General features: G+C 70.5%; 44 protein-coding genes and 1 riboswitch (1 of these 45 running past the window's edge). Of the genes, 16 read left to right on the plus strand and 28 right to left on the minus strand.

Annotation, left to right across the window (positions count from 1 at the left end; translation table 11 throughout):
- Positions 1 to 21: 21 nt before the first annotated feature.
- Genes IM697_RS33905 through IM697_RS33915 form a run of 3 tightly spaced genes read right to left on the minus strand, consistent with a single transcriptional unit; the run spans position 22 to position 4,701 of the window.
- Positions 22 to 1,215 (minus strand): alkaline phosphatase family protein, encoded by a 1,194-nt coding sequence (locus tag IM697_RS33905; protein ID WP_194039902.1) that lies wholly within the window; start codon positions 1,213 to 1,215, stop codon positions 22 to 24.
- Positions 1,215 to 1,802, minus strand: a complete 588-nt coding sequence (locus tag IM697_RS33910) for a DUF5998 family protein (protein ID WP_194039903.1) — start codon at positions 1,800 to 1,802, stop codon at positions 1,215 to 1,217. The genes IM697_RS33905 and IM697_RS33910 overlap by 1 nt, the downstream gene beginning before the upstream one ends.
- 52 nt (positions 1,803 to 1,854) lie before the next feature.
- Positions 1,855 to 4,701, minus strand: a complete 2,847-nt coding sequence (locus tag IM697_RS33915) for a bifunctional acetate--CoA ligase family protein/GNAT family N-acetyltransferase (RefSeq protein WP_194039904.1) — start codon at positions 4,699 to 4,701, stop codon at positions 1,855 to 1,857.
- Positions 4,702 to 4,880: 179 nt separating this feature from the next.
- On the opposite strand from IM697_RS33915, the gene IM697_RS33920 reads away from it, so the two are divergent.
- Positions 4,881 to 5,162 (plus strand): HPr family phosphocarrier protein, encoded by a 282-nt coding sequence (locus tag IM697_RS33920; RefSeq protein ID WP_194039905.1) that lies wholly within the window; start codon positions 4,881 to 4,883, stop codon positions 5,160 to 5,162.
- A gap of 180 nt (positions 5,163 to 5,342) precedes the next feature.
- Here the strand turns inward: IM697_RS33920 and IM697_RS33925 are convergent, their stop codons facing one another.
- The 4 genes from IM697_RS33925 to IM697_RS33940 form a co-directional block, all read right to left on the minus strand.
- Positions 5,343 to 6,038: a GntR family transcriptional regulator gene (locus IM697_RS33925; RefSeq protein WP_194039906.1), complete on the minus strand. Its 696-nt coding sequence runs from the start codon at positions 6,036 to 6,038 to the stop codon at positions 5,343 to 5,345.
- 188 nt (positions 6,039 to 6,226) lie between these two features.
- Entirely contained in the window at positions 6,227 to 7,012 is a 786-nt protein-coding gene (locus IM697_RS33930) for a M23 family metallopeptidase (RefSeq protein ID WP_194039907.1), read from the minus strand.
- A 13-nt stretch (positions 7,013 to 7,025) separates the two neighbouring features.
- A riboswitch (cyclic di-AMP (ydaO/yuaA leader) is annotated at positions 7,026 to 7,189 on the minus strand.
- Positions 7,190 to 7,402: 213 nt separating this feature from the next.
- Positions 7,403 to 8,791, minus strand: coding sequence for a M16 family metallopeptidase (locus tag IM697_RS33935; protein WP_194039908.1), 1,389 nt, complete (start codon positions 8,789 to 8,791; stop codon positions 7,403 to 7,405).
- The gene (locus IM697_RS33940) at positions 8,788 to 10,155 is read right to left on the minus strand and encodes a M16 family metallopeptidase (protein WP_194039909.1); all 1,368 of its coding nucleotides are present in this window, start codon (positions 10,153 to 10,155) and stop codon (positions 8,788 to 8,790) included. Before IM697_RS33940 ends, IM697_RS33935 begins: the two co-directional genes overlap by 4 nt.
- Positions 10,156 to 11,038: 883 nt before the next feature.
- Between IM697_RS33940 and IM697_RS33945 the strand changes: the two genes are divergently transcribed.
- On the plus strand, positions 11,039 to 13,495 hold the full coding sequence (locus tag IM697_RS33945; RefSeq protein WP_194039910.1) for a DNA gyrase/topoisomerase IV subunit A: 2,457 nt from the start codon (positions 11,039 to 11,041) through the stop codon (positions 13,493 to 13,495).
- On the opposite strand, the gene IM697_RS33950 is transcribed toward IM697_RS33945, so the two are convergent.
- Entirely contained in the window at positions 13,492 to 14,580 is a 1,089-nt protein-coding gene (locus IM697_RS33950) for a CobW family GTP-binding protein (RefSeq protein ID WP_194039911.1), read from the minus strand. The two genes, IM697_RS33945 and IM697_RS33950, sit on opposite strands and share 4 nt — an antisense overlap.
- 384 nt (positions 14,581 to 14,964) lie before the next feature.
- Between IM697_RS33950 and IM697_RS33955 the strand changes: the two genes are divergently transcribed.
- From IM697_RS33955 to IM697_RS33965, 3 genes are all read left to right on the plus strand, one after another.
- Positions 14,965 to 15,462 (plus strand): DUF6082 family protein, encoded by a 498-nt coding sequence (locus IM697_RS33955; RefSeq protein WP_265582686.1) that lies wholly within the window; start codon positions 14,965 to 14,967, stop codon positions 15,460 to 15,462.
- A gap of 149 nt (positions 15,463 to 15,611) precedes the next feature.
- The gene (locus tag IM697_RS33960; protein WP_194039913.1) at positions 15,612 to 16,256 is read left to right on the plus strand and encodes a dihydrofolate reductase family protein; all 645 of its coding nucleotides are present in this window, start codon (positions 15,612 to 15,614) and stop codon (positions 16,254 to 16,256) included.
- Between the two features lie 300 nt (positions 16,257 to 16,556).
- The gene (locus IM697_RS33965) at positions 16,557 to 16,796 is read left to right on the plus strand and encodes a hypothetical protein (protein ID WP_194039914.1); all 240 of its coding nucleotides are present in this window, start codon (positions 16,557 to 16,559) and stop codon (positions 16,794 to 16,796) included.
- Positions 16,797 to 17,013: 217 nt separating this feature from the next.
- On the opposite strand, the gene IM697_RS33970 is transcribed toward IM697_RS33965, so the two are convergent.
- A complete protein-coding gene (locus tag IM697_RS33970) occupies positions 17,014 to 18,180 on the minus strand; it encodes a citrate synthase/methylcitrate synthase (RefSeq protein ID WP_194039915.1) in 1,167 nt (388 codons plus the stop codon).
- Between the two features lie 109 nt (positions 18,181 to 18,289).
- Between IM697_RS33970 and IM697_RS33975 the strand changes: the two genes are divergently transcribed.
- The 4 genes from IM697_RS33975 (at position 18,290) to IM697_RS33990 (ending at position 23,095) form a co-directional block, all read left to right on the plus strand.
- On the plus strand, positions 18,290 to 19,540 hold the full coding sequence (locus IM697_RS33975) for a citrate synthase (protein WP_194039916.1): 1,251 nt from the start codon (positions 18,290 to 18,292) through the stop codon (positions 19,538 to 19,540).
- Positions 19,541 to 19,639: 99 nt separating this feature from the next.
- Positions 19,640 to 20,587 (plus strand): sucrase ferredoxin, encoded by a 948-nt coding sequence (locus IM697_RS33980; protein WP_194039917.1) that lies wholly within the window; start codon positions 19,640 to 19,642, stop codon positions 20,585 to 20,587.
- Between the two features lie 154 nt (positions 20,588 to 20,741).
- The gene (locus IM697_RS33985; protein WP_194039918.1) at positions 20,742 to 22,418 is read left to right on the plus strand and encodes an ATP-binding protein; all 1,677 of its coding nucleotides are present in this window, start codon (positions 20,742 to 20,744) and stop codon (positions 22,416 to 22,418) included.
- Positions 22,415 to 23,095, plus strand: coding sequence for a response regulator (locus IM697_RS33990; RefSeq protein ID WP_194039919.1), 681 nt, complete (start codon positions 22,415 to 22,417; stop codon positions 23,093 to 23,095). The genes IM697_RS33985 and IM697_RS33990 overlap by 4 nt, the downstream gene beginning before the upstream one ends.
- A gap of 184 nt (positions 23,096 to 23,279) precedes the next feature.
- On the opposite strand, the gene IM697_RS33995 is transcribed toward IM697_RS33990, so the two are convergent.
- The 3 genes from IM697_RS33995 to IM697_RS34005 form a co-directional block, all read right to left on the minus strand.
- Complete coding sequence (locus tag IM697_RS33995) at positions 23,280 to 24,872, minus strand: solute symporter family protein (RefSeq protein ID WP_194039920.1); 1,593 nt, start codon at positions 24,870 to 24,872, stop codon at positions 23,280 to 23,282.
- Positions 24,869 to 25,291 (minus strand): DUF485 domain-containing protein, encoded by a 423-nt coding sequence (locus IM697_RS34000; RefSeq protein WP_194039921.1) that lies wholly within the window; start codon positions 25,289 to 25,291, stop codon positions 24,869 to 24,871. The genes IM697_RS33995 and IM697_RS34000 overlap by 4 nt, the downstream gene beginning before the upstream one ends.
- Positions 25,292 to 25,515: 224 nt before the next feature.
- Positions 25,516 to 27,639: a DNA gyrase/topoisomerase IV subunit B gene (locus tag IM697_RS34005; protein ID WP_194039922.1), complete on the minus strand. Its 2,124-nt coding sequence runs from the start codon at positions 27,637 to 27,639 to the stop codon at positions 25,516 to 25,518.
- A 447-nt stretch (positions 27,640 to 28,086) separates the two neighbouring features.
- Between IM697_RS34005 and IM697_RS34010 the strand changes: the two genes are divergently transcribed.
- Complete coding sequence (locus tag IM697_RS34010; RefSeq protein ID WP_030945102.1) at positions 28,087 to 28,317, plus strand: DUF7455 domain-containing protein; 231 nt, start codon at positions 28,087 to 28,089, stop codon at positions 28,315 to 28,317.
- A 102-nt stretch (positions 28,318 to 28,419) separates the two neighbouring features.
- Here IM697_RS34010 and IM697_RS34015 read toward each other — a convergent pair whose 3' ends face one another.
- Entirely contained in the window at positions 28,420 to 29,265 is an 846-nt protein-coding gene (locus tag IM697_RS34015) for a serine protease (RefSeq protein ID WP_194039923.1), read from the minus strand.
- Between the two features lie 221 nt (positions 29,266 to 29,486).
- Between IM697_RS34015 and IM697_RS34020 the strand changes: the two genes are divergently transcribed.
- Positions 29,487 to 29,678, plus strand: a complete 192-nt coding sequence (locus IM697_RS34020; protein ID WP_194039924.1) for a hypothetical protein — start codon at positions 29,487 to 29,489, stop codon at positions 29,676 to 29,678.
- Positions 29,679 to 29,762: 84 nt separating this feature from the next.
- Here the strand turns inward: IM697_RS34020 and IM697_RS34025 are convergent, their stop codons facing one another.
- The 6 genes from IM697_RS34025 to IM697_RS34050 all read right to left on the minus strand — a co-directional run bounded on the left by IM697_RS34025 (position 29,763) and on the right by IM697_RS34050 (position 40,563).
- On the minus strand, positions 29,763 to 31,298 hold the full coding sequence (locus tag IM697_RS34025) for an RNA polymerase sigma factor (RefSeq protein ID WP_194039925.1): 1,536 nt from the start codon (positions 31,296 to 31,298) through the stop codon (positions 29,763 to 29,765).
- Between the two features lie 423 nt (positions 31,299 to 31,721).
- The gene (locus tag IM697_RS34030) at positions 31,722 to 32,609 is read right to left on the minus strand and encodes a FadR/GntR family transcriptional regulator (RefSeq protein ID WP_194039926.1); all 888 of its coding nucleotides are present in this window, start codon (positions 32,607 to 32,609) and stop codon (positions 31,722 to 31,724) included.
- A 163-nt stretch (positions 32,610 to 32,772) separates the two neighbouring features.
- Positions 32,773 to 34,719, minus strand: a complete 1,947-nt coding sequence (locus IM697_RS34035; protein WP_194039927.1) for an ATP-binding cassette domain-containing protein — start codon at positions 34,717 to 34,719, stop codon at positions 32,773 to 32,775.
- A 166-nt stretch (positions 34,720 to 34,885) separates the two neighbouring features.
- The gene (locus tag IM697_RS34040) at positions 34,886 to 35,644 is read right to left on the minus strand and encodes an NUDIX hydrolase (protein ID WP_031486391.1); all 759 of its coding nucleotides are present in this window, start codon (positions 35,642 to 35,644) and stop codon (positions 34,886 to 34,888) included.
- A gap of 129 nt (positions 35,645 to 35,773) precedes the next feature.
- Positions 35,774 to 37,690 carry a glycogen debranching N-terminal domain-containing protein gene (locus IM697_RS34045; RefSeq protein WP_194050000.1) on the minus strand — a complete coding sequence of 639 codons (1,917 nt, stop codon included), beginning with the start codon at positions 37,688 to 37,690 and terminating at the stop codon, positions 35,774 to 35,776.
- 1,175 nt (positions 37,691 to 38,865) lie between these two features.
- The gene (locus IM697_RS34050) at positions 38,866 to 40,563 is read right to left on the minus strand and encodes a DUF4192 domain-containing protein (RefSeq protein WP_194039928.1); all 1,698 of its coding nucleotides are present in this window, start codon (positions 40,561 to 40,563) and stop codon (positions 38,866 to 38,868) included.
- A gap of 338 nt (positions 40,564 to 40,901) precedes the next feature.
- Here IM697_RS34050 and IM697_RS34055 point away from each other — a divergent pair, with 338 nt between their 5' ends.
- Positions 40,902 to 43,067 (plus strand): RecQ family ATP-dependent DNA helicase, encoded by a 2,166-nt coding sequence (locus tag IM697_RS34055; protein ID WP_194039929.1) that lies wholly within the window; start codon positions 40,902 to 40,904, stop codon positions 43,065 to 43,067.
- Between the two features lie 316 nt (positions 43,068 to 43,383).
- Complete coding sequence (locus IM697_RS34060; protein ID WP_194039930.1) at positions 43,384 to 44,019, plus strand: hypothetical protein; 636 nt, start codon at positions 43,384 to 43,386, stop codon at positions 44,017 to 44,019.
- Positions 44,020 to 44,406: 387 nt separating this feature from the next.
- Here the strand turns inward: IM697_RS34060 and IM697_RS34065 are convergent, their stop codons facing one another.
- The 3 genes from IM697_RS34065 to IM697_RS34075 form a co-directional block, all read right to left on the minus strand.
- Positions 44,407 to 45,048: a hypothetical protein gene (locus tag IM697_RS34065; RefSeq protein WP_194039931.1), complete on the minus strand. Its 642-nt coding sequence runs from the start codon at positions 45,046 to 45,048 to the stop codon at positions 44,407 to 44,409.
- Positions 45,049 to 45,116: 68 nt separating this feature from the next.
- Complete coding sequence (locus IM697_RS34070) at positions 45,117 to 45,818, minus strand: ribonuclease HII (RefSeq protein WP_194039932.1); 702 nt, start codon at positions 45,816 to 45,818, stop codon at positions 45,117 to 45,119.
- An 82-nt stretch (positions 45,819 to 45,900) separates the two neighbouring features.
- Positions 45,901 to 46,524 carry a TetR/AcrR family transcriptional regulator gene (locus IM697_RS34075; RefSeq protein WP_194039933.1) on the minus strand — a complete coding sequence of 208 codons (624 nt, stop codon included), beginning with the start codon at positions 46,522 to 46,524 and terminating at the stop codon, positions 45,901 to 45,903.
- 187 nt (positions 46,525 to 46,711) lie between these two features.
- Between IM697_RS34075 and IM697_RS34080 the strand changes: the two genes are divergently transcribed.
- Positions 46,712 to 48,259 carry an MFS transporter gene (locus IM697_RS34080; protein ID WP_194039934.1) on the plus strand — a complete coding sequence of 516 codons (1,548 nt, stop codon included), beginning with the start codon at positions 46,712 to 46,714 and terminating at the stop codon, positions 48,257 to 48,259.
- 348 nt (positions 48,260 to 48,607) lie between these two features.
- Here the strand turns inward: IM697_RS34080 and IM697_RS34085 are convergent, their stop codons facing one another.
- The 3 genes from IM697_RS34085 to IM697_RS34095 all read right to left on the minus strand — a co-directional run bounded on the left by IM697_RS34085 (position 48,608) and on the right by IM697_RS34095 (position 50,910).
- A complete protein-coding gene (locus IM697_RS34085; protein WP_194039935.1) occupies positions 48,608 to 49,513 on the minus strand; it encodes an ADP-ribosylglycohydrolase family protein in 906 nt (301 codons plus the stop codon).
- Positions 49,514 to 49,525: 12 nt separating this feature from the next.
- Complete coding sequence (locus IM697_RS34090) at positions 49,526 to 50,185, minus strand: histidine phosphatase family protein (RefSeq protein ID WP_194039936.1); 660 nt, start codon at positions 50,183 to 50,185, stop codon at positions 49,526 to 49,528.
- A 119-nt stretch (positions 50,186 to 50,304) separates the two neighbouring features.
- Positions 50,305 to 50,910: a YdbC family protein gene (locus IM697_RS34095; RefSeq protein ID WP_194050001.1), complete on the minus strand. Its 606-nt coding sequence runs from the start codon at positions 50,908 to 50,910 to the stop codon at positions 50,305 to 50,307.
- Positions 50,911 to 51,066: 156 nt separating this feature from the next.
- On the opposite strand from IM697_RS34095, the gene IM697_RS34100 reads away from it, so the two are divergent.
- Positions 51,067 to 51,600, plus strand: coding sequence for a TerD family protein (locus IM697_RS34100; RefSeq protein ID WP_194039937.1), 534 nt, complete (start codon positions 51,067 to 51,069; stop codon positions 51,598 to 51,600).
- Positions 51,601 to 51,748: 148 nt separating this feature from the next.
- On the opposite strand, the gene IM697_RS34105 is transcribed toward IM697_RS34100, so the two are convergent.
- Both IM697_RS34105 and nrdR read right to left on the minus strand, forming a co-directional pair.
- The gene (locus tag IM697_RS34105) at positions 51,749 to 54,643 is read right to left on the minus strand and encodes a vitamin B12-dependent ribonucleotide reductase (protein WP_194039938.1); all 2,895 of its coding nucleotides are present in this window, start codon (positions 54,641 to 54,643) and stop codon (positions 51,749 to 51,751) included.
- A gap of 163 nt (positions 54,644 to 54,806) precedes the next feature.
- Positions 54,807 to 55,373 (minus strand): transcriptional regulator NrdR, encoded by a 567-nt coding sequence (nrdR, locus tag IM697_RS34110; protein ID WP_194039939.1) that lies wholly within the window; start codon positions 55,371 to 55,373, stop codon positions 54,807 to 54,809.
- A 564-nt stretch (positions 55,374 to 55,937) separates the two neighbouring features.
- Between nrdR and lexA the strand changes: the two genes are divergently transcribed.
- A complete protein-coding gene (gene lexA / locus IM697_RS34115; RefSeq protein ID WP_194039940.1) occupies positions 55,938 to 56,717 on the plus strand; it encodes a transcriptional repressor LexA in 780 nt (259 codons plus the stop codon).
- Positions 56,718 to 56,889: 172 nt separating this feature from the next.
- On the opposite strand, the gene IM697_RS34120 is transcribed toward lexA, so the two are convergent.
- Positions 56,890 to 57,671, minus strand: the 3' portion of a protein-coding gene (locus IM697_RS34120) for an ATP-dependent DNA helicase (RefSeq protein ID WP_194039941.1). The gene runs 1,204 nt beyond the window's last position; only the last 782 of its 1,986 coding nucleotides appear in the window; the start codon falls outside the window, past its right edge; it ends in the stop codon at positions 56,890 to 56,892.

Genomic DNA, 57,671 nt, shown 5'->3' on the forward strand with positions numbered 1-57,671 from the left:
GAAGGGGACTGAGGAAGGTCGTCAGGAGCGTACTTCGAGCAGGGGTACGAGCTGCTCGGCGGGGGTCATGGAACCGTGGTTGCCGACCATCGCCGACTCCTTCGGCTCCCGCTCGGAGGCGATGATCAGGACGTCGTCCCGCGCGGCCGCGACCACGTCGCCGATCCGTTCGTACACCCGCTCGTCGATCTGCGGCCCGAACCAGCCCGCGGCGATCGCCTCGTCGCGCGAGGCCACCCAGAACTGCTCGCCGAGCACCTCGCGCCAGCAGGTCAGGACGTCGCCGGCGGCGCCGGGCACCGCGTAGACGTGCCGCGCCCGGCCCTCGCCGCCCAGCAGGGCGACACCGGCGCGCAGTTCCCAGTCCTCGTCGAAGTCGATGCGGTGCTGCTCGTCGAAGGGCACGTCGATCATGCCGTGGTCGGCGGTGACGTAGAGCGCGCTGCGCGGCGGGAGCTGCTCGGCGAGGCGCTGGACGAGCCGGTCGACGTACATGAGCTGGCCGCGCCAGGTGTCGGAGTCGACGCCGTAGCGGTGTCCCGAGCCGTCGAGTTCGGCGTAGTACGTGTAGACCAGGGAGCGGTCGCCCTCGGCCAGTTGCTCGGCCGCGAGGTCCATGCGCTCCTCGCCGGTCAGCCGCCCGAGGAACGTTCCGCCACTGAGCGCGATCTTGGTCAGCGGGGTGTTCTCGAAGGTGGGCGACGACACCTGGGCGGCGTGCACACCCGCCCGCTGCGCCAGCTCGAAGACGGTGGGGTACGGCTGCCAGGCGCGCGGCGGGGTCCATGGGCGCCAGCGCAGCTGGTTCATCAGCTCGCCGGTCTCGGGGTTGCGCGCGGTGTAGCCGGGCAGGCCGTGCGCCCCGGGCGGCAGGCCGGTGCCGACGGAGGCGAGGGAGGTCGCGGTGGTCGCGGGGTAGCCCGCGGTGATCGGGCGGCCGGTGCCGCCGCGCGAGCTGGCCAGCAGCGAGGCCATGAACGGCGCTTCCTCGGGGTGTGCCCTGAGCTGCTCCCAGCCGAGTCCGTCGATCAGGAACACGCAGTTGCGGTCGGCCGCGGTCAGCTCGGTGATGGTGGCGGTCATGCCGGGTACGGCCATGCCCGCGGCCAGCGTGGGCAGCAGATCGGCGAGCGAGCCGCTGCCGTACTCGGGGGGCGGCGCGGAGGTGACGGCGAGGGGTTCCGGGTGGGGGTCCCAGGCGGTGGACTGCGTCATCAGCGGGCGACGTCCGCGGTCGCCTCGGAGAGCGACTGCGCGAAGACGAGCGCCTGGCGCACGGTCTCGGGGCCGTCACCGGCCTCGCTGACCCGCAGGCTGAGGTCGTCCGCCGTGGAGTTGCCCGTGTAGCCGTGGTCGGCCTCGCAGTTGGGGTCGCCGCAGGCGGCGGGCTCCAGATCGATACGGGAGACGGCGCCCCAGCCGATGGTGAGGACGACCTCGCGGGGCAGGGTGCCCGGCGCGTACTGCTCCGGGTTGGCGACCACGCGGCTGACCACGACCGAGGAGATCCGGCCGAGCTTGACCGACTCGGTGGACGTCGTGGCGTACGGCGTCGGGGAGGTGCTGTCGGCGGCCTGCTCGTCGGTGTGGCTGACGATGAAGCGGTTGCCGGTGAGGACCAGGACGGTCACATGCCGCCGCACCTCGTTCTGGTCGAACGTCGTCTCCTGGTGGACCAGGTACGACCGGATGGGCTCGCCGCCCACAGCGGCCTCCACCGCCTCGGCCACGAGGGCCGGGTAGTAGCCGCTGCGCTCGATCGCCGCTCGCAGCCCCTGGGTCGTCGTACTGGTCTTGGCCATGACGCCCATCCTACGGGGGCGCACTGACTGCGAGGGACCGGTCACGGCGGTCTCAGTACGTAGGCAGAGTCCGCGGCCCGAGGTCGTCGCGGGCGGGCGGCGGTGCGAGGCGTACGGAGGCGCCGAGCACGCTCAGGCCGTGCGTGGCGACGACGACCGGCTCCAGGGTGACCGCGACGACCTCGGGATGGTCGTCGACCAGCCGCGACACCCTCAGCAGCAGTTCCTCCAGGGCAGGGGTGTCGACGGGGGTGGAGCCGCGCCAGCCGAACAGGAGCGGTGCCGTCCGGATCGAGCGGACGATCGAGGTCGCGTCGCGGTCGGTGACCGGGATCAGCCGGTGCGCGGTGTCACCGAGCAACTGGGAGGCGGCTCCGGCGAGCCCGAAGGACAGCACGGCGCCGGCCGCGGGGTCGATCACGGCCCGTACGACGGTGTCCACGCCGCGCGGCGCCATGCTCTGCACGACCGGCCTGAGCTCCTCCGGCCTGCCGAACAGCTCGGTCAGTTCGGTGTACGCCCGCCGCAGTTGCTCCTCGTCCGCGAGATCGAGCCGTACGCCGCCGAGGTCGGCGCGGTGCCGCAGGTGCGGGGCGGTGGCCTTGAGGGCGACGGGGTAGCCGAGGGTGCGGGCGGCGTCGGCGGCCGCATCGGGGCTGGGGGCGTGCAGGGCGCGGTGTACCTGGACGCCGTACTTGCCGAGCAGGTCGCAGGTCTCGTCCGTGCCGAGGGTGAGGCCCTGCCCGCGCGCGAGCAGCCCGTCGATCAGGCGGGCGGCGCCCTTCTCGTCGATGTCCTCGTACTCGGGCACCTTGCCGGGCTCGGCCGCCTCACGTCGCCACTGGGCGTACTTGACGGCCTCGGCGAGGGCGCGGACGGCGCGCTCTGCGGCGGGGTAGGCGGGGATGAGACGCGGGGCGTCGTCGGAGGTGTCCGCCGGCTCGGGCGCTGTCTCGGCCGGGAAGTCCAGGGGGCGGAAGGGGTGGGCGCGGGTCGCGCTGGCGGGCGCCTCGGGACGCGCCTTGGGTGCGGTGCTGGCCGCGGCCGACAGGGCCTCCGCCAGCCCGCCGAGCTCCACGTGCACCACCAGCACCGGCTTGCCCGGCATCCGCTCGGCCGCCGAGCGCAGGGCCTGGGCCAGTTCGGCGTCGCCGGTCGACATGTCGCCGATCGCCGGGATCGCGGTGACGACGACCGCGTCGCAGGTCTCGTCGGCGAGCGCGCGCGCGAGCGCGTCGTGGAAGTCCGCCGCCGACGCGGCCGTCGTCAGGTCCAGCGGCGGCAGCGGCCGCAGGCCCTCCGACAGGCAGGCGTCGTAGGTCAGCAGTCCCAGGGACTCGGAGTTCCCGAGGATCGCCACCCGGGGGCCGGCCGGCAGCGGCTGGCGCGCGAGCAGCAGGCCCGCGTCCACCAGCTCGGTGATCGTGTCGACGCGGATCACGCCGGCCTGCCGCAGCAGCTCGGACACGGTGGCGTGCGGCAGCCGGGTGACCCGTACGGTGTGGCCCTGCGGTGCCGCTCCCCCGTGCCGCGCGCCCTGCACCACGACCAGGGGCTTGGCGGCCGCCGTACGCCGGGCGAGGCGGGTGAACTTGCGCGGGTTGCCGATGGACTCCAGGTACATCAGCACGACGTCGGTGTCCGGGTCGTCATACCAGTACTGCAGGACGTCGTTGCCGGAGACGTCGGCCCGGTTGCCGGACGACACGAAGGTCGACACTCCTGTGACACCGGTCACTCCGCCGCCGCGCCGGTGCAGCCGGGACAGCAGGGCGATCCCGATGGCGCCGGACTGCGCGAACAGCCCGATGCGGCCCGGGCGGGGCATCTCGGGGGCGAGGGAGGCGTTCAGCCGTACGTCGGCGGCGGTGTTGATGACGCCGAAGGCGTTCGGGCCGATGATGCGCATGCCGTACGCGCGTGCGTGCCGGACGAGTTCGCGCTGGCGCCCGCGGCCCTCGGGCCCGCTCTCGGCGTACCCGGCGGAGAGCACGACCAGGCCCTGCACGCCGTGCTCGCCGCATTCGGCGACCACGTCGGGGACGTACGCGGCCGGCACGGCGACCACCGCGAGGTCGACCTGCTCGTCGATCTCGCGCACCGAGCGGTGCGCGGGCACTCCGTCGAGATCCTTGAGGTCCTCCGGGAACGCCTTGTTCACGGCGTACAGCCGCCCCGTGAACCCGGCCTGCCTGATGTTGCCGAGGACTGAGCGGCCCACCCCGCCGGGCGTGCGGCCCACGCCGATGACGGCGACGGAGCCGGGCACCAGCAGCCGGCGCACGGACCGCGCCTCGGCCCGCTGCTCGCGCGCGTACTGCACGGCGAGCGAGCGGTCGGTGGGCTCCAGGTCGAACTCCAGGCGTACGACGCCGTCCTCGAAGCTGCGCTTCTGGGTGTACCCGGCGTCGGTGAACACCTTGATCATCTTGGTGTTGGCGGGCAGCACCTCGGCGGCGAACCGGCGGATGTCGCGCTCGCGCGCGACGGCGGCGATGTGCTCGAGGAGGGCGGAGGCGACGCCGCGGCCCTGGTGGGCGTCCTGGACGAGGAAGGCGACCTCGGCCTCGTCGGCGGGTGCCGACGCGGGCATTCCGTCGGCGCCGATCCGGTCGTAGCGTACGGTTGCGATGAACTCGCCGCCCACCGTGGCCGCGAGTCCCACCCGGTCCACAAAGTCGTGGTGCGTGAAGCGGTGGACGTCCTTGGCGGACAGTCGCGGGTAGGGCGCGAAGAAGCGGTAGTACTTCGACTCGTCCGACACCTGCTCGTAGAAGCTGACCAGGCGCTCGGCGTCATCAACGGTGATGGGGCGGATGCGTGCGGTGCCGCCGTCGCGCAGCACCACGTCGGCTTCCCAGTGGGCGGGGTACTCGTGCCGGTCCGAGGCGCTCTGCATGGGGCCCAGAGTACGGCTCGCGTACGACAACGGCGCGGGGCAGTCTGTTCAGGACGTCACGTCGGGTCGAGGCCGCGACCCGACGGTCACTTGGGAGGGGACGTTCGTCCCGTTCCGGCATGCTTCACGAGTGTGGGAAACTGGTCTAGACAACCCTGAACACCGAAGGGCAGCATCACATGGCTGAGCGCCGCGTCAACGTCGGCTGGGCCGAGGGCCTCCACGCCCGCCCCGCCTCCATCTTCGTCCGAGCCGCCACGGCCACAGGCGTCCCGGTGACGATCGCCAAGGCCGACGGCAACCCCGTCAACGCGGCCTCCATGCTCGCCGTCCTGGGCCTGGGCGCCCAGGGCGGCGAGGAGATCGTCCTCGCCTCCGACGCCGAGGGTGCGGACGTCGCTCTCGACCGTCTGGCGAAGCTGGTCTCCGAGGGCCTCGAGGAGCTGCCCGAGACGGTCTGAACGACCTGAGCGGGACTCCGCAAGCAAGCGGTGAAGCCGCGTCCGTCTTTCCGGCGGGCGCGGCTTCGCTGTTTTCGTTCGGACCTCGCCGGAATTCACGGCACAGTGGCAGCTGATCCGAAAAAGGGCAGCGGAAATTCACCGTCGCCGAATAACTCCTCTTTGTATACGGCGCCTGTGTTAATGCCGCAGGCTCGGCATGTTTACGGCATGTTGCGAATTCCTCACACGCTCCGTGCGCTCACCGCCGGAGCCGAACCGCAGCCGGTGCGCGGACAGCGCGCGCTCGGTGTGCAGCGCCGTCATCGCGCGGGCGCGCTCGCCGTCGCCGCGCGCCACCGCGTCCACGATCGCGCCGTGCTCGGTCCAGGACTCCACGGGGTTGACCGGCGCCTCCACGGAGTACATCCAGGCGATCTTGTGCCGCAGCTGGGTCAGCATCGAGGTCATGGCGGGGCTGCCGGAGGCCTGGGCCAGCGTCTCGTGGAACCAGCCGCCCAGGGAGCGCAGGTCGTCGCTGTTTCCCCGCCTGGCCCGCTCCTGCCCCAGCCTGACCAGGCCGCGCAGGACCTTCAGATGGGCCTCGGTGCGCCGCTGGGCGGCCCGGGCGGCGCCGAGCGGCTCCAGGAGGGTGCGCATCTCCAGCAGGTCGGCGGCCTCCTGCTCGGTGGGTTCGGCGACGCACGCGCCCGCGTGCCGCCGGGTCACCACGAAGCCCTCCGCCTCCAGGGTGCGCAGGGCCTCCCGCACGGGGACGCGGGAGACGCCGTAGCGGCGCGCGAGCAGTTCCTCGGTGAGCCGGCTGCCGCGCTCGTAGACACCGGCGACGATGTCGTCCCGAATCGCCGTGCACACCGAATGCGCCGGAATACGCATGAGCGACCTCCGCCTTAATCCCCGTGAAACGTCGACGAATGACGTGTTCCCAGTGACTCTATGGCAACCGGCCGGAATTTCCGACGGCGGACCGGAATCCATGGATATTTTTTGGTCAGGAGATCGCCCGGAAAGGACGAAAGCCCCGGCTCGGTGAGCCGGGGCTTCGCGCGGGCGCGGTGCGGGCGTCAGACGTTCACGCCGTGCGAGCGCAGGTAGGCGACCGGGTCGATGTCGGAGCCGTACTCCGACGTGGTGCGGGCCTCGAAGTGCAGGTGCGGTCCGGTGACGTTGCCGGTGGCGCCGGACAGTCCGATCTGCTGGCCGGGGGTGACGGTCTGGCCCACCGAGACGCCTATGGACGACAGGTGGCCGTACTGGGTGTACGTGCCGTCGTTCATCTTGATCACGATGTTGTTGCCGTACGACCCGCCCCAGCCGGCCTCCACGACGGTGCCGGAGCCGACCGCCTGGACGGCGGTGCCGCTGGCGGCGTGGAAGTCGACGCCCGTGTGGCTGCCGGAGGACCAGACGGCGCCGCCGGACTTGTAGCCCGTGGAGATGTACGAGCCGGAGATCGGGGCGACGTAGGACAGCAGACGCTTGCGCTCGGCCTCGCGGGCGGCGCGCTCCTTGGCCTCGCGCTCCTGCTTGGCCTGCTCGGCCGCCTTGAGGCGCGCGGCCTCCTGTGCGGCCTGCTTCGCGGCGGCGGCCTCCTTGGCGGCCCGCTCCTGGGCGGCGGCCTGGGCGTCGAGCTGGTCGGCGATCGAGTTGTCGACGGTGATGACGGGGATGAGGCCGGTCTGCTCCGCGGCGGGCTCGGCGGCGAGCGCCGGGGCCGCCAGGGTGCCCATGACACCGGTGGCGGTGATCGCGGCGACGCCGGCCGCGCGGGCGGTGGAGCGCTCGAACCGGCTGGGCCGGCGATGCTTCCCGGTGGGGCGACTCTTCCCGGTGGCGCAGGTGAACGCCATGTAGTGGCTGGTCCTTTCCTTCCTTCTCGCCTACCGGGTTAGCTGACGGGTTCGGAGCAGGAAGGTCTCCTACGGACCCCCTCGCGGCTGCGCGGGCGTCCGATTCACCCCAGGGACTTCGGGTGGGTCCCCGGCTCCCCTGGCTCGCGCCGTACGGGGACTCGGCGATGGCTGTCCGGTGCCGCGGGTGCGGCGCACTGCCTGACGGACAGCCCGGAAGACGCTAAGCGGGGCGCCTTTCAATCCCCAAACGGATCAGGGTTTTTGTAGCGCATCCCACAGGCCAGACAGGCAACCTCTCCTCAATTCGGGCATAAAGGGGCCCTGGTGACTCTCGCGTCACCAGGGCCCCTACGCGCGCGTGCCGCCGTCCGGCGGCGGGCTCGTCCTCTACTCGGCTGCCACCACGGTGACTTCGCCGATGCCGAGGGCCTCGACGGGCTCCCGGATCTCGGCCGCGTCGCCGACCAGGATCGTCACCATCCGGTCCACCGGGAAGGCGCTCACGGCGGCCGCCGTGGCCTCGACGGTGCCGGTGGCGGCGAGCTGCTGGTACAGCGTCGCCTGGTAGTCGTCGGGCAGGTGCTGCTCGACCTGGTCCGCCAGCGTGTTCGCCACGGACGCGGCCGTCTCGTACTTCAGCGGCGCCACCCCGACGAGGTTCTGCACCGCGAAGTCCCGCTCGGCGTCGGTGAGCCCCTCGGTGGCGACACCGCGCAGGACCTTCCACAGGTCGTCCAGGGCCGGGCCGGTGTTCGGGGTGTCGACGGAGCCGCTGATGGCGAGCATGGCCGCGCCCGTGCCGTCCGGGGCGGAGCGCAGGACCTGGCCGAAGGCGCGCACCCCGTAGGTGTAGCCCTTCTCCTCGCGCAGCACCTTGTCCAGACGGGAGGTGAGGGTGCCGCCGAGGCAGTAGGTGCCGAGCACCTGCGCGGGCCACACGCGGTCGTGCCGGTCGGGTCCGATCCGGCCCATCAGCAGCTGCGTCTGGACGGCGCCGGGGCGGTCGACGATGACGACGCGACCGGTGTCGTCGGCGGTCACCGGCGGGACAGGGCGCGGCTCGCCCGGGGAGCCGGTCCAGGCGCCCAGGGTGTCGCCGAGCAGGGCGTCGAGGTCGACGCCGGTGAGGTCGCCGACGACCACGACGGTGGACGTGGCGGGCCGTACATGCCGCTCGTAGAAGGCGCGTACGCCCGCGGAGTCGATGCCGGCGACCGTGTCCTCGGTGCCCTGGCGCGGGCGGGACATGCGCGAGGTCGGCGGGAACAGCTCCTTGGAGAGCTCCTTGGCGGCCCGACGCGAGGGGTTGGCCAGCTCGTGCGGGATCTCGTCGAGCCGGTTGCGTACCAGGCGCTCGACCTCGGCGTCGGCGAACGCGGGTGCCCTGAGTGCGTCGGCGAGCAGGCCGAGCGCCTTGGGCAGGCGGGAGACGGGCACCTCGAGGCTGACGCGGACGCCGGGGTGGTCGGCGTAGGCGTCGAGGGTGGCGCCGCAGCGCTCCAGTTCGGCGGCGAACTCCTCGGCGGTGTGCTTGTCGGTGCCCTCGGACAGGGCGCGCGCCATGATCGTGGCGATGCCGTCGAGGCCCTTGGGCTCGGCGTCCAGGGGCGTGTCCAGGAGCACCTCCACGGCGACGACCTGCTGGCCGGGGCGGTGGCAGCGCAGGACCGTCAGGCCGTTGTCGAGCTTGCCGCGCTCGGGTGCCGGGAACGCCCAGGGCCGGGGCGCGCCGGCCTGGGGCTGCGGGTGGAACTCCATGCTGGCGAGCTCGGTCACTGCGCCGACTCCTCGTTCTCGTCGGTGGTGCCGTCGGTGGCGGCGGCTTCCGGTTCCTCGGCCTCGCCGGCGACCGGCTCGTACACGAGCACCGCGCGGTTGTCGGGACGCAGCCGGGCCTCGGCGACCGCCTGGACCTCCTCGGCGGTGACGTCGAGGACGCGCTTGACGGCGGTGAACGCGAGCTGCGGGTCGCCGAACAGGACGGCGTACCGGCACAGTTCGTCGGCGCGGCCCGCGACCGTGCCGAGCCGGTCCAGCCACTCACGCTCGATCTGGGCCTGAGCGCGCTCCATCTCCTCGGCGGTGGGGCCCTCCGCGGCGAAGCGGGCGAGCTCCTCGTCGACGGCGGCCTCGATGACGGGGACCTCGACGTCGCCGGAGGTCTTCACGTCCAGCCAGCCCAGGGAGGGCGCACCGGCCAGGCGCAGCAGGCCGAAGCCGGCCGCTACAGCCGTACGGTCGCGCCGGACGAGCCGGTTGTACAGGCGGGAGGACTCGCCGCCGCCGAGGACGGTCAGCGCCAGGTCGGCGGCGTCGCACTCGCGTGTGCCGTCATGGGGGAGGCGGTAGGCGGCCATCATCGCGCGCGCGGGGACGGTCTCCTCGACGACCTCGCGGAGCTGCTCGCCGATGGTGTCGGGCAGGGAGCCGTCGCGCGGTGCCGGTTTGCCGTCGTGGGAGGGGATGCTGCCGAAGTACTTCTCGACCCAGGCGAGCGTCTGGTCCGGGTCGATGTCGCCGACGATGGACAGGACGGCGTTGTTGGGCGCGTAGTAGGTGCGGAAGAACGCGCGCGCGTCCTCCAGGCTCGCCGCGTCCAGGTCGGCCATCGAGCCGATCGCCGTGTGGTGGTACGGGTGTCCGTCGGGGTACAGCAGCGCGGTCAGCTTCTCGAAGGCGGTGCCGTACGGGACGTTGTCGTAGCGCTGACGGCGCTCGTTCTTGACGACGTCGCGCTGGTTGTCCAGGCCCTCCTGGTCGAGTGCCACCAAGAGGCTGCCCATGCGGTCGGCCTCCAGCCAGAGCGCGAGCTCGAGCTGGTGGGCGGGCATGGTCTCGAAGTAGTTGGTGCGCTCGAAGCTGGTGGTGCCGTTCGGCGAGCCGCCCGCGCCCTGGACGAGCTCGAAGTGACCCGTGCCCTTCACGCTCCCCGATCCCTGGAACATCAGGTGCTCGAAGAGGTGGGCGAGTCCGGTACGGCCCTTGACCTCGTGGCGGGAGCCGACGTCGTACCAGAGACAGACCGCGGCGACCGGCGTGAGGTGGTCCTCGGAGAGCACCACGCGCAGGCCGTTGGCCAGGCGGTGCTCCGTCGCGGTGAGGCCGCCGGATTGTGCCTCCGGTGTGGCCGTGTGACCCATGGGCAAGGTGTCCTTCCGGTCGCGTGCACTGCGTTGTGCCGAGCGGGTTCGCGCTCAGTTCCTGCCACTGTATGCAGCGTCCGAAGGGTCGGCGAAGTTCCCGGTCAGAACGCCTCGGGTGGAGAGCGGGGGATGAGGGCGGGGCGGCGCTGTGTCGTACGGCCCGGGCGGTGGATCGGCGACGGCCGCCTCCCGTCGCGGCCGGGGCCCGCGCCGCGCGGTGTCGGCGGGCGGATGTCGATCACTCCGGCGAGTGAACGATCTCGCGGCGTGAGCTTGCCTCCCGGGTCTGCGTGCCCATGCCCTCGGGGCCCGCGTACGGCACTTGCGGGCCACTCACCGGCCGCTGCCCGGTCCGAGTGGAGGTTCTCCGGCGACGGGCGGGACCCGGCCCGGCGGGACGCCGTCCCGGCGGCAAGCACCGTACCGCCCGGGCCGTCGGAGCCCGCGTACGGCACCTGCGGGCCACTCACCGGCCACTGCCCGGTCCGGGTGAAGGTTCTCCGGCGACGGGCGGAACCCGGACCGGAGGGACGCCCTCCCGGCAGCCAGCACCATGCCACCCGGGCCGACCGCCTGTGCCCTCGGGGCCCGTACGACACCTGCGGGCCACTCACCGGCCGCTGCCCGGTCCGAGTGGAGGTTCTCCGGTGACGGGCGGAACCTGGACCGGCGGGACGCCGTCCCGGCGGCAAGCACCGTGTCGGCCGGGCCGGTTGGTGCCCGATCGCACCCCTCGGTCACCGGTGGGGCCGAGTGTCGGCGACACTTCTCGGACACCGGCCGAAGGCCCGACATCGGATCCTGGTCGGTGGTTGTCAGTGCCTCGGTCCACAATGGTCCGCGTCAGATCCGTCCACGCCTCAGCAAGGAGCCGGCAGCGATGGCCCGCCGCAGCACGAAGACCCCGCCGCCCGACGACTCGTACGAGGAGAAGATCCTCGACATCGACGTCGTCGACGAGATGCAGGGCTCCTTCCTCGAGTACGCGTACTCGGTCATCTACTCCCGGGCCCTGCCGGACGCCCGCGACGGCCTCAAGCCGGTGCATCGCCGCATCGTGTACCAGATGAACGAGATGGGCCTGCGCCCCGACCGCAGCTATGTGAAGTGCGCCCGCGTCGTCGGCGAGGTCATGGGTAAGTTGCACCCGCACGGCGACGCGTCGATCTACGACGCCCTGGTGCGCATGGCCCAGCCCTTCTCGATGCGCGTCCCGCTGGTCGACGGCCACGGCAACTTCGGCTCGCTGGGCAACGACGACCCGCCGGCCGCCATGCGGTACACCGAGTGCCGGCAGACCCAGGCCACGAGCCTGATGACCGAGTCGATCGAAGAGGACACGGTCGACTTCACCCCCAACTACGACGGCCAGGAGCAGGAGCCGGTGGCGCTGCCGGCCGCCTTCCCGAACCTCCTGGTCAACGGCGCTGCGGGCATCGCCGTCGGCATGGCCACGAACATGCCGCCGCACAACCTCGGCGAGGTCATCGCCGCCGCCCGCCATCTGATCCGCCACCCGAACGCGGATTTGGCCGCCCTGATGAAGCACGTCCCGGGCCCCGACCTGCCCACCGGCGGCCGGATCGTCGGCCTCTCGGGCATCCGGGACGCGTACGAGACGGGCCGCGGCACCTTCAAGATCCGCGCCACGGTCGAGATCGAGACGGTGACCGCCCGCCGCAAGGGCCTGGTCGTCACCGAGCTGCCCTTCACGGTCGGCCCGGAGAAGGTGATCGCCAAGATCAAGGACCTGGTCGGCTCGAAGAAGCTGCAGGGCATCGCCGACGTCAAGGACCTCACCGACCGCGAGCACGGCCTGCGTCTGGTCATCGAGATCAAGAACGGCTTCGTGCCGGAGGCGGTCCTGGAGCAGCTCTACAAGCTGACGCCGATGGAGGAGTCCTTCGGCATCAACAACGTCGCGCTGGTCGACGGCCAGCCCCTCACCCTGGGCCTCAAGGAGCTGCTGGAGGTCTACCTCGACCACCGCTTCGAGGTCGTACGGCGCCGCAGCGAGTTCCGCCGCGGCAAGCGGCGCGACCGTCTGCACCTGGTCGAGGGCCTGCTCACGGCGCTGGTGGACATCGACGAGGTCATCCGGCTGATCCGGTCCAGCGAGAACTCCGCCCAGGCCAAACAGCGCCTGATGGAGCGCTTCTCGCTGAGCGAGATCCAGACCCAGTACATCCTCGACACCCCGCTGCGCCGGCTCACCAAGTACGACCGCATCGAGCTGGACGCGGAGAAGGACCGGCTCAACGAGGAGATCGCGGAGCTGACCCGGATCCTCGAGTCGGACGCGGAGCTGCGCAAGCTGGTCTCCTCGGAACTGGCCGCGGTGGCCAAGAAGTTCGGCACCGAGCGGCGTACGGTCCTGCTGGAGACGGCGGGCACCCCGGTCGCGGCCGTGCCGCTCCAGGTGGCCGACGACCCGTGCCGGGTGCTGCTGTCCTCGACGGATCTGCTGGCCCGTACGGCGAACGGCGATCCCTTCGCGGACGCCGCCGACGCCAAGCGCTCCAAGCACGACGTGATCGTCTCGGCGGTGCCGGCCACGGCCCGCGGCGAGGTGGGCGCGGTGACCTCGGCGGGCCGGCTGCTGCGGATCAACGTCGTCGATCTGCCGCAGCTCCCGGAGACGGCGTCGAGACCGAACCTCGCGGGCGGCGCGCCGCTGTCGGAGTTCGTCTCCCTGGAGGACGGCGAGACCGTGGTCTGCCTGACCACCCTCGACGAGTCCTCGCCCGGCCTGGCGCTCGGCACGGCACAGGGCGTCGTCAAGCGTGTGGTGCCCGACTATCCGTCCAACAAGGAGGAGTTGGAGGTCATCACCCTCAAGGACGGTGACCGGATCGTCGGCGCGGTCGAGCTGCGCACCGGTGAGGAGGACCTGGTCTTCATCACCGACGACGCCCAGCTGCTGCGCTACCAGGCCTCGCAGGTCCGCCCGCAGGGCCGTGCGGCCGGCGGCGTGGCGGGCATCAAGCTCGCCGAGGGCGCGAAGGTCATCTCCTTCACGGCGGTCGACCCGGCGGCCGACGCGGTGGTGTTCACGGTCGCGGGCTCGCGCGGCACGCTGGACGACTCGGTCCAGACGACGGCCAAGCTCACCCCGTTCGACCAGTACCCGCGCAAGGGCCGCGCCACGGGTGGCGTGCGCTGCCAGCGGTTCCTGAAGGGCGAGGACTGTCTGTCCCTGGCCTGGGCGGGCGCCGTACCGGCCAAGGCCGCGCAGAAGAACGGCTCTCCGGCCGAGCTGCCGGAGATCGACCCGCGCCGTGACGGCTCGGGTGTGTCGCTGGCGAAGACGGTGTCGGTGGTGGCGGGACCGGTCTAGGCCTCCTCGAAGGCGCCTTCTTCCGGCGATCCCTCGGGGTCTGGGTCTCGCACATAGCGCAGAACGCCCCACATGCCGTGCTCGTCGACGGTGTGTGGGGCGTCGCTCTTGCACCCCTCCAGCTCCTTGCCGAGGGCGGACGCGTCGATGCCGGAGCCGATGAGCACGAGCTGGGTCAGGCGGGTGCCGGCGCCGGCCCACGGTTCCGGGTAGAAGCGCAGGAACGGCCCGACGGCGTGCACGGTGTAACGGTTCGCGGCGTCGTGCGGGCCGAAGTCCACGTACCCCTTGATCCGGTAGAGCCCCTCCGGCCTGCTGTCCAAGAACGCCATCAACCGGCGCGGGTCGAGGGGCGCGTCGGAGACGAAGGACAGGCTGTCGTAGGCGGTGTGCAGATGACCGTGGTGGTCCTCGGCGCCGTCGCCGGTGTGCTCGTGCAGGTCGTCGAAGGAGAGCTGTCCGATGCGCTCCTCGCCGGGCCGGCAGTCGAACAGGAATTCGGGGTCGATACGGCCGTAGGTGGCCGGGACAACGGCGGCGCGGGCGGCGAGATCGCGTACCAGCCCGAGAACACGCTCACCGTCCGCCGCCCGGTCGAGCTTGTTGACCACGACGAGGTCGGCGAGGCCCAGGTGCCGGTCGATCTCGGGGTGCTTGGCGCGCGTGCCGTCGAACTCGGCGGCGTCGACGACCTCGACGAGACCGCCGTAGACGATGCCCGGATGCTCACTGGCGAGCAGCATGCGCACGAGTTCCTGGGGTTCGGCGAGCCCGCTGGCCTCGATGACGATGACGTCGATGCCGGTGTCGGGCCGGGCGAGCCGCTCCAGGTAGACGTCCAGCTCACTGGCGTCGACCGCGCAACACAGGCAGCCGTTGCCGAGCGAGACGGTCGAGTCGCCGAGCGCGCCGGCGACGGCCATGGCGTCGATCTCGATGGCGCCGAAGTCGTTGACGATGGCTCCGATGCGGGTGCCTCCGCTGCGGTGGAGGAGGTGGTTGAGCAGAGTCGTCTTTCCGGAACCGAGGAATCCGGCGAGTACGACGACCGGAATCTGCTGCGGGCCGGGGCTCGGCTGGCTCAACGTGCGACCTTTCTCACGCCGACGGGTGCACCGGCTCGCGGCTCGGCGCACATCCGAGGTTTCGAATGCCGACCCAGGATACGAGCGGGAAGAATCACCGTGAAGTGAACGATTGTTAGCAGCACTTGCCGGGCAGACGTTGGGCAAGGCGCCGGGGCGTGCGACCCTCGCTTCCCTCCGTGCGCCTCCTCTCCGCCTCCCCGCCGATCAGAGCCGCTCGGCACTCTGGGAGACGGCAAGCGCCGCCCACCGCTCGCCGGTCCCCTCAAGTCGACCCGCACCCCGACGACCGGCGGACGGCCGCCTGATTCGGGGGTTGACATGGCCACACGGAGGAATGGGATACGAGGGCTGGGTACGGCCGTGGCCGCGGGCTTGGGGTTGATGACAGGAGCCCTGGCCGGCGTGGCCGCGCAGCGCCGTACGCTCGACTCGCTGCGCATACGCCTGGAGCACATGGAGGAACAGGTGGCGCACACCCACCGCCACAGCAACCTGGCCAATCAGCAGCATCTGCACTGGGAGCTGCTGAGCAAGGCGATCGACAGCCCCGAGCTGGCCGAGGTGCTGGACATCTTCGAAGTGCCGGCGTCGCCGCAGAAGCGGCGGCAGTACCTCTTCGCCAATGCCCTGTACACCAATCTGCTGTTCTACTACCGCATCGGCAATCTGAGCCGCGATGAGTTCTTCGGGCGCGTCCGGGGGCTGCTGCAGAATCCCGTGGTCAAGGAGTACTGGTTCGCGACGCAGGGCCAGCGGGCCACGCTTCCCGAGGACTCGGACGAGGCCGAGCTGGGCCGTATGGTCGACGACCTGCTCCGTCAGCTCGACGACGCGGACGGCGAGGAATGGTGGGTGGTCGGAGAGCCGACGATCGACTAGCGAACGGAACACACAGCTGCGCTCTCACACCAGGTCCGCTTCTGAAAAGACTTGCGGGCCGGTGTCGATCCGACCTCATCCCGTTCGACGTGATGACGTGGCGCACCTCGCCACACGAGATCGCGACCAGGACCCGATGAGGACAGACCATGGATCAGCTGCTGAGAGTCATGAACTTCAACGTCTCGAGCGACGGGATCGGTGCCGGTGAGCACCAGAGCCTCGAGAGCCCCTTCGGCCTCCCCCATCCTGAGCGGCTGTTCGCCTGGGCCGGCGCCACGGCGAGCTGGCCGATGCGCACCGACCCCGGCGGCAGCCGTGGCCTCGACGACTACTTCACGCGGGACTTCGCACGCGACATCGGCGCCGAGATCATGGGCCGCAACAAGTTCGGGCCCCAGCGCGGTCCCTGGCAGGACCACGACTGGCGGGGCTGGTGGGGTGACGAGCCCCCGTTTCACACCCCGGTGTTCGTCATGACCCACCACATGCGCCCGTCGATCACGCTCTCCGACACCACGTTCCACTTTGTCGACGGCAGCCCGGTCTCGGTCCTCGAACGGGCGCGGGAGGCGGCACAGGGCAAGGACGTCCGTCTCGGCGGCGGGGTCACCACCATCCGGCAGTTCCTCGACGCCGACCTCGTCGACACCCTGCACGTGGCGGTCTCGCCGGTGCAGCTCGGGTCCGGCCTCCGCCTCTGGGAGTCGCCGGATGAACTGCTCGACCGGTTCCATCTCGAGGTCGTCCCCAGCCCGAGCGGTGTGGCGCACCACGTGTTCTGGCGAAAGTGACAGGAGTCCGCACGGGCAGGGACCTGCTGGGCCGCTGGGCCCCCTCGAGGACGCGGCCCAGCCGAACCGGTCGAAGATGGCAAGGCGCGCGCGCAGAAATCACACCCGCGGGCGATAACGAACAGGTCAAGTCCCCAGTTGTCCCAGACGCCACTGGGGTTGACTCTCGCACGATCGCGTAGAGCGACTCCACAAGAGCGTCACTCACGCCGCCGGATGACGAGTGCACCCCACAGGGCAGCCTCCCGCCTGCAGCCATTGTGCGCCAGTTCTTCAGCCGTGAATCAGAGGTAAGCAACAGTGAGTCAGATCATCCGTCGGATCGGCGTCCCCCCAAGCCACCGGGGGAGCACAGGAGGAGGCAATTGCCCTGACATCTTCGAACTGGCCGATGGGAGCTTCGCGGTCATCGGTACGGACGCCACGGACTCGCTGGACCCGGATCTCCCCTCCGACGCCTCGCGCGCGGACTACGAGCGCATCGTCGTCATCACTCGCGAGACCTTGATCCGAGCCAAGGCGGACATCCCCGACGCGTAGGTGACGCCGTGGATCAGGCCGGTTCCATGGCCTTGCTCACCGGTATGGCCTTGCTCACCAGTGCGGTGAGCGACCGCCCGGCAACCGCTGTCGCGAGAGCCGTGGCGGTGGTCGTGTCGTGCCCGGGCCGACTTCCCCAGGCCCGGCGTCCGCCAGTCCGCTGACGAGGGCACCTCTTGGGTCCGGCACCGTCCCGGTGCCGGACCTCAGGCATTTCTCAGGCCACTTCGGGGACCGCCACCGGCGCCCCCGGTCCCACATACCGTGCCACCGGCCGGATGATCTTCGAGTCCCGGGCCTGTTCCAGGACGTTGGCACTCCAGCCCACGACCCGCGCCGCGGCGAACGTGGGTGTGAACATCTCGCGCGGCAGACCGCAGAGTTCCATGACCACGCCCGCGTAGAACTCGACGTTCGTATGGAGTTCACGGCCGGGCTTCAGCTCGGCGAGGATCGCCTCCACACGCCGTTCGACCTCCACCGCGAACTCGACGCGCGAACCGCCGAAGCTCTCGGCGATCTCGCGGAGCATCCGGGAGCGGGGGTCCTCGGTGCGGTAGACGGGGTGACCGAAGCCCATGATGCGCTCACCCGCGAGGACGCGTTCCCGGATCCAGGCGTCGATGCGGTCGGGGGTGCCGATCGCGTCCAGCGTGTCCAGCGCACGACTGGGCGCACCGCCGTGCAGCGGCCCCGACAGCGCGCCCACGGCACCGACGAGGCAGGCCGCGACGTCCGCACCTGTGGAGGTGATGACGCGCGCCGTGAAGGTTGACGCATTGAATCCATGGTCGATGGTCGAGATCAAGTATTGCTCGATCGCCCGTGTCCGCCCCGGGTCGGGTACCGAACCCGTCAACATGTACAGGTAGTTCGCCGCGTACGACAGATCCTCACGCGGCTCAACGGGATCAAGTCCGCCACCCAGTCGGTGCAGTGCGGTGAGCAGCGTCGGTACGGCCGCGGCCGCGACGAGGGTGTCCCGGCGGCGCCGGTCGGCGTCGATGTCGTACACCGGGCGGAAGCCCTGTGCCGCGCCGAGCAGGGACAGCGCGGTGCGCAGGCCGGCCAGCGGGCCGGAGCGTCCGCTGGCCGCCGCGATGGCGGGCAGGGCCGCCCGCACCTCGTCGGGCAGCCGCCGCAGCGCGGCGGTCTCGGCGGCGAAGGCGGTGGCGCGTTCGGCGTCCGGCAGTTCACCGTGGACGAGCAGATGCCAGACGTCCTCGAAGGGGCGCGTCCGCGCGAGTTCGACGGCCGAGTACTGGCGGTAGTGGTAGAAGCCCTCGAGCCCCCGGACGTCGCCGACCTCGGTGTCGGTGACGACGACGCCGGCGAGTCCACGCGGCACGTCGACGAGTGCGGCTGCTGGCCTGTTGACGGACATGAATTCCTCCCTGGACTTGATTTGACTGTCCATGATTGACTTTATTTCTGTCAATATTGATTGAATCAATACAAGGATCAATGTTCAGCGCCCTGGATACGGTGACCCCATGCGCGATCAAGAACCCGGCCCCGCGGGGCGGCGGCTGACCACTCAGGAGGCCGCCGAACTGCTCGGTGTGAAGCCCGAGACCGTGTACGCGTACGTCAGCCGCGGTCACCTCAGCAGCCGCCGCGTGCCCGGTGGCCGGGGCAGCACCTTCGACGCACAGGAGGTCGAGAGCCTCGCCCGGCGCAACAAGCGGGAGAGCACGGGCACTTCGGGATCGGGCGGCGAGCTGTCGGTGCGCACCCGCCTGACGTTCATCGACACCGACCGCTACTGCTTCCGGGGTGTGGACGCCACGGAACTGGCCGCCCGGCACTCCTACGAGGAGGTCGCCGAGTGGCTGTGGACCGGCCGGTTGCGCCCCGGCGTCACCTTCTCCGCCCCCGGGCCCGCCGTCGCCGCCGCCCGCCGCGCCGTCGCCGCCCTGCCCGCACACGCCGACCCCACCGACCGGTTGCGGGTCGCGGCGATCGCCGCCGCGACGGCGGACCCGCTGCGCTTCGACCTGTCCGAGGAGTCGGTGCTCGGCACCGCGCGCATCCTCATCCCCACCCTGGTCGCCGCCCTCACCCCCACAGGGTTCACCTACCGCGACGAGGGCTCACTCGCCGAGCGTCTGTGGAGCGGGCTGAGCAGGCGTACCGCCGACGAGGCGACGGTGCGGGTTCTGGACACGGCGCTCGCCCTGCTCGTCGACCACGACCTGGCCGCCTCGACCCTCGCCGTGCGGGTCGCCGCGTCGGCCCGCGCACATGCCTACGCGGCCGTCTCCACCGGGCTCGCCGTGCTCGAGGGCCCGCTGCACGGCGCGGCCAGCGGCCTCGCCCACAAGCTGATCGCGGAGGTCCTCGACCGGGGCGACGCGGGCCCCGTGATCGCCGAGGAGCTGCGGGCCGGCCGGCGCATTCCGGGGCTCGGGCACCGGCTCTATGCCGGCGAGGACCCACGCGCGCGTGTCCTGTTCGGGCTCCTGGAGGAGATCCCCCGCTGCGCCCCCGCCCTCGCCGCGGCCCGCGACATCGTCGCCACGGCCGCCCGCCACACTCCGCTGCACGCCAACGTCGACCTGGCCCTGGCCGTCTTCACGGCGTCCTGCGCCATGCCCGCCACGGCAGGCGAGACGATCTTCGCCGTGGCCCGTACGGCGGGCTGGATCGCCCACGCCCTGGAGGAGTACGGCGAGCGCCCGCTGCGTATGCGGCCGAGCGGGCACTACACGGGCCCGAAGCCGCCTCAGCCGCTCCCGGAGTAGGACGCGCACTCCCGGAGCAGGCCGCGCCGACACCGCGGCAGCGGGACGGAAGCCCCCTCGGCAAGTCACCGCGACTCAAGTCAGGTTAGGCTCACCTCTGTGAGTACGTGCTCAACCGTCTCGCGGGACCTCGACGAGCCCATCGCGGGGACCGCGGCGACCGCGACGACCTGGCTGCTGCTGGAGCAGCCCGGTCCGTGGGGTGCCAAGGCGCTCACCCAGAGCCACCTGGATCCCGCGCTGGGCCGTGCCCTGGAGTCGGCCGCGCGGGGCACGGGCGTACGCGTCGCGCTGATCCGCCGCCCCGGTCGGCACGCCGACTGCGGCGGGCTCGCCGAGCGCCAGGTGTACGTGGCCCACACGGTGCCCGGGAACGTCTGGCTGCACGCCGCCACGATCAGCGACCCCGAGCAACTGCTCGACCTGGACTTCGCCGCCCTCGGCATGGGCGACCACCACACCTTCGACTCGGTTCTCCAGGGCCGGCCCCACACAGGCGACCCGCTCGCCCTCGTCTGCACCAACGGCAAGCGGGACCGCTGCTGCGCGCTCCTGGGCCGCCCGCTCGCGGCCGAGCTCGCCGCATCCGGTGTGGACGGCGTCTGGGAGGTCACCCATCTGGGTGGACATCGCTTCTCCCCGACGCTGCTCGTGCTGCCGTACGGCTACGCGTACGGCCGGGCTCAGGCCCCCGCCGTCAAGGATGTCCTGCACGGCGTCCAGGAGGGTCGGATCGTCGTCGAGGGCTGCCGTGGCAACTCCGCCTGGGAGCGGCCGGGCCAGGCGGCCGAGCTGGCGGTGCGCAGGGCGACGGGTGAGGACGCCGCGGAGGCGCTGAGCGTCGTACGGACGGACGGTGCGGCCCCGCGGTGGGAAGTGACCGTCGCCCACGTGGACGGCCGCCGTTGGCACGTCAGTGTGACCCAGGGGACCTCTCTGCCGCCCCGCCCCGAGAGTTGCGGCTCGGTGCTCGGCTCGCCCGCGCGGATGGACGTGGTGGCGGTGCGCGAGTTCACGATCACGATGGCACCGGTGCTCGCGGGCTGAGCGGTTCCGCCGACTCCACCTCGCGAGCCGGCCTGGAGCCGTCGGCCCTGCCCCCTTCGCGGGCCCACACGGACCCGCCACACCCACGTTGATCAGGAGATACACGTCACACCCCGCTACGGGTGCCCGGGCCCGCCCACGTACCGTCATGGGTATGAGCCCCACTCCCCCCGCCCGTCGCCTGCGCCTCGGTCTGCCCCGGCGGATGTTCGCGCAGGTGCTGCTGATGCAGGTGGCGATCGCCGCGGGAGTCGCGGTGCTCGCGACCGGTCTGTTCCTCGCGCCGCTCAGCGACCAGCTGGACGACCAGGCGATGCGCCGTGCGCTGTCGATCGCGCAGACCACCGCGGTCCAGCCGCAGATCGCCAAGGACCTGACGGGCACGCCCGCGACGGCCGGCGGCCCGGTACAGCGGGAGGCGGAGCGCATCCGCAAGGCCACCAAGGCCGAGTACATCGTCGTCATGGACCGGCGTGGGGTGCGCTGGTCCCACCCCACGCCGAGCGAGATCGGCAGGCTCGTCTCGACCGACCCGGGCCAGGCCCTGGCCGGCCACGAGGTCATGCAGATCGACAGCGGCACCCTGGGCCGCACCGCGCGCGGCAAGGTGCCGTTGCGCGACGGCGACGGAAAGATCATCGGAGCGGTCTCGGTCGGTATCGCGTACGACAGCGTGCGGGCCCGTCTGCTGCACGCCATCCCCGGCCTGTTCGCGTACGCGGGCGGCGCACTCGCGGTCGGCGCACTGGCCGCCTGGCTCATCTCCCGCCGGGTCCAGCGGCAGACCCGTGACCTGGCCTTCTCCGATATCTCGGCCCTGCTGGCGGAGCGCGAGGCGATGCTGCACGGCATCCGGGAGGGCGTCGTCGCCCTGGACCGCGCGGGCCGTATCCGCCTCCTCAACGACGAGGCGCGGCGCCTGCTGGGCATCGGTGACGAGGCCGTCGGCCGCTCCCTGGACGAGGCGCTCGGCGCGGGCCGTACGGCCGATGTGCTGGCCGGCCGGGTGACCGGCACCGATCTGCTCACGGTCCGCGGTCAGCGCGTCCTGGTCGCCAACCGCATGCCCACCGACGACGGGGGCGCCGTCGCCACCCTGCGCGACCGCACCGAGCTGGAGCAGCTCGGCCGGGAACTGGACTCCACGCGCGGCCTCATCGACGCTCTGCGCGCCCAGGACCACGAGCACGCCAACCGTATGCACACGCTGCTGGGGCTGCTCGAGCTGGAGATGTACGACGACGCGGTGGAGTTCGTCGGCGAGGTGGTCGGCGACCATCGGGCCACCGCCGAGCAGGTCGCCGAGAAGATCCAGGACCCGCTGCTCGCGGCCCTGCTGGTCGGCAAGGCGACCGTGGCGGCCGAGCGCGGAGTGGCGCTGCGCCTGTCCGACCGCACGGGCCTCCCGGACCGGCTGGTCGACCCCAGGGGGCTGGTCACGATCGTCGGCAACCTGGTGGACAACGCGCTCGACGCCGTCGCGGGCACGCCGCACGCGCGCGTGGAGGTGGAACTGCGGGCCGAGGGGCGTACCGCGACCCTCAGGGTGCGCGACACGGGTCCGGGAATCCCCGAGGAGCAGCGCGAGTTGATCTTCACCGAGGGATGGTCGACCAAGCAGCGCCCGGCCCACCGCGAGCGGGGCATCGGGCTCCCCCTGGTGCGCAGGCTCGCCGAGCGGCAGGGTGGCAGCGCGACGGTGGGCGACGCGGCCGGCGGCGGCGCGCAGTTCACGGTCGTCCTGCCCGAGGCCCTGGCCGAGCCCGCCCTGGAACCGGCCCTCACCATGCCGTCGGATCCGCACGCCGTCGCCGAGGAGGAGTCGCGATGATCGAGGTCCTGGTCGTGGACGACGACACGCGCGTGGCGCGGGTCAACGCCGCCTACGTCGAGAAGGTGCCGGGCTTCCACGTGGCCGGCGAGGCGCACAGCGCGGCCGAGGCGCTGCGCCGCGTGGCGGAACTGCCTCGGCTGGACCTGGTCCTCATGGATCACTACCTGCCCGACGAGACGGGTCTGGCGGTCGTCCAGGAGATGCGCCGGCGCGGCCACCAGACCGACGTGATCATGGTGACGGCGGCGCGGGACGTGTCCACCGTGCAGGCGGCGATGCGGCACGGGGCGCTGCAGTATCTGGTCAAGCCGTTCGCCTTCGCGGGTCTGCGCACCAAGCTGGAGGCTTACGCCGAACTGCGCCGCACCCTCGACGGCGGCGGCGAGGCGGAGCAGGCCGAGGTGGACCGCATCTTCGGTGCCCTGTCCACCCCGTCGGAGCCCGACCTGCCCAAGGGCCACTCCCCCACCACCGCGGAACTCGTACGCCGCTCCCTGATGAACGCCGAAGGCCCCCTGTCGGCCCAGGAGATCGCCGAACGGACGGGGGTGAGCCGCCAGACCGCCCAGCGCTATCTGAAGCTCCTGGAACGCACGGGACGGGCGCGCCTCACCCTCAAGTACGGGGACGCGGGCCGCCCGGAACACCGTTACGTGTGGGCGACCCGCGCCTGAGGCACGGCCCGTGGGGGCGGGGGAAGGAACCGTGCCCTCCTCTTCATACGGATCCCGGCCGCCCAAATATCAGCCGCCCGTGGATGTCATGCGCGGGTACTGAGCCCATACGGCGACGGGGATGCCGTACGGCGGTGAAGGCGCCGTAGGGCAGAGCCCGCTCCGTGCGGGCGCCGGCCGCCGCCTAGACGGCCCCCGCACCCGTCAGCGACCGCACCTCGGTCTCCGCGTGCTTGGCCGCGTCGGGGGCCTCGGCGGAGGTGACGGTGCCGAGCCAGCCCGCGACGAAGCCGAGCGGGATCGAGACCAGGCCGGGGTTCCGCAGGGAGAAGTACTGGAAGTCGACGCCGGGGAACAGCGAATCGGGGCTGCCCGAGACCACCGGTGACAGCACGACGAGCGCCACGGCCGGGATCAGGCCGCCGTACACGGCCCATACGGCCCCGCGTGTGGTGAAGTCCCGCCAGAACAGCGAGTACAGCAGCACGGGCAGATTGGCGGATGCGGCGACGGCGAAGGCGAGCCCCACGAGGAACGCGACGTTCAGGTCCCGGGCCAGCAGTCCGAGGCCGATCGCGACCACGCCGATGCCCACGGCGGCGACGCGCGCCACGGCCACCTCGCTGCGGGGCTTGACGTGCCGGCGCCGTAGTGAGGCGTACAGGTCGTGGGCCACGGCGGCCGAGGAGGAGAGCGTGATTCCGGCGACCACCGCGAGGATCGTGGCGAAGGCGATGGCGGCGACGACCGCGAAAAGAACCGTTCCTCCGGTGGAATCCGCGCCGCCACCGAGGTCGAGGGCGAGCAGTGGAACCGCCGTGTTCCCGGCCGCGTTCGACCCGCGCACGGCCTCCGGCCCGACGATCGCGGCCGCGCCGAAGCCCAGGACGATGGTCATCAGATAGAAGCCGCCGATGAGCCCGATCGCCCAGACCGCCGAGCGCCGTGCCGCTCGGGCGGTGGGCACGGTGTAGAAGCGGGAGAGGATGTGCGGCAGCCCGGCGGTGCCCAGCACCAGGGCGAGGCCGAGGCTGATGAAGTCCAGCCGGGCCGGCCAGTCACCGCCGTACTTCAATCCGGGCGCGAGGAACGCGTTTCCGTGTCCACTGCGCTCGGCGGCTGTGAGCAGCATTTGGTCGACGTCGCCGTGGAAGCGCAGCAGGACGAGCACGGTCAACGCGACGGTGCCGCCGAGCAGCAGGACCGACTTGACGATCTGGATCCAGGTGGTGGCCCGCATCCCTCCCAACGACACATAGATCACCATGAGCGCGCCGACGCCGATGACGGTCCAGGCCCGCACCGCTTCGCCCTCGCCCCCGAGCAGCAGCGCGACCAGGGTGCCCGCGCCCACCATCTGCGCCACCAGATACAGAACGGAGACGGTGACCGAGGAAGTTCCCGCCGCGATCCGCACGGGGCGCTCCCTCATCCGCGCCGCGACCACGTCGGCGAGCGTGAACCGGCCGCAGTTGCGGACCAGTTCGGCCACCAGGAACAGCACCACCAGCCAGGCCACGAGGAAGCCCACCGAGTACAGCAGCCCGTCGTACCCGAAGAGGGCGATGAGGCCGGAGATGCCGAGGAAGGACGCCGCCGACATGTAGTCACCGGCGATGGCAAAACCATTCTCCATCGGCGTGAAGAGCCGACCGCCCGCGTAGAACTCCTCCGCGGTGCCACGCCGTTTGCGGCTCACCCAGGTCGTGATCGCCAGCGTGATGGCGACGAACACGCTGAACAGCAGCAACGCCAGCCTCTGATGCTCATCCGTCATGCGGCACCGCCCTTGGCGACCCGCGTCAGCTCCTGGGTTTCCCAGCGCAGTTCGAGTGCGGCCCGGTCCCGGCGCAGCCGGGCGTGACGGGCGTAGGCCCAGGTGAACAGGAAGGTGGTGAGGAACTGCCCGAGCCCCGCGAGCATCGCGACGTTCACCGCGCCCACGACGGGCCGAGCCATCAGCCCCGGTGCGGTCGTGGCGGCCACGACGTAGACCACGTACCAGGACAGGAACACGACGACCGCCGGCACCACGAACCTCCGGTACCGACCGCGCACTTCCCGGAACGCCACGCTGCGCTGCACCTGGAGGTAGACGTCCCCCGCGACCGGCGAGGCGGCCTCGGGAGCGTCCGTACCGTCCAACTCCCCCCACCCGGCGGCGAGGGCGTCGTACCAGGGATCGTCTGAGTGCATGCCCAAGCATGGACAGAACGGAAAGACCGCCGACTCGGCTTCTCCGCGCGCTTCACCCCATCAGGTGACGAACCCCACAACAACCGACAGCCGCCGACGGCGAGAACCCCGTCAGGGGCCACCCGCACCCGACGACGAAAGTTGTACGGGCGGTGCGGGTGGGATCCCAACAATGGCCGAAGGCGAAGCCGAGGCCGAATACCGGCCCAAGCCCAGCGCAGCGGCTACGCGTCGATACGAGACCGGTCCAACGTCGCCGCCGAGTTGGAGATGAACTCCTTGCGCGGCGCCACGTCGTTGCCCATCAGCAGGTCGAAGACCCGCTCGGCGGCCTCCAGGTCGGTGAGGCTGATCCGCCGCAGCGTCCGGTGGCGCGGGTCCATGGTCGTCTCGGCCAGCTGGTCGGCGTCCATCTCACCGAGGCCCTTGTACCGCTGGATGGTGTCCTTGTACCGCACGCCCTTGCTCTGGAACTCCATGAGCTTGTCGCGCAGTTCCCGGTCCGAGTACGTGTACACGTACTTGTCCTGGCCCTTCTTGGGCTGGACCAGCTCGATCCGGTGCAGCGGGGGCACCGCGGCGAACACCCGGCCCGCCTCGATCATCGGCCGCATGTAGCGCTGGAACAGCGTCAGCAGCAGGGTGCGGATGTGGGAGCCGTCGACGTCGGCATCGGTCATCATGATGATCTTGCCGTAGCGGGCGGCGTCGATGTCGAAGGTCCGGCCGGACCCCGCTCCTATGACCTGGATGATCGCGCCGCACTCGGCGTTCTTGAGCATGTCGGTCACGGACGACTTCTGGACGTTCAGGATCTTGCCGCGGATCGGCAGCAGTGCCTGGAACTCGGAGTTCCGGGCGAGCTTGGCGGTGCCGAGCGCGGAGTCCCCCTCGACGATGAACAGCTCGCTGCGGTCTACGTCGTCGCTGCGGCAGTCGGCGAGCTTGGCGGGCAGCGACGAGGACTCCAGGGCCGTCTTGCGACGCTGCGCGTCCTTGTGCTGGCGGGCGGCGATGCGCGTACGGGCGGCCGCGACGGCCTTCTCGAGCACCACGCGCGCCTGTGCCGCCGCGTCCCGCTTGGTGGACGTCAGAAACGCCTTGAGCTCCTTGGAGATCACCCCGTTCACGATGCGCCGGGCCGCCGAGGTGCCGAGGACTTCCTTGGTCTGGCCCTCGAACTGCGGCTCCGCCAGCCGGACGGTGACGACCGCGGTCAGGCCCTCCAGGGCGTCGTCCTTGACGACGTCGTCCTCGGCGACGCGCAGCATCTTCTTGGTGCGCAGCACCTCGTTCAGAGTGCTGGTGACGGCCGTCTCGAAGCCGGCGACATGGGTGCCGCCCTTGGGGGTGGCGATGATGTTCACGAACGACTTCAGGTTGGTGTCGTAGCCGGTGCCCCACCGCAGGGCGACGTCGACACCCAGCTCGCGCGTGACCTGGGTGGGAGTCATCTGGCCGTGCTCGTCCAGGACCGGGACCGTCTCCCTGAAGGTGCCCTGGCCGCTGAAGCGCAGGACGTCGCAGACGGGCTTGTCGGTGGCCAGGTACTCGCAGAACTCGCTGATGCCGCCGTCGAAGCGGAAGGACTCCTCGCCCTTGCTGCCGCCCTCGCCGAGGCCGAACTCGTCGCGGACGACGATGGTCAGGCCGGGGACCAGGAACGCGGTCTGGCGGGCGCGCTGGTGGAGGTCGCCCAGGGAGAGCTTGGCGTCCTTGAGGAAGATCTGGCGGTCGGCCCAGTAGCGCACGCGCGTGCCGGTGCGCGTCTTGGGGATCTTCTTGGCCTTGCGCAGGCCGCTCTTGGCCTCGAACTTCGCCGTCGGGCCGTTGGCGGCGAAGGCGCCGGGAACGCCGCGGCGGAAGCTGATCGCGTGGGTGTGGCCGCTGCGGTCCACCTCGACGTCCAGCCGCGCGGACAGGGCGTTGACCACGGAGGCGCCCACGCCGTGCAGACCTCCGGATGCGGCGTACGAGCCGCCGCCGAACTTGCCGCCGGCGTGCAGCTTGGTCATGACGACCTCGACGCCGGACATGCCGGTCTTGGGCTCGACGTCGACCGGGATGCCACGGCCGTTGTCCCGGACCTCCACGGACCCGTCGTCGTGGAGGATCACCTCGATGTGGTCGCAGTAGCCGCCGAGGGCCTCGTCGACGGAGTTGTCGATGATCTCCCACAGGCAGTGCATCAGACCGCGGCTGTCGGTCGAGCCGATGTACATGCCCGGGCGCTTGCGCACGGCCTCGAGCCCCTCGAGGACGAGCAGGTGCCGCGCGGTGTAGTTGGAACCGTCCCGGTCTGCTCCTGCCAGCAGCGCTGTGGACGGCACGGACGTCTCGGCGGTCACGCGGTTCGCTCCTCGCTGAATTTCAGATGACGCCCTGGTGGGTAAGGGCGCGGCTTCGGTCGCCGTCAAGAGGGTACCGAGGCCTGGTAGAGCCGTTGTAACGCCACCCTCGTGCGAAACACAGAGTAGTCCAGGATCGCATGCTTGTTCGATCCCTCGATGGGGTGAAGTACATATCACGTTCCCTTCCAGGCATGAACCATTTAGGCTCCGGGCACGTCCTCATGAACAAACCGGCAAGCCAGCCGGGAGGACCGACCTTGACCAACAGCGCGAAACCGTAAGCACGACAGAGACGCAATACGGCACATTCGCCGCCAGACCCGGCAGCAGCCAGCCGCCCCGGAGAAAAATTTCTCTCTGGGAGAAGCCGCGAGCGGGAACGTTTTGGGGCTGGTTGGATGTTGACCCTGGTACGACAGCTCGTCGAGCTAGAGAAGAGGCGACGTGACTACTGTTCTGACCCCCGCGAGCCCGCTGACGGCCGCTGACCGCTGCGACCGCTGCGGCGCACAGGCGTACGTGCGCGTCGTCCTGCTCAGCGGCGGAGAACTGCTCTTCTGCGCCCACCATGGCCGCAAGTTCGAGCCGGAACTCAAGAAGATCGCCGCTGAGATACAGGACGAGACGGAGCGGCTGACGTCCGTTCCGGCCTCCGCGTCCGAAGAAGAGCGCTGACACCTCGCGTCCACGACGAGCCAGCTCCGGCACAGGCCGGTTGACGGGCGGTCGTCCCTGAAAGGGCAGGGGCGACCGCCCGCGCTCATGCCCCGCGGGCCCTCAGCGCTCCCGCGCCGCAGCCCGCCACCCCATGCTCCGTGCGACTTCGGACACCCGCGTGTACACGCCGGGACTGCCCGCGCGCCCACACCCGTTGCCCCAGGACACGAGCCCGATCAGCTTCCCCCGAGCGACCAGCGGCCCTCCGCTGTCCCCCTGACAGGCGTCCCGGCCCCCCAGCCGCTCCCCGGCACAGAGCATGCTGCCCGCCAGATACCTGCCGTCACCGTCGCCCGGATACGCCCGCCTGCACAGGCCGTCGGGCAGTACGTGCACGCGTGCCGCCCGCAGACCGCGCGGATAGTCGCCCGCGCCCGTGGCATCCCCCCACCCGTAGACCAGGGCCTGTGTCCCCGGCACATAGGCGGGATCGCCGGCGCGCGCCATCCCGATGACCGCGCTCGAGGGCAGCGGCCGGGCGAGGTTCACCACGGCGAAGTCACCGGCGTTGGTGTCCGTGTCGTAGTGCGGGTTCACCCAGGTGCTGCGGACCCGGATCTCCTGGCCCCGACCGGACAGCAGGTCCGAACGGCCCGCGATGACCTTGAGGTCGCGCACCTGGTCCGGCGACGTTCCCAGGACTTCCTCGCTCAGGCAGTGGGCCGCGGTCAGCACGGTGGACCGGCCGACCGCCACACCGACGCAGAACTGACCCGCCCGCGTACCTCCGAACCGGTCACGGCTGGACAGCGCCACGGCCCAGGGACTGTCGGACACATCGACCGGGAACCCGCCGACGACGACGCTGTCGGCAGCCGCAGGGGCGGCGGAGACCAGCGGTATGGCGGCCGCCAGGGCCGCCAGAACCAGCGGCCGGGCCAGGGCCCGGGCAAAGGGACGACGCATGACGCTCCTCACTCTCGGGTGATCATGGGAAACCCAGAGTGAGTCAGCTCAGCGCACCCCGCACCTGCGCATCCGCGCATCCGCGCTTTGAGCGTCGTACGACTACAACCTGGTCGCGGCGGTCGCGCAGTATGGATGTGTGAGCGCTGTGCCCGGCCTGCGTGGACGCACGTGGGCGGGGAGCGCAGTCCGGGAAATATCTTGGATCGAGATGACCCACCATGACCGTCCGCACGATCGCCCACCACCTCGGCCTGCCTGTCCGGCGCGACTCGCAGGAGGTAGCAAAGATCATCGAGGGGCTCCGCCCCACCCTGGACGACCTTCCTGACGACAAGCGGGAGCGACTCGAAGCCGAGTGGACCAAGGTCCTCAGCGAACGCCACTGGCACCGGCCCTATCTCCGTGACTGAGCGCCCCGCCCTCGGCACCGGCCGGCACACAAAGCGCCCCCGACCCGCAAAGGAGCGGGTCAGGGGCGCCTGGTGCGATCTGACTCAGTCGAGGTAGTCGCGCAGCACCTGGGAGCGCGACGGGTGGCGCAGCTTCGACATGGTCTTGGACTCGATCTGGCGGATGCGCTCGCGCGTGACGCCGTAGACCTTGCCGATCTCGTCGAGGGTCTTCGGCTGACCGTCGGTGAGACCGAAGCGCATGGAGACGACGCCCGCCTCGCGCTCGGAGAGGGTGTCGAGGACCGAGTGCAACTGCTCCTGGAGGAGCGTGAAGCTGACCGCGTCGGCCGGGACGACGGCCTCGGAGTCCTCGATGAGGTCACCGAACTCGCTGTCGCCGTCCTCGCCCAGCGGGGTGTGCAGGGAGATGGGCTCACGGCCGTACTTCTGGACCTCGATGACCTTCTCCGGGGTCATGTCGAGCTCCTTGGCCAGCTCCTCCGGGGTGGGCTCGCGGCCCAGGTCCTGGAGCATCTGGCGCTGCACGCGCGCGAGCTTGTTGATGACCTCGACCATGTGCACCGGGATACGGATGGTGCGAGCCTGGTCGGCCATGGCGCGGGTGATCGCCTGACGGATCCACCAGGTGGCGTACGTGGAGAACTTGTAGCCCTTGGTGTAGTCGAACTTCTCGACCGCGCGGATCAGACCGAGGTTGCCCTCCTGGATGAGGTCCAGGAAGAGCATGCCGCGACCGGTGTAGCGCTTGGCCAGGGAGACCACCAGACGGAGGTTGGCCTCCAACAGGTGGTTCTTGGCGCGGCGGCCGTCCTCGGCGATGATCTCCAGCTCGCGCTTGAGCTTCGGCGCCAGCTTGTCGGCGTTGGCCAGCTTGTCCTCGGCGAACAGACCGGCCTCGATGCGCTTGGCGAGCTCGACCTCCTGCTCGGCGTTGAGCAGGGGGACCTTGCCGATCTGCTTGAGGTAGTCCTTGACCGGGTCGGCGGTGGCGCCGGCCGCCGCGACCTGCTGCGCGGGCGCGTCGTCCTCGTCCTCGTCGGAGAGCACGAATCCGGCGCTCTCGGTGCCCTCGGGCTCGTCGCCGGGCTTGGTCTCCTCGATGACCTCTTCCTCGAGGACCTCGGCGTCGTCCTTCTTGGCCGTCGTCTTCTTGGCAGCCGTCTTCTTTGCGGCGGCCGTCGTCTTCTTCGCGGCCGCCTTCTTGGCGGTCGTCTTCTTGGCAGCCGCCTTCTTGGCGGGGGCCTCTTCCTCGACCGCGGGTGCGGCGGCGGGCGCCGCGGGCGTGGCGGTGGCGGTGGCCTTCTTGGCGGTCACCGTCTTCGCTGCGACCGTCTTGGTGGCGGTGCGCTTGGCCGGACTCTTCGCTGCGACGCTCTTTCGGGTGCGCTTGGGCTCCGCGGCACTGACCATCAGCGTCACACCCTCTTCCTCGAGGATCTGGTTGAGGCTGCGCAGTACGTTCTTCCACTGAGTGGCCGGAATCTGGTCAGCTTCGAAGGCCCGACGCACATCGTCGCCGGCGATCTGCCCCTCAGCCTTTCCCCGCTCGATAAGAGCCATGACAGAGACGGACTCGGCGATCTCCGGCGGGAGCGTACGGGATGTGCTGGCCGACACGAACAACCTCTCGGAACGTTGGAAAACGGCTTCCGGCCCCGTCCAGGCGGACAGGAGCCGACCACCGGCCTGGGGATTGGGCCGACGGTGCGGGCGGGGGCCGGGAAGATGCACAGCGCCTTGAACGGCGTCCGTATTCCCTCCGCGGCTGTCACCTCTTAGGTCATCGCGCTGTTTCCCCGAGTGTTACGCCCAATCCGCGTGGCCCGAGTCACATCCCGTAACCGATCAGAAGCAGTCATATCCGGACAGAAGCGGTCACTCACGGCTTGGACAACGCACTGTACGGCGATTTCGCCGCCGCGTCGCACCGTCGGACCCGCAGGATCGGGGGGATCCTGCGGGTCCGACGGGAGGGGGTGCGCAGACCGGGACCGCCACAGGAGGGGGAGGCGTCCCTGGCCGCGCCACCCTGGTGCGCGGTCAGTGCTCGCGGGGTGCGGGCACCACGCGCTCCACCTCGGGATGGACGGTGAGCAACTGACGCATGGCCGTTTCGGCGGCCGCGCCGTCGCCGGTGGCGAGGGCGTCGACGATCCTGCTGTGCTGCGCCAGCGACGTCTCGTTCGGCCGGTCACATCCGGTCACGGGGCCGCCGGAGACCTGGAGGGCGGCCGAGACGATCCCCGAAAGGTGCTCCAGCATCCGGTTGCCGGCGACCTGGATGAGCAGGGTGTGGAACTCGGTGTCGGCGCGGGAGAACGTGAGGACGTCGCCCTGCCCCATCGCATGGCTCATGATCTCGACCATGTCGGCAAGCCGCTGCTGGACGTCCTCGCGCCCGTGCCCGGCGGCGAGACGGGCCGCCAGCGGCTCGATCGTCCAGCGCAGCTCGCTCAGCTCCCGACGCTGGTCGTCGCGCTGTGGCCCGAAGGCCCGCCACTCGATGATGTCCGGGTCGAGGAGGTTCCAGTCGCTGACGGGGCGCACGCGCGTGCCGACGTTCGGGCGGGCACTGACCAGGCCCTTGGCCTCCAGGACGCGGAGCGACTCACGGACGACGGTGCGGGAGACCTCGAAACGCTGGCCGATCTCCTCGGGCACCAGCGGGCGGTCGGCGCCCAGGTCGCCGGAGACGATCATCTGGCCGAGCTGTTGGACGAGTTGGCCGTGCAGCCCGCGCCCGCGGCTGCCCGCGGCGCGCCGGCCGACCCGGCCCAGTTCCGGATCGGCGCCCTCCCAGGCGGGGGCGCCGACGCGGTCGGCGACGGGGGCCTCGGCGTAGGGGTAGCGGTCGAGTTCGCCCGGGCCGGCCAGACCGGAGTCGGTGGAGCGGGCGGCGGTCATCATGGTGTGCGCAAGGGTACTCACGGATCCTTTGTCGGCGCCGTCTCCAACTCCCTTGAGGTCTTTGGTGAAAAGCACACGAAAGGGTGATCGCTCACCCCGTCGCAATTGACGCCTTATCGGAAAGAAATGGGCTTTCCCGGGGGAGTTGTGGGCACGACAGAACTGAGAAGGCCACGAACGGTCGTCATCTGACCCTGCTCCTCAGGGTCGTGAAGAGATAGGCGCAGAGCAGCGCGGTGAGGGACAACGTCAGTGCGCCACCGACGGGTTGACCGATGACACGCGCGGCGGCCGCCAGGTAGCGCTCCCCGCCGAACGGCCACTGCGACAGGAGCACCTCCCGCAGCCGCAGCGGAAACCCGGCCGCCGTCCGCACGGACGGTCCTTCCACGACCTTCTGTACGAGCGGCACGACGACGATGGGCACCGTGACCACCGCCGCGAGTCCGGCCGTGGTGGACCGGAAGAGCCCCGCGGCGAGTACGCCGGCCCAGGCACAGCCGACGACGAGCCCGATCCAACTCGCGCTCAGCGAAAGCCAGTCGGTGGGAACTTCGGCGAGCTCCCGTCCGTAGACGAGATAGAGCACCTCGATGTCACAGCCCACGGTGAGCACAGCCAGCGCCAGGGCGGCGACGGAGGCGACGAGCAGTTTCGCGGCCAGCAGCCCCAGCCGGCGGGGGACGGTGCCGCGATCCGCCGCCAGGGCGGGATGGCGGAACTCGTCGCCGAACGAGATCGCCCCCAGCAGCCCGGCCCCGAGCGCCGCGGGCGGCAGCGGAAGCTCCTGCGGCCACGCGACCAGCAGGCGCGCATGCGACGTGTGTCCGATCCGGGCGAGCACCACGGCCGTGATGGCGGACACCACGAGCACGGCACCGGCGGTGACGAACCCCGTACCGACACCGGCTGCCCGACGGAGCTCGTAGCGGAGGGGGCGGAGGGGGGTGGGGGCGGGGCGGACGGAGATGGGAGGCGGGAGGTCGGGCAGGTCCCCGGCAGAGGAGGCGGACGGGCGCGTGTCGCCGTCCTGCGTGGAGGGCTCCTCCGCGGAGGTCTCGTGCGCCGCGGCCCCGTCCCGCTCTCCGGCTGCCTGGGGCGCCGCGGGGTCGCCGACCGCGGCCTGCCCCTTGCCCGCCTTCGACGCGGCATCGGCTCGCCGCCTGCGACCCCTGTCCGCGGCCACCTCGCCGTACGCCGGCTGCGGCCCCTGGTCGGCCCGCGGCTCGACCGTGTGTGGGTCCGCCTCGATGCCGGGCCCCATGTCCCCGATCTCGTCGGCGAGTTGGTGTACGAGGATGCCGTGGCGGTACGCGATGTCTCCGACGTCGGCGCAAGTACTCCCGTACACCGACAGGCGGTTGCCGCTCTCTCGTACGACCTCGACGGAACGGTGTGCGGTGCGCGCCTCCTTCGCGAGCAGGGTGGCGAAGCGGGAGGCGTGGGGGGTGCGGACGGCTACGCGGGGCCGCAGGCGGGTGCGCGCGAAGTCGGCGACCTCCTGGTCGGCGACGAGCCTGCCGCGGTCCAGGGTGACGACGTGGTCGGCGGTACGCGCGGCTTCCTTGGGGTCGGGCGTGGTCAGCAGGACCGTGCCGCCCTGAGCAGCGTGTGCGCGCAGGGCACCGTGCAGCCAACGGCGCTCGCGGGTCGTCAGCCCGTCCGCGGGGTCGTCGAGCACGAGCGTGTGCGGGTCGGCCAGCAGTGCACAGGCCAGACCGAGGCGGCGGTCCATGCCGCGTGAGAGGGTACCGAGGCGTTCGTCGCGCAGACTGACGAGGCCGACCACCTCCAGGACCTCGTCGGCGCGCCGGGCCGGAACTCCGGCGGCGGCGCACAGCATGCGCAGATGACCGCGCACCGTGCGCGCCGGGTGCCCGGGAACGTCGCCCAAGAGCACACCGACTTCCCGCGACGGATGCGCCATGCGATGCAGGGGCCAGCCTCTGAAGAAGGTGATGCCACGGCCCTGTTGGAGTTCGAGCATGAGTCTGAGCGCCGTCGTCTTGCCCGCCCCCGCCCCTCCGAGCAGCGCGGTGACGCGGCCCGCGCGAGCCTCGAAGGACACGTCGTCGAGCGCGGGGGGAAGCTCCTTGCGAGGGTTGCTGGTCAGTCCGATCGCCTCGATCACCCGCAGCAAGATAGCGCGCTATGTCCGTTTTTTCGGGTAGGGCAAGGCGCACTGCGCGGGCGGCCATGGGCTCGATCTGCCCGGTCGGACGCGTGTTCCCCCTTCGGCCGCGAACCCGGGAAGGGTCGGACGACAACCCGACCGGCGTTGCGCCCCTGCCCTCGGATCAGACCTCGGGGCGCAGCATCGGAGGGTTGAGCAGCGTGGCGCCGCCGGCCCGGAAGAGCTGGGCGGGGCGACCGCCCTGACGGGTGGTGGTGCCGCCAGTGGGGACGAGGAAGCCCGGTGTGCCGGTCACCTTGCGGTGGAAGTTGCGCGGGTCGAGCGCCACACCCCACACCGCCTCATAGACCCGGCGCAGCTCGCCGACGGTGAACTCGGTCGGGCAGAACGCCGTGGCCAGCGACGAGTACTCGATCTTGGAACGGGCCCGCTCCACACCGTCGGCCAGGATCTGCGCATGATCGAAAGCGAGCGGCGCGACCGGCTCGCCATCACGGCCGTAGCCGCCCTGCTGCAACAGTTCGTCCACCGGCGCCCAACGGGCGTTGCTGGCGTCGCCACCCGCCCGGGGAGCCGGCAGATCCGGGGCCAGCGCGAGGTGGGCGACGCTGACCACCCGCATCCGCGGATCCCGCTTGGGGTCACCGTAGGTCGCGAGCTGCTCGAGGTGGGCACCGTTGTCCTGCGCCGGGACGGCGGGGTCATGGGCGCGCAGCCCGGTCTCCTCCGCCAATTCTCGCGCGGCGGCCTGCGCCAGATCCTCGTCGGCCCTCACGAACCCGCCAGGCAGTGCCCAGCGCCCCTGAAAGGGGGGTTCGCCCCTGCGCACCGCCAACGCGCACAGGGCATGGCGGCGCACGGTCAGCACGACCAGGTCCACGGTGACGGCAAAGGGCGGAAAGGCTGACGGGTCGTAGGGCATGCGGCGATCATAGTCGTCTGCCTGACGATAAACACTCCCTTCGCCGAGCCCGTCGACGGTTGATCCAATTCGGCCCGGTATGAGCCTCACCGTCCTCCCCTCGTCTCGTCCACGCCGCGTCATACGAGGTCACGCTCGCAATTGCAGCCCTCCGGCCGCTTCCTCGACCATGGCGAGTCCCAGCCGGCTGACGCGTACGGAGAAGGGGGCGCCGGCCACCCGAAGTCCCCTCAGAACGATCTCGCCCAGGGGCGCACTGCGCATGGGCCGCAGCGTGACCGTCCCCGCCGGGGCGTCCGGGCGGATCCCGGCGAGCGTGGTCAACACGAGCACTCCGGCTGCCGCCGCCGTGGCCGCGGGACGGCAGGCCGCCGGGTGCGGGAGGGGAGCGCTGCCTTCGGTGCGCCGCTCCCCCGCGTACATGTCGGGCAGCCGGTGGCCGAACGCCTCTGCGGCGGCCAGTACGCCCCGCAGCAGTCCGCTCGCCTCCTTCTCGTAGTCGGCTGTGGCAAGGCCGGACACGGCGATCGCCGTCTCGTGGACCCGCACGGCACCGCTGCGGTGACCGAACGGGTTGTGTCCCGCCTCCTTCGTGCTCAGTCCGCACAGACCCCATCCCGAGTCCATCGCCGGGCCGCCGAGCAGCCGGGCGAGTTGCTCGGTCTGCACTTTGTCGAGCAGCCCGGGGGCCTGTTCTCCTCCGCCCAGCAGACCGGTGTCCAGCAGGTGGACGGCGGTGGCACCCAGATACGGCACGGGACGGCCGTCCGGGGCCCGGGCGGCCGTGGGCCTGCCACCCCCCAGGTCGTCGATCCAGAACTCCGCGCGGAACGCCGTCCGCAGCGCCCCGGCCCAGTCCCGCAGCTCGGCACCGCCCGGTCTGCCACAGGCGTCGAGCAGATCGGCGCCGAGCAGCGCGGCACGGTGGGCGTGGGCCTGGGTCTCGCAGCGGACGGGGCCGCCGGGCTGCGGGTCGGGCAGATACGTGCCGTCCCCCACGGTGGTCCGCAGCCAGGTCAGGCATCGCTCGGCGGCCGGGAGGAGCTCCTCGGTCTCGGACGCGGGTAATCCCCAGCGGCGGGCCTCCGCGAGCAGCGCGGGGAAGAGCAGCGTGGCCTCCGTGCCCGTACAGCCCGGCGGCAGATACAGGCCCGCGTCCCGTCTCGGTCCGGGGATCATGCCGGACTGCGTTCCCTTGCCCCGGAGTTGGGCCCGGGCGAGGGTGCGCAGTGTGCCCGCGGCGAGTCGGGTGCCCAGCGGCAGCGCCATCCGGGCCGCGGCGAGTGCTTCGGCCGGGGCAAGGCCGCAGCGCCAGGGCACCCCGGCGGCCAGGTGGGTGTCAGAGGGGTGGGCGGGGTCGCGCAGGAGGAGGGCCTGAAGGTCGTCGACGCTCGTCCTCAGCAACGCCTCCACTCTGGGATCGTCGCCGGCCGCCCTCGCGGGAGCTAGCGGACTGGTCGCGGCCCGGCCGGCGGCGCGCACAGGCCCGGCTCCGTCGGGACGCACGCGCAGTTCGATGCTCGCGCTGTCGCCGGGGGACAGCGCGAACTCCCAGCGCAGAAGCCCTGCCGAGGCCAGTGCGTCGGTGGGCGGTGGGTCGGCCGTGACCGTCGAGTTCCCTCTGGCGGACGACCACCGCAGGCCGGAGTCGTGAACGCTGGCGGGGAGTTCCGGTCCGGTGTTGCCGCACGCGATGGCACCGAGGTCGGCCAAGTCCGTGGCCAGGGCGACCTCGACCGGCAGACGCAGGGGGCGAACGGCCGCGCTGCGCAGCGTGATCCGCTCGGTGCCGTCCGCGTGACGGGTTCGCTCGACGACGACGTCCGGATCGGGGCCGGCCTGCGGCGAGCTGCGCAGGGTGCCCACGAAGCGGACACAGTCGGCGCCGGTCATTCTGGCCTGCACCGCGAGCGGTTCACGTCCGGCCACGCGAATCTGGCAACGCGAGAGTACGCGTCGACCCGCGCGGTAGATCCCGTCGAGTCCCTGGCCGGTCAACTGGCCTTGGTCTGTGGAGATTGCGAGGCCTGGGAGGGCGACGCAGATCAAGGCGTTGTGGGTGGGCGGTAGGGCGGGGGATCGGCCTGCGGTAGGTGGTGGGGTGGGTGCCGGAGTCCTGCCTGTGGTTGTTGGTGGGATGGGCGCCGGAGTTCTGCTTGTGGTTGCTGGTGGGTTGGGTGCCAAAGTTCTGCTTGTGGCTGGTGGGGTAGCTGGTGAAGTGGATGCGCTTGATGGGGTGGGTGATGGGGTGCGTTGAGTTGGTGGTGGGATCTGATGCGCGGGCGACGAGGGTGACGGACGTGAGCTCGTCGGCCTTGTGGGCTGCTGGGGGAGCTTGGTGTGTCGCCGCTGCGGGTCGAGGCGAGCGTCCTGATCTGGCGTTGGCCAGCAGGCTGGGTGTGGGGGTTGGTCCGGTGGTCGGGTAGCGGTGGCCGACGGCGGTTGTTGCTGGTCCGTTGGTCGGTTGGCTGCCGCCGATGGGGGTCGTTGCCGGTCCTCCGAGGGTGACGGGGACCGTTCTTGGGTGGGCAGCGGGGGCCAGTCGTTGCCAGTGGGCCAGGACGAACAGTTGCTCGTCGGCCCAGGCGAACTGTGGCCTGCCGAACGGGGCGGGCCGTGGCCGGTCGGCTGGGTGCTCGGAAGAGCGTCGCCCCGAGTCCTGGGTGGCCGTTGCCCCGCTCCGCCCTCGACCGGAGTGGGCCCCGCGTCCTGCCGTTGGGACGGCACCGGCCCGCCGGCGGTCGAGCGATCGTCGGCGTCCGGGGTGATCGGGGTCGACTGTGGCATGGGGCGGCTTCCTCTGCGCTGATCGCGCCACGGGCGAGCGCGGCGCCGACTGGGGGATCCGGAGTGACAGGAGCGGTGCGGCGGTACGGCCGGTCCAGGCGTTCCGCCACTCAGGTGAACGGGGAGGGATCCCTCCAGGTCACGGCTGTGACGGGGTAACCACGCCGACCCGCCGCCTCGTTCACCGGGTTCACCGGGTTCACCGAGTTCACCGAGTTCACCGGGTTCACCGGGTTCACCGGGTGTTCCAAGGCCCGCCGAGGCACCGAAATGCAGGTCGTCGGCCCGCTTCTGCTGCTCGTAGAGGCTCAAGCCCTGCCGCTTCACCCCGCCGCCGACGTCCCCTCCCCGGCCCCGGCCAACCCACTGCCCACGACGGTCGTCACCTCGACGGCGCCTCCCAAGCCACTGCTGAAACCACCGCCCGCAAAGGCTCATGTCTCCCCCACCCCGCTCGCATTGCCGGGACGCACACCGCCGGGACGGCTCCCGTCTCCGCTCTCTCGCACGGCTCCCTTCCCCGGGAAGCGCGTAGCCGTCTTTGCAGTGCGCGGAGCCGCAGCATTCGAGTTGCGTGGCCCAGTGCCGCCCAGCCGCAGGGCACCCGAACCCGCACCGGAAGGCTTACGCGGACGCGAAACGCTCGTCCCCCGGCTCGTCCCCCGCCCTCGCCCACCAGTCCTCGCGGGACGAGGAAGACTGCCACTCGAACCCGCAGGCTGCCGAGACCAGCGACAATCAGCCGCGTCAGCCGTCGTCGCGGGCTCTGCCACCTCACCCGGCATCGGATCCTTGACGTCCTCCGGCTTGTCCAGCGGCCCGGTGTCCGCCCTCCCACGCCCCACACGTTCTGTCCGCAAGCAGTGGCGGATCGACTCGGGGTCCAGCCCTTCGTTGCAGGCTTGGTGCAGCAGACGGGCGAAGAGGTAGTCGTTGTCGGCGCCGAGCGCCATGGCGAGGGCCTCACGGGCTTCCAGTTCGTCGCCCATGGACCAGGCGACCCAACCGGCCAGCGTGAGTGGTGCGGCCGCATGCTCGCTGTATGGTCCAACACAGCGGCGGGCCAGCGCTCGCCAGAGCCGCAGGGCGGGTTCGGCCTCGTCGCCCTCCATCCACTCGGCCACGCGGTCGCGCATGGCGCGGTCCTGCAATCCCAGAATGAGCCTCGCGGCTTCGTCGTGTCCGAGCAGTTCGTCGTCACGAAGATCTGCGGTGAGCGTCCCGGCCACGGGCGGGGCCGCGGCGAACCGGCTCATGAGTCGCTCGGCCAGTTCCAGCGTCTCCTCCGCCACACCCTCGCGCGTCGTGTCGTCGAGAATCTTGGAGACCAGCGACGCACCGGCGGTGTCCAGGGCAACTTCCTGCTCCCGGGCGCCGACGGTCTCCCAAGGCCGTAGCCTGGCCCGCAGTTCGCTCAGCGTGCCGCGCACCTGAACCCCGGCATAGGCGGCCGCGGCTGCCAACACCGACGTACCGGGCAGTCCCATCGGCCGGCCCTCGGGCGGACAGCACTCCACCCTGTCGCAGCAGTACGACCAGAAGCGGCCGTCCGAGATGCACAGGGCCTCGATCACCGGCACGTCGAGGCTGCCGCACGCGATGCGCGTCGTCTGGGCCAGCGGTCGCAGCCGCTCCATGACCTGTCGGCCCGTCTCGCCCTCGGCGGGTTCCTGGCAGAGGAAGGCGACCATCTGCTCCGGCCGGGCTCCCCTGCGCTCGCTTCCCACGACCAGTCCGTGGGCCAGTTGCCCGGCCGCGGAGTCCCAGTCGTCCGCGCTCGCGGGAATGCCGAGCCGTGCCCGTCCGCCGAACCGGCCCTGGCCGCCCGTGTCGTGCAGAGCGACCAGCACGATGCTGTCCTCCGGGCGGTATCCGAGGAGATACGGCACGGCGTCGGCCAGTTCGGCGGGGGTGCGCAAGGTGACCTGGTGCTCGGGCAGGTGCCCTTCGTATGCCGTGCAGTCGAGTGGGTCCGTGGGTTGGGCGCGTCCTCGGTTGTCGTCGTGTCCGTCCCGCACATCGTGTGCGGGGCGCTGGTCATTCGCGTCGGTTGCCCTGGGCCCGCGGTGCTGTTCCTTGGCCCACGTGCCGTCGTTCTCGGGAGATCCAGTCGCTTCGCTGTGGTTCGTCATGCGCTGACGATCTCGCGGATCGCGGGAGTCCGCTTTGCCCTGTGGATAACTCCGACCAGGGACACGACAACCCAGAATGCCGTCCGACCCATCCCTCGGTCCAATCGGTCGGGCAGCGCCCCCACAGCCCTTCAGCGCCGCCGGCCTCTCAGCCCGCCAGCCCTTCAGCGCCGCCGCTCGGGCAACGCCCCCAAGCCCCTCAGCCCGCCGATCTGGCAGCGCCCCAGCCGCTCAGCCCGCAGCTCTGGCACCTTCCCCCGCCCCTCAGCCCGCCGCTCGGGCAGCCCGCCAGCCCCATCGCCCCCGCTCTGTCAGTGCCGTCCTGTTGTATGGAACCCATGGAGCACACGAGCAACGCGGATCTCCGGGCAGCCGCCGACGCGGTCCTCGCCCGTCTCGTCGGAGACGCCACCGGCACGGCGCGACTGCGCGAGGACCAGTGGCGGGCGATCGAGGCGCTGGTCGCCGACAGACGCCGTGCTCTCGTGGTGCAGCGCACCGGGTGGGGCAAGTCCGCGGTCTACTTCGTGGCCACGTCTTTGCTGCGGTCCCGAGGCAGCGGCCCGACCGTGATCGTCTCGCCGTTGCTCGCGCTCATGCGCAACCAGGTCGAGGCCGCCGCCCGGGCCGGCATCCATGCCCGCACCATCAACTCCTCCAACACCGAGGAGTGGGACACGATTCAGAACGAGATCGCCACCGGCGACGTCGACGTGCTGCTGGTCTCCCCGGAGCGCCTCAACAACCCGGACTTCCGCGACCAGGTGCTGCCCAAGCTGGCCGCGGCGACCGGCCTTCTCGTGGTGGACGAGGCACACTGCATCTCGGACTGGGGCCACGACTTCCGGCCGGACTACCGGCGGCTGCGCACCATGCTCGCCGATCTGCCGCCCGGGGTGCCCGTACTGGCGACCACCGCCACCGCCAACGCCCGCGTGACGGCCGACGTCGCCGAACAGCTCGGCACAGGCGGCAGCTCGGACGCCCTGGTGCTGCGCGGCCCGCTGGACCGGGACAGCCTCAGCCTGAACGTGCTGCGACTGCCGGACGCCGCACACCGGATGGCCTGGCTCGCCGACCACCTCGACGAACTGCCGGGCTCGGGCATCATCTACACGCTCACCGTGGCCGCCGCCGAGGAGGTCACGGCCTTCCTGCGGCATAGTGGCCACACGGTCGCCTCCTACACCGGCAAGACGGAGAACGCCGACCGTCAGCAGGCCGAGGACGACCTGCTCGGCAACAGGGTCAAGGCCCTGGTCGCCACCTCCGCCCTCGGTATGGGATTCGACAAACCCGACCTCGGCTTCGTGGTGCATCTGGGTTCGCCCTCCTCCCCCATCGCCTACTACCAGCAGGTCGGCCGCGCCGGACGCGGCGTCGAGCACGCCGAGGTGCTCCTCCTCCCCGGACCGGAGGACGAGGCGATCTGGCAGTACTTCGCCTCGCTCGCCTTCCCCTCGGAGGACCTGGTGCGCCGCACACTCGACGTCCTCGCACGTGCGGACAGGCCCATGTCGCTGCCCGCACTGGAACCCTTGGTGGAACTGCGTCGCTCCCGTCTGGAGACCATGCTCAAGGTTCTGGACGTGGACGGCGCGGTCCGGCGGGTCAAGGGCGGCTGGATCGCCACCGGGCAGCCATGGATGTACGAGGCCGAGCGCTACGACTGGGTCGCCCGGCAGCGCAAGGCCGAGCAGCAGGCGATGCGCGAGTACGCCTCGACGACGGGCTGCCGGATGGAGTTCCTCCAGCGCCAGCTCGACGACGAAGGGGCCAAGCCCTGCGGTCGCTGCGACAACTGCGCGGGCGCCCGCTTCGCCGCCGACACGTCCACGGCCGCGCTGGACGCCGCGCGCGTCGACCTCGGCCGAGCGGGAGTCGAGGTCGAGCCACGCCGCATGTGGCCGACCGGCCTTCCGGCGATCGGCGTCGAGCTCAAAGGACGTATCCCGGCCGGCGAACAGGCCGCACCCGGAAGGGCGTTGGGGCGGCTGTCGGACATCGGCTGGGGCAACCGGCTGCGGCCGATGCTCGCGCCCCACGCCCCGGACGGACCCGTGCCCGACGACGTGGCGAAAGCGGTCGTGGGCGTCCTGGTCGACTGGGCCAAGGGCCCCGACGGCTGGGCCTCCGGCGCGCAGGACGCCTCACCGCGCCCCGTCGGCGTGGTCACGGTCGCCTCACGCACACGCCCGCAGTTGATCAACTCGCTGGGCGCGCGCATCGCGGAGATCGGCAGGCTTCCGCTGCTGGGTTCCCTTGAGTACACGGGAGAGGCACCCTCGGTGTCCCGAAGCAACAGCGCCCAGCGGCTGAAGTCCCTCGACGGCGCGCTGACCGTGCCTCCCGCCCTGGCCTCGGCCCTCGCGGAGACTCCTGGTCCGGTACTGCTGGTCGATGACTTCACGGAGACCGGCTGGACCCTCGCCGTCGCGGCCCGCATGCTCCGCCGCACGGGCGCACAGGGGGTGATGCCTCTGGTCCTGGCGGTTCAGGGTTGATCGCGACCGGCACGGGATTCCGCCCGCTCATGTCCGACGCATCTCAGGTCGTACGTCCGCGTCGAGCCGTACGACCCGGTTGCGGACGGCCGCATCAAGCGTCGCACCGTCATGTCTTGGGTAGGGATATAACCCGCGCACCATCAGATATCGGTCGGTGGCCCCAATTGCTCGTTGCCGCAATCAGGTTCGACAGCGAGAATTGGAATCCGCTCCCCGCGCGGCTCGTCCGTGATCCGGAAGGGCTCTGCTGCGGTGTGCGCTCCCCCGAATCCGACCTCGCCCGCAGTGTGGGCGCGTAGCCGAAGGGAGGACCGTGACCTTCGGATTCGCTCCGTCCTCCGCGGTGTCCATGTCGACGTCAGCCGACCTGTCCCCCGCATCCGCCAACCCTCTGGCCCGCATGCTCGAGCCCGCGGAGTGGGCCGCTGCCGGCATCCCCCTGCTGCGGAACCCACGCGAGGTCGTCAGCGGTCTGCACTCGCGGCACCACCCCGGGCCGACGACCGCGATCGTCGCCGTGCTCGACTCGGAGGAGCGACTGCGCGCCAGTGCCTCGTTCACCCGCCGCCCGGCCCCGGCCGACGGCTGGATGTTCCGTAATGCGCTGCTCGCCCAGTTGCGCCGGGTCATCCCCCACGACCTGCGACGCCGCACCCCGGTGCGCACCGCCGTGCTGCTCTACTGCCGTGAGGGCGACGCCCGTTGGACGGAGGAGGACGGCGCCTGGATGTGGGGTCTGCGTGACGCCTGCACGCTGCACGGCCTGCGCTGCGGCGCGTACATCACGCTGACCCGTGACGGTTGGCAGGTACTCGGCGAGGGCCGCGGCGGCCGCCGCCCCAACGCCGACTCAGCACCGGAGCCCTTCGCCATGTCCGAGGCACCGCTCCCCCTGCCACGCACCGGCGGCGCGGCCTCGGAGGTACTGCGGCGCGCGGCCGCCCGCTGAGGACACGGACGCCCGCTCGGTGTGCAGACACCCGTCGGAAAGCGCAGAGAGATGATCTCGGCCGACGCGGCCGGTACGCGCCGTACGACTTCCGGCACGACGGCCGAGATACGACCACGAGAGCTGCCGCGAGTGACGTAGCCGTCCCCTGAGGGCACAGCTCCCCGAACGGCGTGGCCGTCCCCAGCACCGTGGCGGGGCACCCGGCGGGACGACAACCTCATCCTCCGTGCATGGACTCGCGTCCCGAACCGACCGGGCCCGCGCACGACGAGTTGTCCGTTCGTCTGCGCACGCCAAAGGTCGCTCCGTGCCGAGACGCCGCCGCAGCGGCGCCCCACCCCCCGGGTGTCCTGCGGAGTGTCCCCCGGACGGCCGGAAACCGGATCAGACGCCCGCGCCCAGCACCGAGTTGATCCGCTGCGGGTCACCGCAGACGATCAGCAGGGCACCGGCCCGGGCCATGGCCAGAGGCAGGGCGTCGGCGGCAGCGGCGTCGGAACCACCGTTGACGGCCACCACGACCACGGGTCGCGCGGTGGCGCGGCTCGCGACGGAGGCGTCGGCGTAGAACACGTCGTCGCCGGCGTCGTGCTGGGCCCAGTAGGAGGTTTCGCCGAAGGACAGCTCGTGGGTGGCCCACGGGTGCTGTTCGCCGGTGGTGATCACCAGCACGTCGCCGGGGCCACGACCCGAATCGAGCAGCAGGTCGACGGCTTCCTCAGCGGCGTCGAGCGCTCCCTCGGGCGAGGCCGGGATCAGCTGGATCTGCGGGGTCGCCGACGCCGGAGCGGGGGCGGCCGAAGCAGGGGGGCCCGACGGTCCGGGCTTGGCAACGGCCACATCGCGCGGCGTACGTTGCACCGGCGGCGCGGGCCGCACGGGCCCGGGTCGGCCGGGACGCGACGGAGCCGCGGGGCGCGGGCCGGGTACGGGGCGGGGGGTCGGCGCGGTTCGGCCGCTGGCCGGAGTGGCGCGGGGACCCTGGGCACTCTCGTGAATCTGAGGCTCCTCGGGAATGAGAGGCATGAGCTGATGTTTATCAAACGTTGGTGCGGCTCGCGTCGGCGGGTGGCACACAAGTGCGAGCGGAATCGTCAGAAATCGAAGCCGAGCTGCCCTTCGATCTCCGGAACGCTTCCGTCCACCCAGGTACGGACCTTCTTGAGGTGCCGCCACTGGGGCAGCGCATCAAGATACGCCCACGACAACCGGTGGTACGGGGTGGGTCCCCGCTCCGCCAGTGCGGCCTTGTGCACGGGCGACGGATACCCGGCGTTGTCCGCAAAACCGAAGTCTGCATGGTCGATACCCAGTTCGGCCATCATTTTGTCGCGCTGAACCTTGGCGATCACCGAGGCCGCCGCGACCGCCACGCACGACTGGTCGCCCTTGATCACCGTACGGACCCGCCAGGGAGTCCCGAGATAGTCGTGCTTCCCGTCGAGGATCACGGCGTCGGGACGGATCGGCAGGGCGTCCAGGGCGCGCACCGCGGCGAGCCGCAGCGCGGCCGTCATCCCCAGCTCGTCGATCTCCTCCGGAGAGGCGTGCCCGAGGGCGTACGACGTCACCCATGCCCGCAGTTGCTCGGCGAGCTCGGTGCGCCGCTTGACCGTGAGCAGCTTGGAGTCCGTGAGACCTTCGGGGGGCCGGCGCAGTCCGGTGACCGCCGCGCAGACGGTGACGGGCCCGGCCCACGCGCCGCGCCCCACCTCGTCGACACCGGCAATGATCTTCGCTCCGGTCGTGGCTCGAAGGGAGCGCTCGACGGTGTGAGTAGGCGGTTCGTACGGCATGGCGCCCTTAGCGTACGCCGCCCGGAACCCGCTTCGACACCCCGGTTCGCCGAAGCGACCTCCCGCGCGGTGAGGCGATGCGTCAGACACCTCTCGGACGGAGCAGAGGAAGCATGAACTGGTCAATCATCTCTTCGAGATCCTGATCATTCCATTCGCTTGTGCACATCTTTGATCGGTACATCATCATTGCCGGAATCGCATCGAAGACGTAGCCGTTCATCGCGTCGCTCCGCACCTCCCCCCGCTCAATACCGCGGGCAATGACCTCCCCCAGCAACTCGATCGTCGGCTGCACGACCCCCTCGAAGATCACACCGTGAAAGCGTTCGGCCTGCAGACTGTCGCACTCGTGAATGACTGATCGCAGAGCGAATCCGGGACGCGAGAACATCGCGTCACGCGCCTGCCGACACAGCCCGAGCAGGTCCTCGCGCACACTCCCGAGGTCGGGAGCCGACTCGAAGCGCGGCAGACCCGCCCGCAGCGCGTCGGCGACCAGATCCTCCTTGGACGGCCAGCGGCGATAGACGGCGGCCTTGCCGGTCTGCGCGCCGGCGGCGACGCCCTCCATGGTGAGGCCGTTCCAGCCGACGGTACTGAGTTGCTCCAGCGCGGCCTCGAGAATCGCGCGTTCGAGCACGGCGCCGCGCCGACGGAGGGAGGCCGCCTGAGCGGGGGCGGCCGTCCAGCGCGAGGTAACCATCTGAGCGTCTCCAACAAGCAAAGGGAAGCAGGGATTCCGGGGACATGGGTCCACCGCGCGACAACTGCAGGGGACGGGCCGCGCGACGACAATACGAGTGAACGCTTGCGTTCACTACCGGGGACTCACTACGGTTGACGCGACAGTGAACGCGAGCGTTCACTAAGGCTCTTGTGGGGGACCCATAGTGACAACCTCTCAGTTGATCAAGGATCAGAAACCAGGTGCGGCCCGCCGGGAGGGGCATCCCGGCATCGCGCTCACCGTCATCGCGGCCTGCCAACTCATGGTGGTACTCGACGCGACGATTGTGAACATCGCGCTCCCGCACATTCAAGACGCGCTCAAGTTCAGCACCACCGACCTCACGTGGGTCGTCAGCGCCTACACGCTCACCTTCGGCGGACTGCTCCTTCTGGGCGGACGCGCCGGTGACATCCTGGGGCGCCGCCGGGTCTTCATGACCGGCATCCTGCTGTTCACGCTCGCTTCGCTGCTCGGCGGACTCGCTCAGGAACCCTGGCAGTTGCTGGCCGCGCGCGTGCTCCAGGGCATGGGCGGCGCGATCGCCTCGCCCACTTCGCTGGCGCTCATCACCACCACGTTCCCCGAAGGCCCGGAACGCAACCGCGCGTTCGGCGTCTTCGCCGCCGTCTCCGCAGGCGGCGGCGCCATCGGTCTGCTCGCGGGCGGCATGCTCACCGAGTGGCTCGACTGGCGGTGGGTGCTCTTCGTCAACGTGCCCATAGGCATCGTGATAGCCGTGCTCGCGCCGCTGTACATCAGCGAGTCCGAACGCCACACCGGACGTTTCGACATCGCGGGCGCAGTGACCTCGACAGCGGGTATGGCTTCCCTGGTCTACGGCTTCATCCGCGCGGCGGACGAGGGCTGGCGGGACAACCTGACCATCGGTTCCTTCGTTGCCGCCGTGGTCCTGCTGCTGGCCTTCGCGTTCATCGAGTCGCGGGCCAAGGAGCCCATCACCCCGCTCAAGATGTTCGCCGACCGCAACCGCTCGGGCACATACGTGATCATGCTCAGCCTCGCTGCGGCGATGTTCGGCATGTTCTTCTACATCGTCCTCTTCGTGCAGAACGTGCTCCAGTACAGCCCGATCGAGGCCGGTCTCGCCTTCCTGCCGGTCACTGTCGTGATCGCGCTCGGCGCCGGCCTGTCGCAGCGCTTCCTGCCGGTGCTCGGCCCCAAGCCGTTCATGCTCACGGGTTCGGCGCTCACGGCGATCGGACTGGCCTGGCAGACCCTCATCACCGCCGACAGCTCGTATGTCGGCGGAGTCCTCGGGCCGATGCTGGTGTTCGGCTTCGGCATGGGCCTGAACTTCGTGACGCTGACGATCACCGCGGTCTCCGGCGTCGCCCAGCACGAGGCCGGTGCCGCGTCCGGGCTGCTCAACGCCACACAGCAGGTGGGCGGTTCGCTCGGACTGTCCATCCTCACGACGGTGTTCGGCACGGCCAGCAGGAACGAGGCGGAGAAACAGCTGCCGCAGTTCATGGCGGAGGGTTCGGCCCAGCAGAAGGCGGAGTTCGCCCAGACGCACCAGCTTCCCGGCCGATGGGGCCATGAAGTGCTCACCCAGGGCATCTCGACGGGCTTCGTGGCGGCAGCCGCGATGTCCGTACTCGCCCTGGCCACCGCATGGTTCGTGATCCGGGTGCGCAAAAGCGACCTGGAAGCCCTCTCCGGGACGGCGGGTCCCATGGCCGGCTGACCCGGCCGGGCCCACGCAGGGCCGCGGATGGCCGGATCGCGTCCGGGGGACCGACGGCGAGGACGACGAACCGGCCATCCGCACCATCCGCACGGCGACCGTCACCGGGCCGGCCCCGACGGCGCGGGGCAGCGTGAGCCCACCAAGCACGGCAGCCGCCGCAAGCAGCAACCCGCCCAGCACCGACATGAATCCCATGGCTCCACCCCCTGCGCCCCTTGTGCGCCACCGGTACATACAGCCCCAGCGGCCGCACACCAACTGACACGACAACGGACCGGCAGTCACGCAGAGTTCCCGGCGTGCACAGAAAGTTATCGAGGGTGTCGGCAGGGCAGCAGAACCGGACTACGCCGGCGTTGGTGCCCACTCCGGGAGCGCCTCGGTCCGCTCCAACCACTCGGTCGGCACCGACCCGGCCTTCCCTGAGCCGATCACGCCGCCCACGATGGCGCACGTGGTGTCGACGTCACCGCCGACCTGCGCGGTCGTCCAGAAGGCCTGCTCGTAGTCGCCCAGGGCCCGTGCGGCCGACCAGAGCGCGAAGGGCACGGTGTCGTGGGCCGTCGTACGCCGCCCGCAGCCCAGGACGGCCGCGACGGTGCTCGCGTCGCCGTAGTCGAGCATGTCCCGGGCGCGCCGCAGGCCCGCCCCGACCGCGCTCTTCGGAACCAGAGCGATGACGTCGTCGAGAAGGGATTCCGGGCTGGGCGGGCCACCGGGGGCGCCGGCCAGCGCGGCAGCTGCGGCGACGGCCATGGCGCCGACGACGGCCTCGCGGTGCTGGTGCGTGGGATAGGCCGAGATCTCGGCCTGGTGAGTCGCCTGCTCCGGGTCGTCCGCGTACCAGGCGCCCAGGGGCGCGATCCGCATCGCGGCGCCGTTGCCCCAGGAGCCCTGGCCGTTGAAGAGCGCGGCCGACAGCTCACGCCAGTCCCCGCCCTCCCTGACCAGGCGCAGCAGCCGGTTGACCGCGGGGCCGTAGCCCCGGTCGAAGTCGTGGTGCTCGGCGAAGGAGCGGGCCAGGGCGTCCTGGTCGATGCGATGGTGGGCAGCCAGGACGGCGACGACGGAGCAGGCCATCTCCGTGTCGTCGGTCCACTGCCAAGGGCCGGACGGCAGCTCGCGGCGCTTGAGCAGCGGGTAGTTCACCGGCACGAAGAACTGCGAGCCGAGTGCATCCCCCACCGCGAGTCCGCGCAGGCTGGACAGGGCGCGGTCCAGGCGCCCTTCGGGAGAGAAGTCAGCGGTCATCGCCCTGCCACTCTATCCGGTGATCCCGTACGGTTCCGGATCTCGCCAGCGTTCGAACGGCCGGTTCAGTGTGTACCTGCCGTCGTCCCCGAGAACGAGCATCCGCATCTCCGCGTTCCCCGGATTCGACAGCGACTCGAATTCCGCGACCGTCCAGTGGAACCAGCGCATGCAGAACAGCCGCATCGCCAGCCCATGGGTCACCAGCAGCACGTTCGGCGGGTGGTCGGGCGCCTCGAAGCTGCGGAACAGACTCTCCAGGAAGCCGCCGACCCGGTCGTACACGTCGGCGCCGGACTCGCCCTGGGCGAAGCGGTAGAAGAAGTGGCCGTAGGCGTCCCGATAGGATTTCTGGACGCGTACGTCGTCGCGGTCCTGCCAGTTCCCCCAGTCCTGCTCCCGCAGCCGGGGCTCCTCGCGCACCCGTATGAGCTCGGGGTCCAGGTGGAAGGCGCGCAGTGTCTCGTGCGTACGGCGGTAGGGCGAGACGTAGACGCTGACGCGCTCGCGGCCGAAAACCTCCCGCAGGCGTTTACCCGTCTCCTCGGCCTGCCGCCAGCCCCGCTCGGTCAGGGCCAGCGCGTGGTCGGGCTCACGCTCGTAGACGGTGTCATCAACATTGCCCGTTGACTCCCCGTGTCGGACAAGGACGATGCGCCGTGGTCGTGCCATGCCAAAACCCTAGATCGACCGGCGGCCGATCGAGCACTCGTACGGGCTCCATACGGCGTAGGTCACACATTTCCTGCACCAGGAGCCACATTCGGTCGCACGCGTATCGGGTCCGGAATTCAAACCGTCCAGGTCGACTCGAGCTCCACGATGTCACCCGTAAGGGCCGCGATGTCCGCCTCCGTCTGGGCCCGCAGCGCCAGTCGCTCCACGCGCTCGGTGCGGTATTTGCCGTGCTCCGCGGCCGAGCGCCACATCGACAGCACCAGGAACTCATGTCCCGGCGCCTCGCCGAACAGACCGCGGACCATGCCAGGGGAGCCGGCCATGGCGGGGTTCCAGACCTTCTCCTGCATGAGCGTGAAGTGCTCGGCGCGCTCTTCGTGGACACGGCAATGGGCCACTCGGACGAGGTCCGCGTCGGTGAAGCGCGGCTCGAAGCCGGTCTTCACGTCGAAGCGGTAGTCGAACAGTTTGACCTGCATGTCCTTGAAGGTGCCCGACTGGGCCGCCGCCAGCCTGTCGTGGGAGCGGGCCATGAAGGAGTCGTAGAAGGAGCGGCTCTCCCAGAACGAGAAGATGTGCGCCACCCCCTGCCGCCCCCGGCTCCAGCCACCCCCCTGCCCCCGAAACCCCGGCTCCCCCAGAAGCCCCGCCCATTTTCGCTGCCCCCGCTCGAAACCGCGGCGGTCCACCACGGTGCAGCGAATCCACTTGACCAGCACCGCGCCATGGTAAGGCCACTCAGCGTGGCGTCGGTCACGCTCGGCCGGAGAGCTGCCCGGCACGCGCTCCCACATGCGTGGCAGGATGGACAACCGGCCTTGTCCACGAGGCAGTTCGGGCTGAGGGCAAATGCGGTACGGGGAAGGGGAAGCCTGGTGAACGCCATCAACAAGGGGCTCGGGAAGATCGAGATCTCACTCAAATGGGACCCGAGTGCGGCCGGACAGCCACCCACCGATCTGGACATAGTCGCCGCCACGTATCTGGCGAGCGAGCCTTACGGCGATCCCGCCTACGTAGTGCACTTCGACAGCCGCTCCCCCGACGGCACCATCTATCTCAACCGGGACAGCAAGGACGGCAAGGGCTTCGGCTGGGACGAGGTGCTGACCGTGGAGCTCGACCGGCTCGACAGCCGGTACGCGCGCGTGGTGGTCGGCGTCGTGATCCAGCAGCGCCCCGCACAGCGCACCTTCGTCAGCGTCATCAAGCCGGCCCTGCGCATCCGCGAGGGCTACACCGTCATGGCCGAGGACGACTTCGGCGGCGTCCTCGGGTCGACGGCGGCGACGGTCGCGGAGTTCATGCGCGACGGGTCGGGCCCGTGGGAGTTCCATCCCGGCATCCTCGGTTTCGAGGACGACCCGGAGACGTTCACGGCGACCATGGGCCGGACTCGCCGGCCCTGAGAGTCGCACGCACGCGTGTGAGACGTCCCGCGCGCGAGGGGACGTACAACGAAGAGGGGCGCCGACACATGGTCGGCGCCCCTCTCTCGCGGAACCCGCCGTCAGAGCCCTTCAGGAGCTGTCCGACGGACGGGGTCCCGCGGCGGCGTCAGCTGCAACCGCTGGTCGAGCCGCAGCCCTCGCAGATGTAGCAGGAGCCGGCCCGCTGCATCTTGGTGCCGCAGGAGAAGCACAGCGGGGCGTCGGCCTGGATGCCCAGCTGCATCTCCACAAGCTCGGCGCTGGTGTGCGCCTGCTGAGGTGCGGCCTTGGCCGCCCCGGCGTCGGACTTCGGGGTGGCGACGGCCTTCAGCTCCTGTGCGCGCGGCGCCGACTGAGCCAGGCCCTCGACGTCCACCTCGTCCTCGTTGGACTCGTAGGAGCCCGTCTCCAGATGACGCTGGCGCTCCTCGGCGGAGTGGATGCCGAGCGCGGAACGCGTCTCGAAGGGCAGGAAGTCCAGCGCCAGGCGGCGGAAGATGTAGTCGACGATCGACTGCGCCATCCGCACATCCGGGTCGTCCGTCATGCCGGCCGGCTCGAAGCGCATGTTGGTGAACTTCGAGACGTACGTCTCCAGCGGCACGCCGTACTGGAGGCCGACGGAGACCGCGATGGAGAAGGCGTCCATCATGCCCGCGAGAGTCGAGCCCTGCTTGGACATCTTCAGGAAGACCTCGCCGAGACCGTCGTCCGGGTAGGAGTTGGCGGTCATGTAGCCCTCGGCGCCGCCGACGGTGAAGGACGTCGTGATGCCGGGACGGCCCTTCGGGAGGCGCTTGCGGACCGGGCGGTACTCGACGACCTTCTCGACCGTCTCACGGATCGTGGCCTCGGCCTTCTCCGTGATCTCGGCCTTCTCCTTCTCCTTGGTCTTCGCGGAGAGCGGCTGGCCGACCTTGCAGTTGTCGCGGTAGATGGCGAGCGCCTTGACGCCCAGCTTCCAGGCCTCGAAGTAGATCTCCTCGACCTCTTCGACGGTCGCCGACTCCGGCATGTTGACCGTCTTGGAGAGCGCGCCGGAGATCCAGGGCTGGATCGCGGCCATCATGCGGACATGGCCCATCGCCGAGATGGAGCGCTCGCCCATGGCGCAGTCGAACACCTCGTAGTGCTCGTGCTTGAGGCCCGGGGCGTCGACGACATTGCCGTGCTCGGCGATGTGGGCGACGATCGCCTCGATCTGCTCCTCCTGGTAGCCCAGGCGGCGCAGGGCCTGCGGAACGGTGCCGTTGACGATCTGCATCGAGCCGCCGCCGACCAGCTTCTTGAACTTGACCAGGGCGAGGTCGGGCTCGAGGCCGGTGGTGTCGCAGGACATCGCCAGACCGATGGTGCCGGTCGGGGCGATGACGGACGCCTGGGAGTTACGGAAACCGTTCTTCTCACCGATACGCAGCACGTCCTGCCAGGCCTCCGTGGCCGCGGCCCAGACCGGAGTGTCGAGGTCGTCCATGCGGACGGCCTTGCCGTTGGCGTCTGCGTGCTGCTTCATGACGCGCAGGTGCGGCTGGGCGTTGCGCGCGTAACCGTCGTACGGGCCGACGACCGCGGCGAGTTCGGCGGAGCGCTTGTACGACGTGCCGGTCATCAGGGAGGTGATGGCACCGGCGAGGGCGCGGCCGCCGTCGGAGTCGTAGGCGTGGCCGGTCGCCATCAGCAGGGCGCCGAGGTTGGCGTAGCCGATGCCGAGCTGGCGGAACGCGCGCGTGTTCTCACCGATCTTCTGTGTCGGGAAGTCCGCGAAGCAGATGGAGATGTCCATCGCGGTGATGACGAGTTCGACGACCTTCGAGAAGCGCTCGACGTCGAAGGACTGGTTGCCCTTGCCGTCGTCCTTCAGGAACTTCATCAGGTTCAGCGAGGCCAGGTTGCAGGACGTGTTGTCCAGGTGCATGTACTCGCTGCAGGGGTTCGAGCCGTTGATACGGCCGGACTCCGGGCAGGTGTGCCAGTGGTTGATGGTGTCGTCGTACTGGATGCCCGGGTCGGCGCACGCCCAGGCGGCCTCGGCCATCTTGCGGAAGAGCGACTTGGCGTCGACCTCCTCGATGACCTCGCCGGTCATCCGCGCGCGCAGGCCGAACTTGCCGCCCGCCTCGACCGCCTTCATGAACTCGTCGTTCACACGGACCGAGTTGTTGGCGTTCTGGTACTGGACGGACGTGATGTCGTCGCCGCCCAGGTCCATGTCGAAGCCCGCGTCACGCAGCGCGCGGATCTTCTCCTCTTCCTTCACCTTGGTCTCGATGAAGTCCTCGATGTCGGGGTGGTCGACGTCGAGGATGACCATCTTGGCGGCGCGACGCGTGGCACCGCCCGACTTGATCGTTCCTGCGGAGGCGTCGGCACCGCGCATGAAGGAGACCGGACCGGAGGCGTTGCCGCCGGAGGACAGCAGTTCCTTGGAGGAGCGGATGCGGGAGAGGTTCAGGCCGGCGCCGGAGCCGCCCTTGAAGATCATGCCCTCTTCCTTGTACCAGTCGAGGATCGACTCCATGGAGTCGTCGACGGACAGGATGAAACAGGCGGAGACCTGCTGCGGCTGGGGTGTTCCGACGTTGAACCAGACGGGGCTGTTGAAGCTGAAGATCTGGTGCAGGAGGGCGTAGGCCAGCTCGTGCTCGAAGATCTCGGCGTCGGCGGGCGAGGCGAAGTACTTGTTGTCCTCGCCGGCCTTCCGATACGTCTTCACGATGCGGTCGATGAGCTGCTTCAGGCTCACCTCGCGCTGCGGGGTGCCGACGGCACCGCGGAAGTACTTGCTGGTGACGATGTTGACCGCGTTCACCGACCAGAAGTCGGGGAACTCGACGCCGCGCTGCTCGAAGTTGACCGAGCCGTCGCGCCAGTTGGTCATGACGACGTCACGGCGCTCCCAGGCCACCTCGTCGTACGGGTGCACGCCGGGGGTGGTGTGGATGCGCTCGATACGCAGTCCCTTGGCCGCCTTGCCGCCCTTGGCGCGGGAACTCCGTGCCGGACCGCTCGCCGTCTCTGTCATGCCGCCTCCCTGTACGGGCTAAAACGCCCTGAAGTGCCCCGATGTTCCCCGTGGCACGTGTTCTGTCTGATGCTGCGGGCACCCTCTGATCGCCACCCGCAGCAGGTCTTCTGTCGCCGCCCTCTCGACCGGATCCGGGTCTGACCACCGGTCCGGCTCGCCCTCAGTCGGCGGCGTTGGCGGGCACGGGGACCTGTGCAGTCCCTCCGGACCCGCGCTTGTCTTCCTGGCCCCCCGTGACTGCGTCCACGTCGCCCTCGCGGTCGTCGTCGTCCGCGGCGCGTCCCGTCGCCTCCCTCAGTTCCGTGATCGCGGCCTCGAAGTCCTCGAGCGAGTCGAACGCCCGGTAGACAGAGGCGAATCGCAGATAGGCGACGAGGTCGAGTTCCTGCAACGGGCCGAGTATGGCCAGCCCCACGTCGTGGGTGGTCAGCTCGGCGCTTCCGGTGGCCCGCACCGCCTCCTCGACCCGTTGGCCGAGCTGGGCGAGTGCGTCCTCGGTGACAGGTCGTCCCTGGCATGCCTTGCGCACGCCGTTGATGACCTTGGTACGGCTGAACGGCTCGGTGACTCCGGACCGCTTGATCACCATCAGCGAACATGTCTCCACGGTCGTGAAACGACGGGAGCAGTCAGGACACTGGCGGCGCCTGCGGATCGATGTGCCGTCGTCGGTCGTACGGCTGTCGACGACACGACTGTCGGGGTGCCTGCAGAAGGGGCAGTGCATAACTTCCCAACCCTCCTCACAGCAGACTCAATAGCCTCGCCTGGCCTCATGGGCCCCGCGAAGCAGCCCCAAGCATAGGCGATCTCCGAGCGTCCGAAGACCCGGGGGACCACAACTTCTGGGCTGCTACTGCAATCCAACCACTAGATGTGGGGATTGGCTCATACATCCAGGCCATACGCGCGTGTCGCACGAACAGCGGCACGCGCCGTACGACCGGACCCGCGCTCCACACTCACGGCTGCACAGCCGTATCGCTGTGACACATACGGAGATACCGTGAGCGCCGCAGGGAGGGGACGTGGGACTCCCGCACAGATGAGGGTCGGTTCCTGGTTGAACTGATCCCGGATGGCAGACTGGGGCAACGACCCACGAGGTCGTACCCCGGCGGTGAAGAGTACAACAATGGGCCCTTTTGCCCGCCGGTCAGGTCGTCAGCCATACACCCCGACACGCGATCACGTAAGCCGATTCGCGATTTTTCACTCGAACGTGTGTTTGGCGCAACCTTTCGAAAGCAACTACCGTTGTGCAGCAGGGAGACCATCGAGAGGGGCCGACGTGACCACCACCGCAGACAGTGCCACCATCACTGCCCAGGACCGCTCCCAGGGCCGACTCGAGCCGGTGCATGCGATGAACGAAGCCGTGAATCCCGAGGGACACAAGCGCTCCCTGCCGGGTCGACCTCCCGGTATCCGGGCGGACAGCTCAGGGCTCACCGACCGGCAACGCCGAGTGATCGAGGTCATCAGGGATTCCGTGCAGCGGCGTGGCTACCCGCCGTCGATGCGGGAGATCGGCCAGGCGGTCGGCCTGTCCAGTACGTCCTCGGTCGCGCACCAGCTGATGGCACTGGAGCGCAAGGGCTTCCTCCGCCGCGACCCGCACCGACCGCGCGCGTACGAGGTGCGCGGCTCCGACCAGGCCGCCTCCGTGCAGCCCACGGACACCGCCGGCAAGCCCGCCGCGTCCTACGTGCCGTTGGTCGGCCGTATCGCGGCCGGTGGCCCGATCCTCGCGGAGGAGTCGGTCGAGGACGTCTTCCCCCTCCCCCGGCAGTTGGTCGGCGACGGTGAGCTGTTCGTGCTGAAGGTCGTCGGCGACTCGATGATCGAGGCCGCGATCTGCGACGGCGACTGGGTCACGGTCCGTCGCCAGCCGGTCGCCGAGAACGGTGACATCGTCGCCGCAATGCTCGAGGGCGAGGCCACCGTCAAGCGCTTCAAGCGCGAGGACGGCCACGTCTGGCTCCTCCCGCACAACTCGGCGTACGAGCCGATCCCCGGTGACGACGCGACCATTCTGGGCAAGGTGGTGGCAGTGCTGCGGCGCGTGTGACGGCTGCGGCGGGCGAAACCGAAGGTGTCGCCCCCTGACCGGGCCCCGGGACCCCTGCGCCGGTTCCGGGGCCCTGTGCTGTCCTGAGGTCCACGCGGTCAGACCCCGACGTCAGGCGAATTTCGGATCAGTGGTTAGCCTGTCGCGGGGGCCCGCGACAGGCTAACCACGATCACTGGGGCTGTGCCGCCTCCGCCTGCTGCGCTGCGGCATCGATCGCCGCCAGCGACTTTCGGACCTGGTTACGGTCCGTCGTGTACCAGAAGTCGGGCAGTGACGCCTTCAGATAGCTCCCGTAACGGGCCGTTGCCAGCCTCTGGTCCAGTACGGCGACGACGCCTCGGTCCCCCGATGCCCGCACGAGGCGGCCTGCGCCCTGGGCCATGAGCAGGGCGGCGTGGGTGGCGGCGACCGCCATGAAGCCGTTGCCGCCCGCGTCCTCCACCGCTTTTTGGCGGGCGCTCATCAGAGGGTCGTCAGGGCGCGGGAACGGGATCTTGTCCATGACGACGAGCTGACAGCTGGGGCCGGGCACGTCGACGCCCTGCCAGAGGGACAGCGTGCCGAACAGGCAGGTCTTCGGGTCGGCCGCGAAGTTCTTGATCAGCTCGCCCAGCGTCTCCTCGCCCTGGAGGAGGATCGGGAACTCGGGGATGCGGGAGCGGAGCTCTTCGGCGGCCAGCTGGGCGGCTCGCATCGAGGAGAACAGGCCGAGGGTGCGGCCGCCGGCCGCCTGGATCAGTTCGGTCAGCTCATCGAGCATGTCCACGCGGTCCCCGTCCCGCGCGGGGCGCGAGAGGTGCTTGGCGACATAGAGGATGCCTTGCTTGCGGTACTCGAAGGGCGAGCCGACGTCCACGCCTTTCCACTGCGGGACATCGTCGCCCTCCGTGCCCTCCGGAGCGAGCCCCAGGGACGCACCGACGCCATTGAAGTCGCCGCCCAGCTTCAAGG

It is taken from the genome of Streptomyces ferrugineus, assembly GCF_015160855.1.
Taxonomy (GTDB): Bacteria; Actinomycetota; Actinomycetes; order Streptomycetales; family Streptomycetaceae; genus Streptomyces; species Streptomyces ferrugineus.

Coding starts and splice junctions, on each gene's coding strand:
- IM697_RS33905 (WP_194039902.1), bottom strand. CDS start 1,215: ATGACGCAGTCCACCGCCTGGGACCCCCACCCGGAACCCCTCGCCGTC.
- IM697_RS33910 (WP_194039903.1), bottom strand. CDS start 1,802: ATGGCCAAGACCAGTACGACGACCCAGGGGCTGCGAGCGGCGATCGAG.
- IM697_RS33915 (WP_194039904.1), bottom strand. CDS start 4,701: ATGCAGAGCGCCTCGGACCGGCACGAGTACCCCGCCCACTGGGAAGCC.
- IM697_RS33920 (WP_194039905.1), top strand. CDS start 4,881: ATGGCTGAGCGCCGCGTCAACGTCGGCTGGGCCGAGGGCCTCCACGCC.
- IM697_RS33925 (WP_194039906.1), bottom strand. CDS start 6,038: ATGCGTATTCCGGCGCATTCGGTGTGCACGGCGATTCGGGACGACATC.
- IM697_RS33930 (WP_194039907.1), bottom strand. CDS start 7,012: ATGGCGTTCACCTGCGCCACCGGGAAGAGTCGCCCCACCGGGAAGCAT.
- IM697_RS33940 (WP_194039909.1), bottom strand. CDS start 10,155: ATGGGTCACACGGCCACACCGGAGGCACAATCCGGCGGCCTCACCGCG.
- IM697_RS33945 (WP_194039910.1), top strand. CDS start 11,039: ATGGCCCGCCGCAGCACGAAGACCCCGCCGCCCGACGACTCGTACGAG.
- IM697_RS33955 (WP_265582686.1), top strand. CDS start 14,965: ATGACAGGAGCCCTGGCCGGCGTGGCCGCGCAGCGCCGTACGCTCGAC.
- IM697_RS33960 (WP_194039913.1), top strand. CDS start 15,612: ATGGATCAGCTGCTGAGAGTCATGAACTTCAACGTCTCGAGCGACGGG.
- IM697_RS33970 (WP_194039915.1), bottom strand. CDS start 18,180: ATGTCCGTCAACAGGCCAGCAGCCGCACTCGTCGACGTGCCGCGTGGA.
- IM697_RS33975 (WP_194039916.1), top strand. CDS start 18,290: ATGCGCGATCAAGAACCCGGCCCCGCGGGGCGGCGGCTGACCACTCAG.
- IM697_RS33985 (WP_194039918.1), top strand. CDS start 20,742: ATGAGCCCCACTCCCCCCGCCCGTCGCCTGCGCCTCGGTCTGCCCCGG.
- IM697_RS33990 (WP_194039919.1), top strand. CDS start 22,415: ATGATCGAGGTCCTGGTCGTGGACGACGACACGCGCGTGGCGCGGGTC.
- IM697_RS33995 (WP_194039920.1), bottom strand. CDS start 24,872: ATGACGGATGAGCATCAGAGGCTGGCGTTGCTGCTGTTCAGCGTGTTC.
- IM697_RS34000 (WP_194039921.1), bottom strand. CDS start 25,291: ATGCACTCAGACGATCCCTGGTACGACGCCCTCGCCGCCGGGTGGGGG.
- IM697_RS34015 (WP_194039923.1), bottom strand. CDS start 29,265: ATGCGTCGTCCCTTTGCCCGGGCCCTGGCCCGGCCGCTGGTTCTGGCG.
- IM697_RS34020 (WP_194039924.1), top strand. CDS start 29,487: ATGACCGTCCGCACGATCGCCCACCACCTCGGCCTGCCTGTCCGGCGC.
- IM697_RS34040 (WP_031486391.1), bottom strand. CDS start 35,644: ATGCCCTACGACCCGTCAGCCTTTCCGCCCTTTGCCGTCACCGTGGAC.
- IM697_RS34050 (WP_194039928.1), bottom strand. CDS start 40,563: ATGACGAACCACAGCGAAGCGACTGGATCTCCCGAGAACGACGGCACG.
- IM697_RS34055 (WP_194039929.1), top strand. CDS start 40,902: ATGGAGCACACGAGCAACGCGGATCTCCGGGCAGCCGCCGACGCGGTC.
- IM697_RS34065 (WP_194039931.1), bottom strand. CDS start 45,048: ATGCCTCTCATTCCCGAGGAGCCTCAGATTCACGAGAGTGCCCAGGGT.
- IM697_RS34070 (WP_194039932.1), bottom strand. CDS start 45,818: ATGCCGTACGAACCGCCTACTCACACCGTCGAGCGCTCCCTTCGAGCC.
- IM697_RS34075 (WP_194039933.1), bottom strand. CDS start 46,524: ATGGTTACCTCGCGCTGGACGGCCGCCCCCGCTCAGGCGGCCTCCCTC.
- IM697_RS34085 (WP_194039935.1), bottom strand. CDS start 49,513: ATGACCGCTGACTTCTCTCCCGAAGGGCGCCTGGACCGCGCCCTGTCC.
- IM697_RS34090 (WP_194039936.1), bottom strand. CDS start 50,185: ATGGCACGACCACGGCGCATCGTCCTTGTCCGACACGGGGAGTCAACG.
- IM697_RS34105 (WP_194039938.1), bottom strand. CDS start 54,643: ATGACAGAGACGGCGAGCGGTCCGGCACGGAGTTCCCGCGCCAAGGGC.
- nrdR (WP_194039939.1), bottom strand. CDS start 55,373: ATGCACTGCCCCTTCTGCAGGCACCCCGACAGTCGTGTCGTCGACAGC.